Annotated in this window: 62 protein-coding genes (2 of these 62 cut by a window edge); 23 read left to right on the top strand and 39 right to left on the bottom strand. The window is 66.2% G+C overall.

The annotated features are described in order from the left end of the window. Positions 1-152, top strand: partial view of a DUF3046 domain-containing protein gene (locus G6N43_RS20110; protein ID WP_083156189.1) — the 3' portion only. 43 nt of this gene lie to the left of the window's left edge; the window shows 152 of its 195 coding nt (coding positions 44-195); its start codon lies beyond the left edge, outside the window; it ends in the stop codon at positions 150-152. A gap of 12 nt (positions 153-164) precedes the next feature. On the opposite strand, the gene G6N43_RS20105 is transcribed toward G6N43_RS20110, so the two are convergent. The 16 genes from G6N43_RS20105 to G6N43_RS20035 form a co-directional block, all read right to left on the bottom strand. Next, positions 165-866, bottom strand: a complete 702-nt coding sequence (locus G6N43_RS20105; RefSeq protein WP_083156191.1) for a DUF6390 family protein — start codon at positions 864-866, stop codon at positions 165-167. Beyond that, positions 867-1946, bottom strand: coding sequence for a hydrogenase expression/formation protein HypE (gene hypE / locus G6N43_RS20100; protein WP_083156193.1), 1080 nt, complete (start codon positions 1944-1946; stop codon positions 867-869). After that, positions 1939-3039: a hydrogenase formation protein HypD gene (hypD, locus tag G6N43_RS20095; protein ID WP_083156195.1), complete on the bottom strand. Its 1101-nt coding sequence runs from the start codon at positions 3037-3039 to the stop codon at positions 1939-1941. The genes hypE and hypD overlap by 8 nt, the downstream gene beginning before the upstream one ends. Beyond that, positions 3036-3350, bottom strand: a complete 315-nt coding sequence (locus G6N43_RS20090; RefSeq protein WP_083156197.1) for a HypC/HybG/HupF family hydrogenase formation chaperone — start codon at positions 3348-3350, stop codon at positions 3036-3038. The genes hypD and G6N43_RS20090 overlap by 4 nt, the downstream gene beginning before the upstream one ends. A gap of 16 nt (positions 3351-3366) precedes the next feature. Then, positions 3367-5655, bottom strand: coding sequence for a carbamoyltransferase HypF (hypF, locus tag G6N43_RS20085; protein ID WP_083156199.1), 2289 nt, complete (start codon positions 5653-5655; stop codon positions 3367-3369). Beyond that, entirely contained in the window at positions 5652-5918 is a 267-nt protein-coding gene (locus G6N43_RS20080) for a HypC/HybG/HupF family hydrogenase formation chaperone (protein WP_083156201.1), read from the bottom strand. The genes hypF and G6N43_RS20080 overlap by 4 nt, the downstream gene beginning before the upstream one ends. A 3-nt stretch (positions 5919-5921) precedes the next feature. Then, positions 5922-6413 carry a hydrogenase maturation protease gene (locus G6N43_RS20075; RefSeq protein WP_083156203.1) on the bottom strand — a complete coding sequence of 164 codons (492 nt, stop codon included), beginning with the start codon at positions 6411-6413 and terminating at the stop codon, positions 5922-5924. Positions 6414-6431: 18 nt separating this feature from the next. Continuing rightward, positions 6432-6551 (bottom strand): DUF6893 family small protein, encoded by a 120-nt coding sequence (locus tag G6N43_RS31100; RefSeq protein ID WP_407664807.1) that lies wholly within the window; start codon positions 6549-6551, stop codon positions 6432-6434. Continuing rightward, positions 6551-7939, bottom strand: coding sequence for a hypothetical protein (locus G6N43_RS20070; RefSeq protein WP_083156205.1), 1389 nt, complete (start codon positions 7937-7939; stop codon positions 6551-6553). The genes G6N43_RS31100 and G6N43_RS20070 overlap by 1 nt, the downstream gene beginning before the upstream one ends. After that, complete coding sequence (locus G6N43_RS20065) at positions 7936-8583, bottom strand: DUF6084 family protein (protein WP_083156207.1); 648 nt, start codon at positions 8581-8583, stop codon at positions 7936-7938. Before G6N43_RS20065 ends, G6N43_RS20070 begins: the two co-directional genes overlap by 4 nt. Continuing rightward, positions 8580-9230 (bottom strand): DUF5947 family protein, encoded by a 651-nt coding sequence (locus tag G6N43_RS20060; RefSeq protein WP_083156209.1) that lies wholly within the window; start codon positions 9228-9230, stop codon positions 8580-8582. The genes G6N43_RS20065 and G6N43_RS20060 overlap by 4 nt, the downstream gene beginning before the upstream one ends. Then, complete coding sequence (locus tag G6N43_RS20055) at positions 9230-10171, bottom strand: NifU family protein (protein WP_083156211.1); 942 nt, start codon at positions 10169-10171, stop codon at positions 9230-9232. The genes G6N43_RS20060 and G6N43_RS20055 overlap by 1 nt, the downstream gene beginning before the upstream one ends. 3 nt (positions 10172-10174) lie before the next feature. Then, on the bottom strand, positions 10175-11971 hold the full coding sequence (locus G6N43_RS20050; protein ID WP_083156213.1) for a nickel-dependent hydrogenase large subunit: 1797 nt from the start codon (positions 11969-11971) through the stop codon (positions 10175-10177). A 30-nt stretch (positions 11972-12001) separates the two neighbouring features. Next, the gene (locus tag G6N43_RS20045) at positions 12002-13057 is read right to left on the bottom strand and encodes an NADH-quinone oxidoreductase subunit B family protein (RefSeq protein ID WP_083156215.1); all 1056 of its coding nucleotides are present in this window, start codon (positions 13055-13057) and stop codon (positions 12002-12004) included. A 112-nt stretch (positions 13058-13169) separates the two neighbouring features. After that, a complete protein-coding gene (gene hypB, locus G6N43_RS20040; RefSeq protein ID WP_083156217.1) occupies positions 13170-13937 on the bottom strand; it encodes a hydrogenase nickel incorporation protein HypB in 768 nt (255 codons plus the stop codon). A 2-nt stretch (positions 13938-13939) separates the two neighbouring features. Further along, the gene (locus G6N43_RS20035; protein ID WP_083156219.1) at positions 13940-14269 is read right to left on the bottom strand and encodes a hydrogenase maturation nickel metallochaperone HypA/HybF; all 330 of its coding nucleotides are present in this window, start codon (positions 14267-14269) and stop codon (positions 13940-13942) included. Between the two features lie 267 nt (positions 14270-14536). On the opposite strand from G6N43_RS20035, the gene recA reads away from it, so the two are divergent. From recA to G6N43_RS20020, 3 genes are read left to right on the top strand one after another with little or no spacing between them, the layout of a single operon-like run. Next, positions 14537-15589, top strand: a complete 1053-nt coding sequence (gene recA / locus G6N43_RS20030) for a recombinase RecA (protein ID WP_083156221.1) — start codon at positions 14537-14539, stop codon at positions 15587-15589. Then, a complete protein-coding gene (gene recX, locus G6N43_RS20025) occupies positions 15555-16109 on the top strand; it encodes a recombination regulator RecX (RefSeq protein WP_083156223.1) in 555 nt (184 codons plus the stop codon). Before recA ends, recX begins: the two co-directional genes overlap by 35 nt. A gap of 38 nt (positions 16110-16147) precedes the next feature. After that, positions 16148-16972, top strand: a complete 825-nt coding sequence (locus tag G6N43_RS20020) for an LLM class F420-dependent oxidoreductase (protein WP_083156225.1) — start codon at positions 16148-16150, stop codon at positions 16970-16972. A gap of 7 nt (positions 16973-16979) precedes the next feature. On the opposite strand, the gene G6N43_RS20015 is transcribed toward G6N43_RS20020, so the two are convergent. From G6N43_RS20015 to G6N43_RS20000, 4 genes are read right to left on the bottom strand one after another with little or no spacing between them, the layout of a single operon-like run. Continuing rightward, positions 16980-17870, bottom strand: coding sequence for an amino acid ABC transporter permease (locus tag G6N43_RS20015; protein WP_083156227.1), 891 nt, complete (start codon positions 17868-17870; stop codon positions 16980-16982). Between the two features lie 28 nt (positions 17871-17898). Continuing rightward, the gene (locus G6N43_RS20010) at positions 17899-18579 is read right to left on the bottom strand and encodes an amino acid ABC transporter permease (RefSeq protein ID WP_083156229.1); all 681 of its coding nucleotides are present in this window, start codon (positions 18577-18579) and stop codon (positions 17899-17901) included. 29 nt (positions 18580-18608) lie between these two features. Continuing rightward, complete coding sequence (locus G6N43_RS20005) at positions 18609-19421, bottom strand: glutamate ABC transporter substrate-binding protein (protein WP_083156231.1); 813 nt, start codon at positions 19419-19421, stop codon at positions 18609-18611. 17 nt (positions 19422-19438) lie between these two features. Continuing rightward, on the bottom strand, positions 19439-20167 hold the full coding sequence (locus tag G6N43_RS20000) for an amino acid ABC transporter ATP-binding protein (protein WP_083156233.1): 729 nt from the start codon (positions 20165-20167) through the stop codon (positions 19439-19441). A 158-nt stretch (positions 20168-20325) separates the two neighbouring features. On the opposite strand from G6N43_RS20000, the gene miaB reads away from it, so the two are divergent. Together miaB and G6N43_RS19990 are read left to right on the top strand one after the other, a co-directional pair. Continuing rightward, positions 20326-21879 carry a tRNA (N6-isopentenyl adenosine(37)-C2)-methylthiotransferase MiaB gene (miaB, locus tag G6N43_RS19995; RefSeq protein ID WP_083156335.1) on the top strand — a complete coding sequence of 518 codons (1554 nt, stop codon included), beginning with the start codon at positions 20326-20328 and terminating at the stop codon, positions 21877-21879. Continuing rightward, entirely contained in the window at positions 21867-22466 is a 600-nt protein-coding gene (locus G6N43_RS19990) for an Rv2732c family membrane protein (RefSeq protein WP_083156235.1), read from the top strand. Before miaB ends, G6N43_RS19990 begins: the two co-directional genes overlap by 13 nt. A 13-nt stretch (positions 22467-22479) precedes the next feature. On the opposite strand, the gene G6N43_RS19985 is transcribed toward G6N43_RS19990, so the two are convergent. After that, the gene (locus tag G6N43_RS19985; protein ID WP_110810507.1) at positions 22480-23802 is read right to left on the bottom strand and encodes a DUF349 domain-containing protein; all 1323 of its coding nucleotides are present in this window, start codon (positions 23800-23802) and stop codon (positions 22480-22482) included. 163 nt (positions 23803-23965) lie between these two features. On the opposite strand from G6N43_RS19985, the gene G6N43_RS19980 reads away from it, so the two are divergent. Genes G6N43_RS19980 through hflX form a run of 5 tightly spaced genes read left to right on the top strand, consistent with a single transcriptional unit; the run spans position 23966 to position 28792 of the window. Then, positions 23966-24853 (top strand): DMT family transporter, encoded by an 888-nt coding sequence (locus tag G6N43_RS19980; RefSeq protein WP_083156237.1) that lies wholly within the window; start codon positions 23966-23968, stop codon positions 24851-24853. A 9-nt stretch (positions 24854-24862) separates the two neighbouring features. Next, positions 24863-25549 carry a class III extradiol ring-cleavage dioxygenase family protein gene (locus tag G6N43_RS19975; RefSeq protein WP_083156239.1) on the top strand — a complete coding sequence of 229 codons (687 nt, stop codon included), beginning with the start codon at positions 24863-24865 and terminating at the stop codon, positions 25547-25549. Then, positions 25546-26454: a tRNA (adenosine(37)-N6)-dimethylallyltransferase MiaA gene (gene miaA, locus G6N43_RS19970; protein ID WP_083156241.1), complete on the top strand. Its 909-nt coding sequence runs from the start codon at positions 25546-25548 to the stop codon at positions 26452-26454. Before G6N43_RS19975 ends, miaA begins: the two co-directional genes overlap by 4 nt. A gap of 4 nt (positions 26455-26458) precedes the next feature. Then, positions 26459-27331 (top strand): diaminopimelate epimerase, encoded by an 873-nt coding sequence (gene dapF, locus G6N43_RS19965; RefSeq protein ID WP_083156243.1) that lies wholly within the window; start codon positions 26459-26461, stop codon positions 27329-27331. Positions 27332-27376: 45 nt separating this feature from the next. Then, positions 27377-28792, top strand: a complete 1416-nt coding sequence (gene hflX, locus G6N43_RS19960; protein ID WP_083156245.1) for a GTPase HflX — start codon at positions 27377-27379, stop codon at positions 28790-28792. 65 nt (positions 28793-28857) lie between these two features. Here the strand turns inward: hflX and mbp1 are convergent, their stop codons facing one another. Together mbp1 and G6N43_RS19950 are read right to left on the bottom strand one after the other, a co-directional pair. Next, positions 28858-29097 (bottom strand): microaggregate-binding protein 1, encoded by a 240-nt coding sequence (mbp1, locus tag G6N43_RS19955; protein ID WP_083156247.1) that lies wholly within the window; start codon positions 29095-29097, stop codon positions 28858-28860. A gap of 92 nt (positions 29098-29189) precedes the next feature. Then, complete coding sequence (locus G6N43_RS19950; protein WP_083156249.1) at positions 29190-31484, bottom strand: molybdopterin guanine dinucleotide-containing S/N-oxide reductase; 2295 nt, start codon at positions 31482-31484, stop codon at positions 29190-29192. A gap of 199 nt (positions 31485-31683) precedes the next feature. Between G6N43_RS19950 and G6N43_RS19945 the strand changes: the two genes are divergently transcribed. Next, on the top strand, positions 31684-33708 hold the full coding sequence (locus tag G6N43_RS19945; protein ID WP_083156251.1) for an LGFP repeat-containing protein: 2025 nt from the start codon (positions 31684-31686) through the stop codon (positions 33706-33708). On the opposite strand, the gene lexA is transcribed toward G6N43_RS19945, so the two are convergent. Continuing rightward, a complete protein-coding gene (gene lexA, locus G6N43_RS19940; protein ID WP_083156253.1) occupies positions 33705-34406 on the bottom strand; it encodes a transcriptional repressor LexA in 702 nt (233 codons plus the stop codon). The two genes, G6N43_RS19945 and lexA, sit on opposite strands and share 4 nt — an antisense overlap. Before the next feature lie 208 nt (positions 34407-34614). On the opposite strand from lexA, the gene G6N43_RS19935 reads away from it, so the two are divergent. Together G6N43_RS19935 and nrdR are read left to right on the top strand one after the other, a co-directional pair. Continuing rightward, positions 34615-35064, top strand: a complete 450-nt coding sequence (locus G6N43_RS19935) for a LysM peptidoglycan-binding domain-containing protein (protein WP_083156254.1) — start codon at positions 34615-34617, stop codon at positions 35062-35064. Between the two features lie 162 nt (positions 35065-35226). Then, positions 35227-35697: a transcriptional regulator NrdR gene (gene nrdR / locus G6N43_RS19930; protein ID WP_083156255.1), complete on the top strand. Its 471-nt coding sequence runs from the start codon at positions 35227-35229 to the stop codon at positions 35695-35697. Positions 35698-35706: 9 nt separating this feature from the next. Here the strand turns inward: nrdR and G6N43_RS19925 are convergent, their stop codons facing one another. The 4 genes from G6N43_RS19925 to sthA form a co-directional block, all read right to left on the bottom strand. Further along, positions 35707-36393, bottom strand: coding sequence for a PhzF family protein (locus tag G6N43_RS19925; protein ID WP_083156257.1), 687 nt, complete (start codon positions 36391-36393; stop codon positions 35707-35709). 43 nt (positions 36394-36436) lie between these two features. After that, the gene (locus G6N43_RS19920) at positions 36437-37459 is read right to left on the bottom strand and encodes an alpha/beta fold hydrolase (RefSeq protein WP_083156258.1); all 1023 of its coding nucleotides are present in this window, start codon (positions 37457-37459) and stop codon (positions 36437-36439) included. A 32-nt stretch (positions 37460-37491) separates the two neighbouring features. Further along, positions 37492-38460 carry a proteasome assembly chaperone family protein gene (locus tag G6N43_RS19915; protein WP_083156260.1) on the bottom strand — a complete coding sequence of 323 codons (969 nt, stop codon included), beginning with the start codon at positions 38458-38460 and terminating at the stop codon, positions 37492-37494. Between the two features lie 152 nt (positions 38461-38612). Further along, positions 38613-40019: a Si-specific NAD(P)(+) transhydrogenase gene (gene sthA / locus G6N43_RS19910; RefSeq protein ID WP_179968045.1), complete on the bottom strand. Its 1407-nt coding sequence runs from the start codon at positions 40017-40019 to the stop codon at positions 38613-38615. A gap of 149 nt (positions 40020-40168) precedes the next feature. Here sthA and G6N43_RS19905 point away from each other — a divergent pair, with 149 nt between their 5' ends. Then, a complete protein-coding gene (locus tag G6N43_RS19905) occupies positions 40169-40849 on the top strand; it encodes a hypothetical protein (RefSeq protein ID WP_234810228.1) in 681 nt (226 codons plus the stop codon). A gap of 112 nt (positions 40850-40961) precedes the next feature. After that, the gene (locus tag G6N43_RS19900) at positions 40962-41999 is read left to right on the top strand and encodes a DUF4192 domain-containing protein (RefSeq protein WP_083156340.1); all 1038 of its coding nucleotides are present in this window, start codon (positions 40962-40964) and stop codon (positions 41997-41999) included. Positions 42000-42010: 11 nt separating this feature from the next. Here the strand turns inward: G6N43_RS19900 and G6N43_RS19895 are convergent, their stop codons facing one another. The 3 genes from G6N43_RS19895 to G6N43_RS19885 form a co-directional block, all read right to left on the bottom strand. Then, on the bottom strand, positions 42011-42703 hold the full coding sequence (locus G6N43_RS19895; RefSeq protein WP_083156263.1) for an iron-dependent transcriptional repressor DtxR: 693 nt from the start codon (positions 42701-42703) through the stop codon (positions 42011-42013). 122 nt (positions 42704-42825) lie between these two features. After that, entirely contained in the window at positions 42826-43785 is a 960-nt protein-coding gene (sigB, locus tag G6N43_RS19890) for a sigma-70 family RNA polymerase sigma factor SigB (RefSeq protein WP_083156264.1), read from the bottom strand. A gap of 147 nt (positions 43786-43932) precedes the next feature. Next, the gene (locus tag G6N43_RS19885) at positions 43933-44334 is read right to left on the bottom strand and encodes a DUF3099 domain-containing protein (RefSeq protein ID WP_083156266.1); all 402 of its coding nucleotides are present in this window, start codon (positions 44332-44334) and stop codon (positions 43933-43935) included. A gap of 65 nt (positions 44335-44399) precedes the next feature. On the opposite strand from G6N43_RS19885, the gene G6N43_RS19880 reads away from it, so the two are divergent. Then, complete coding sequence (locus tag G6N43_RS19880) at positions 44400-44636, top strand: DUF3039 domain-containing protein (protein WP_083156267.1); 237 nt, start codon at positions 44400-44402, stop codon at positions 44634-44636. On the opposite strand, the gene G6N43_RS19875 is transcribed toward G6N43_RS19880, so the two are convergent. Both G6N43_RS19875 and G6N43_RS19870 read right to left on the bottom strand, forming a co-directional pair. After that, on the bottom strand, positions 44626-45609 hold the full coding sequence (locus G6N43_RS19875) for a YihY/virulence factor BrkB family protein (RefSeq protein WP_083156269.1): 984 nt from the start codon (positions 45607-45609) through the stop codon (positions 44626-44628). The two genes, G6N43_RS19880 and G6N43_RS19875, sit on opposite strands and share 11 nt — an antisense overlap. A gap of 63 nt (positions 45610-45672) precedes the next feature. Continuing rightward, positions 45673-45864, bottom strand: coding sequence for a DUF7455 domain-containing protein (locus G6N43_RS19870; RefSeq protein WP_083156271.1), 192 nt, complete (start codon positions 45862-45864; stop codon positions 45673-45675). A 131-nt stretch (positions 45865-45995) separates the two neighbouring features. On the opposite strand from G6N43_RS19870, the gene G6N43_RS19865 reads away from it, so the two are divergent. Further along, positions 45996-46355, top strand: coding sequence for a DUF952 domain-containing protein (locus G6N43_RS19865; RefSeq protein ID WP_083156272.1), 360 nt, complete (start codon positions 45996-45998; stop codon positions 46353-46355). Here G6N43_RS19865 and G6N43_RS19860 read toward each other — a convergent pair. Then, positions 46352-46735, bottom strand: coding sequence for a RidA family protein (locus G6N43_RS19860; protein ID WP_083156274.1), 384 nt, complete (start codon positions 46733-46735; stop codon positions 46352-46354). The genes G6N43_RS19865 and G6N43_RS19860 overlap by 4 nt on opposite strands. Positions 46736-46815: 80 nt before the next feature. Between G6N43_RS19860 and G6N43_RS19855 the strand changes: the two genes are divergently transcribed. Continuing rightward, the gene (locus G6N43_RS19855) at positions 46816-47598 is read left to right on the top strand and encodes a hypothetical protein (RefSeq protein ID WP_083156276.1); all 783 of its coding nucleotides are present in this window, start codon (positions 46816-46818) and stop codon (positions 47596-47598) included. On the opposite strand, the gene G6N43_RS19850 is transcribed toward G6N43_RS19855, so the two are convergent. Beyond that, a complete protein-coding gene (locus G6N43_RS19850) occupies positions 47595-48692 on the bottom strand; it encodes a methyltransferase (protein ID WP_083156278.1) in 1098 nt (365 codons plus the stop codon). The genes G6N43_RS19855 and G6N43_RS19850 overlap by 4 nt on opposite strands. A 120-nt stretch (positions 48693-48812) precedes the next feature. Here G6N43_RS19850 and G6N43_RS19845 point away from each other — a divergent pair, with 120 nt between their 5' ends. Beyond that, positions 48813-49220, top strand: coding sequence for a TOBE domain-containing protein (locus G6N43_RS19845; protein WP_083156341.1), 408 nt, complete (start codon positions 48813-48815; stop codon positions 49218-49220). Further along, positions 49217-49978 (top strand): molybdate ABC transporter substrate-binding protein, encoded by a 762-nt coding sequence (gene modA, locus G6N43_RS19840; RefSeq protein ID WP_083156279.1) that lies wholly within the window; start codon positions 49217-49219, stop codon positions 49976-49978. Before G6N43_RS19845 ends, modA begins: the two co-directional genes overlap by 4 nt. Here modA and G6N43_RS19835 read toward each other — a convergent pair whose 3' ends face one another. Together G6N43_RS19835 and ppgK are read right to left on the bottom strand one after the other, a co-directional pair. Then, a complete protein-coding gene (locus G6N43_RS19835) occupies positions 49979-51499 on the bottom strand; it encodes an RNA polymerase sigma factor (RefSeq protein WP_083156343.1) in 1521 nt (506 codons plus the stop codon). It lies immediately after the preceding gene. A 226-nt stretch (positions 51500-51725) separates the two neighbouring features. Next, a complete protein-coding gene (gene ppgK / locus G6N43_RS19830; RefSeq protein ID WP_083156281.1) occupies positions 51726-52529 on the bottom strand; it encodes a polyphosphate--glucose phosphotransferase in 804 nt (267 codons plus the stop codon). 114 nt (positions 52530-52643) lie between these two features. Between ppgK and G6N43_RS19825 the strand changes: the two genes are divergently transcribed. Continuing rightward, positions 52644-53480: an inositol monophosphatase family protein gene (locus G6N43_RS19825; RefSeq protein ID WP_083156282.1), complete on the top strand. Its 837-nt coding sequence runs from the start codon at positions 52644-52646 to the stop codon at positions 53478-53480. Positions 53481-53509: 29 nt separating this feature from the next. Here the strand turns inward: G6N43_RS19825 and cei are convergent, their stop codons facing one another. Further along, a complete protein-coding gene (cei, locus tag G6N43_RS19820; RefSeq protein WP_083156284.1) occupies positions 53510-54166 on the bottom strand; it encodes an envelope integrity protein Cei in 657 nt (218 codons plus the stop codon). A gap of 165 nt (positions 54167-54331) precedes the next feature. On the opposite strand from cei, the gene G6N43_RS19815 reads away from it, so the two are divergent. Further along, positions 54332-54634 carry a DUF4193 domain-containing protein gene (locus tag G6N43_RS19815; RefSeq protein ID WP_024445904.1) on the top strand — a complete coding sequence of 101 codons (303 nt, stop codon included), beginning with the start codon at positions 54332-54334 and terminating at the stop codon, positions 54632-54634. A 13-nt stretch (positions 54635-54647) separates the two neighbouring features. Here G6N43_RS19815 and G6N43_RS19810 read toward each other — a convergent pair whose 3' ends face one another. Then, positions 54648-54724 carry the final stretch of a DUF3093 domain-containing protein gene (locus G6N43_RS19810; RefSeq protein ID WP_083156285.1) on the bottom strand. 409 nt of this gene lie beyond the right edge of the window, so only the last 77 of its 486 coding nucleotides appear in the window; the start codon falls outside the window, past its right edge; its stop codon occupies positions 54648-54650.

The raw sequence follows: 54724 nt of genomic DNA, 5'->3' as shown, positions 1-54724 counted from the left end.
GCGCGGTGCGCGCGTCGTCGATGCTGGTCGACCACGTGCTGACGGCGCTCGATGGGCGCACCGCCGTGCAGGCCATCGAGGACGGTGTGGATCCACGCGACGTCTGGCGTGCGCTGTGCGCCGATTTCGACGTCCCGCGCGACCAGTGGTGAGCCGGCGCATGCTCAAGGAGCCGCGCTTCTGAGCGCGTTGACCAGGTCGAGGGTCACCTGCGTCGCGTCGGCGAGAGCTGCGGCGTCCGTGTCGCTCAACGTTCCGCACATCCAATCCCAGTGTGCCGACACGGTTTCCGCGGGAGCGGGCGGTGGGGCCAGCGACTGCCCGTCCTTGCGCCAGCGCACCGTTTCGGTACGGGGTTCACCCAGCGTCAGTGCACCGGCTTCCAATGACAGTGGCCGCGCGACGATTTCAGCGTGATCGCCCGCGACCGAATCGACAACACCCCAGCGTATGCGGCAGTCCTGCATGACACGCAGCGGCGTTGTCTGGTCGCGATCGAGGAACCGGATCCAGGGATATACGACGAAGACGTGAAAACTGTGGTGCGCCAACGCGTGTACGGCGTCCGGTAACGCCGTCAACAGCCCGGTGACCTGGCCGGTGAAGGCGCGACGCAGGCGTGACACCAGCTCGGTGGGATCGACCTTGTCCAGCAGAGGCCCGCCGATCCAATAGCTGCGCACGACGTCTTCATCGAGCGGGTCGGAGATACCTGCCGCATCGGCGATGGACTCCAGATACGGCCATGCACCATCGAACTCGCGGGCATGCGAGGCCAGGTCGGTGTGCGCGACCTCGGCGGGTCCGCAATAGCCCAATTCGTTTGGCGGATACGCGTAGCGGGCGAAGGTCTCGTGCCCGCTCATTCAGCAGATCCGGGGTAGTTGTTCGCCGATAGGCAGGTCGACGACGCGGGTGCCGCCCAGCGCCGTCCTGGCGGACACCATGCCGGGATGCTCGGCGACACAGCGACCGATCACCGCGGCGCGAGTGCCGAGCGGATGCGCGTGCATGGCGCTGAGCACTCGATCGACATCATCGGGTGCGACGAACGCTAGCAGCTTGCCCTCGTTGGCCACATACAGCGGGTCGAGACCCAGTAGCCCGCACGCGTCACGGACCTCGGCGGGTATCGGGAATGCGCGCTCGTCCAAGGAGATTCCGACGCCGGCGGTCCTGGCGATCTCGTTCAGTGTCGCGGCGACTCCGCCCCTGGTGGGGTCGCGCAGCGTGTGGATATCGGCACCGGTATCGATCATCGCGGCGACGAGTCTGTGCAGCGGCGCCGTGTCGCTTGCCACGGTGGTGCCGAACTCCAGCCCCTCGCGGCAGCTCATCACCGCGACACCGTGGGTTCCGATGTCACCGCTGATGATCACCACATCACCCTCGGTGGCCCGCTGCGGCCGGATGTCTGCGCGTTCGTCGACAAGACCGATCCCGGTGGTGTTGATGTAGACGCCGTCGCCGTGTCCGGCGTCGACGACCTTGGTATCGCCGGTCACCAGCTTCACACCGGCCGCCATCGCCGCCGTTCCCACGGCGTGGGCGACGTGTGCGAGTTCGTCGAGGGGCGTGCCCTCCTCGAGGATGAACGCCGTCGACAGCACCACCGGCTGCGCCCCCGCCATCGCGAGATCGTTGACCGTGCCGTTCACCGCGAGATCGCCGATCGTGCCGCCGGGGAAGACCAGCGGTTTGACCACGAAGGAATCGGTCGAGAAGGCCAGCCGCACATCGCCGATCGGTAGCACCGCGGAATCGCCCATGGCCGCGTCGGCGGCGGAACCGAAGGCGGGCAGAAAAAGGTGTTCGATGAGTTCTGCCGACATCGCCCCGCCGCCACCATGCCCCATCACGATGTTCGGTGCATTGCGCAGCGGGGCGGGACAGACCCAGGCCTCCATGTCGATGGTGGCGCCGGGCTCCGCTGGGGAGTCAGGCATTCGACACCTCCAACCGTCGGTACAGATAGTAGGCGGCGCACGCGCCCTCCGATGAAACCATCGTGGCGCCAAGCGGATTACGCGGTGTACACACCGTGCCGAACGCCTCGCACTGGTGCGGTTTGATCAGGCCCTGCAGTACCTCACCCGATCGGCATATCTGCGATTCCTCGGTGTGGATGTCGGTGACGGAGAAGCGGTGCTCGGCGTCGTAGTCGCGGTAGGCGTACGAGAGCCGCCACCCGCTGCTCGGGATCATGCCGATGCCGCGCCACGATCGGTCGGTCACCTCGAAGACATCCAGCAGCATGGCCTTGGCCGCCGAGTTCCCTTGGTCCTGCACCGCCCGTGGATAGGCGTTCCCCAGTTCGTGGCGGCCCGATTCCAGCTGCAGCACCGTCCGCCGGATTCCTTCCAGGATGTCCAGCGGTTCGAATCCGGTGACGACGATCGGCACGCCGTACTTGTCGCACAGCGGTGGATACTCCTCGGTCCCCATCACCGTGCAAACGTGGCCCGCCGCCAGGAACGCCTGGACACGGCACGTCGGCGACTCCATGATCGCCGAGATCGCCGGTGGCACCAGGACGTGGGACACGAGCAGTGAGAAGTTGTCGATGCCGGTGCGTTTGGCTTGATAGACGGTCATCGCGTTGGCGGGTGCGGTCGTCTCGAAGCCGATCCCGAAGAACACCACCTGCTTGGCGGGGTTCTCCTTCGCGATCCTCAACGCATCCAGCGGCGAGTACACGACCCGTACGTCACCGCCGCGGCTCTTGACACCGAACAGGTCCGTCTCACTGCCGGGAACCCGCAGCATATCGCCGAAGGAGCAGAAGATGACGTCGGGACGGGCCGCGATCTCCAGTGCCTTGTCGATGATCTCCAACGGCGTCACACAGACGGGGCAGCCGGGCCCGTGGATCATCTCGATGGTGTCCGGAAGCAACTGGTCGATGCCGTGTCGGATGATCGAATGGGTCTGTCCACCACAGACTTCCATGATCGACCATCGTTGACTGGTCGCGGACTTGATCTCGTCGACGAGGCGGCCGGCGAGTTGCGGGTCGCTGAACTCATCCAAGTACTTCATGGTTTCACCTCGTTGGTTGATGTGGCGGGGTTGTCGAGGCCGGCCTGCTTGGCGGCCAACTCGAACCCATCGGTGAACTCCTCCTTCAACACGCCGAGGTGTTCGAACTCGGCGAGCGTCCGCATCGCCGATTCCTCGTCGAGCCGCTGAAGGGCGAAACCGACATGGACGACGACGTATTGGCCGATTTCCGCGTCGGGTATATACTCCAGGCAGACATCCTTCTTGATTCCGCCGAAATCGACGACCGACATCAACGTGCCGTCACGCTCGTCGATGCTGACAATCTTCCCCGGTACCGCCAGGCACATCAGCGGCCTCCCTTCCTCATGAGGAATTCCCCACCAACAGTTGGCCCAGTGCGATTCCACCGTCGTTCGGTGGCACGAATCGATGCGTGATCACGTCGAAACCCTTGTCCCGCAAACCACGCAGCGTCAGCCGCAGTAGCAGAGCGTTCTGGAACACTCCACCCGACAGCGCGACGGTGGGCGCATCGGTGACGACGGTGGAGGCCAGTCGAACGACCAGGTCCGCGACCGCGTGATGCAACCGGGCGCCGACCACACCGGCGGTCACGCCCGCCCGGGTGTCGGCGACGACGGCGGCGAGTACGGGCGCCGGATCGATCACTGCAGGCACGTGGTCGGCATCGACGGCGAATCGGTAAGTGGCTGCGCCACAGTCGGCGTGGCGCGACAACCCTTCCAATTCGATGGCCGCCTGCGCCTCGTAGGCGACGATCTGACGGACGTCGGCCAGCGCCGCGACCGTGTCGAACAGGCGTCCCATGCTGGACGTCGGAGCGCAACCCAGACCGGTTTCGAGCTGGTGCGCCAGCACGCGTCGCTCGTCCTCCGGGCACGCCTGCATCGGCGCCAGGTCGTCATCCCAGGGCATGCCCGCGGCCCACAGGTGCGCCAGTGCCATCCGGTACGGCCGCAGCACGCTGATGTCCCCGCCGGGCAACGGTACGTACTTGAGATGCGCCAGTCGCCGGTAACCCTTGTAGTCGGCGAGCAGCACCTCGCCACCCCAGACGGCGTTGTCAGGCCCGTAGCCCGTTCCGTCGAACGCGAACCCGAGGACCGGGCGAGATCCGTCCAGGCCGTGTTCGGCCATGACGGCCGCGATATGCGCATGGTGATGCTGCACCGTCCGGACCGGGCGGTCCGCGGCATTGCGGTGCGCCCAGGCCGTCGACCGGTACAGCGGATGGGCATCGGCGACAAGCACGTTCGGTGTCACCCCGGTGAGTGCCTCCAGATGTTGACGTGCCGAGTCGAATGCCGTCAACGTCGCGAGGTCGTCCATATCGCCGATGTGCTGGCTGAGCCAGGCGTACTTGCCGTCGGCCACCGCCAGCGTGTTCTTGAGGTCGGCGCCGACCGCCAGCGTCGGCAGCACGGCCGCAGGCAGCGCGACGGGCAGCGGTGCATATCCGCGCGAGCGCCTGATCGGCAATTCATTGTCATCGACCACCCGCAGTACCGAGTCGTCGCACGGTACGAGGATCTGCCGATCATGCATCAGCCATGCGTCAGCCAACTTCGAAAGCCGTTCCAGGGCATCGTCGTCGGTGAAGCAGATCGGATCGCCGCCGAGGTTGCCCGAGGTCATCACCAGCGCCGTCGGGCCGGACTCGTCACCGGGCAACCCGAACAGCAGCGCGTGCAGCGGTGTGTAGGCCAGCATGACGCCGAGGTCGGGATTGTGCGGGGCCACCGAAGGCGCCACCGGGGCCGCCTCCTGGCGCGGCACCAGCACGATCGGCCGTTGCGTACTCGACAGCAGACGTGCCGAGCCGGCATCGATGTCGGCGAGAATCCGCGCGGACGCCAGGTCCGCCACCATCACCGCGAAAGGCTTGTCGCCGCGCCGCTTTCGCCTGCGCAGCTCGGCCACCGCGTGCTCGTTGGCGGCGTCGCAGGCGAGGTGGTATCCGCCGATGCCCTTCACGGCGAGGATCCGCCCGTCGGTCAGCAGCCGCCGGGTCTGCCGCAGCGCGGCTTCGGCTTCGGTCGTTCGGCCGTCGCGGTCTCGAAAGCGCAGCGTGGGGCCGCACTGTGGGCAGCACACCGGTTGGGCGTGGAATCGCCGATCGGCCGGGTCATGGTATTCGGCGGCGCAGTCGTCGCACATGGGGAACGGCGCCATGGTGGTCGACGCACGGTCATACGGGAGCGATGCGATGATGGTGAACCGCGGTCCGCAATTGGTGCAGTTGACGAACGGGTGGCGGTAACGACGGTTCGTCGGATCACGCAGTTCGGCATCGCATTCGGCACACATCGCGACGTCGGGGGAGGCGAGTGTGCGGCCCTTGGCCGATCTCGATGTGTCGGCGATGGTGAATCCGGTTCCGCCGACCACGGGGATTTCCCGGGTCTCGATCGATTCGATGACGGCCAATGGTGGCGGCCGGTCGCGGAGGCGGTCGAGGAAGTCGGCGATCTGGGCGGCGTCACCCTCGACCTCGATCACCGCGCCCGCGCTGTCGTTGCGTACCGACCCTGACAGGCCGAATGCCGCCGCGCACGCGTAGACGAAGGGCCGGAATCCCACCCCCTGCACGACGCCGCGCACGCAAACCCGGAGTCTGCGCCTACCGGTCATGGTGAGGCCTTGGAGATTTCGCCGGAATCGGGACCGCTCCCCATCATCTTCAGCCCGGCCAACGCGGCGTCGGCACCCGCCTTGTCGGTCTTCTCGACGACGAACCCCATGTGGATGATCACCCAGTCACCGGCGTTGAACGTCTCCTCGGGCAGCATGCCGACGTTGACCTTGCGATTCTCGCCCGCGACGTTGACCAGGGCAAGCTGGTCGCCGTAGCCCTCCAGCATCCTGACGACCTGCCCCGGGATTCCCAGACACATCGCTCAGCCCTCCGCCGGAGTCGGTGCCCGGGCATGGAGTTCGGCCAGTAAGCCGTTGATGGCCTCGACGGCTGCAGGCACCGTCGCAGCGACAGGTTCCGACAGCCCCATGCCGTCCTCGGTGCTCTCGACTTCGCAACCGACGACGATCGTCCGCGGAGCCGTGCCACCCAGCGCGTTGAGCGTCGCGAACACGGCCGCCGGGTCCATACTGTGCGCTTCGAGACCGGCGGTCGGCGAGAGGGTTTCGTGATCCGCCTCGAAAACGTGCAAGGTACCCGGTGCGCCACGGTTGGGCAGCGCGTCGACGAGGACAAGTGCGTGCCATTCCTCCAGAAGGTCGTAGGCGAGGTGCATCCCCCTGATTCCGTAGTCGACTGCGCGCACGTCTGCGCGGAGCGACTGCCCGGCGACATGGCGCATCACCTCGGGTCCGAAACCGTCGTCTCCGAGGAAGATGTTGCCGATCCCGGCGACCAGGACACGGTCATTCATCTTGTTGGCGAACCCAACCTACATGTTGCGCATCTTCATGTACCGCCGCACATCGGGGATGGAGCGGAGTCCGATCACCACTCCGCCGATGATCACCACGGCGATGACACCTGTTGCGACCCAACCAATTGCTTCCATCATGAACTCCTATCTGGGCTGACCACTCTGCTTTCGATCGGTTCGACTTCGTCCGGCATGAAGTACAGGTACCGGCCGTATGAGTCGGGCATCTCGACGTCCGGATCGTCCTCGACGATGACGCCCACGTACTGCTGACCGTCGACGTCCTCATGGACGGAGATGACTCGGGCGCTCCTGCCCGCGAAAAAGATGTCCTGCGCATCGGCGCGGCGAGACGGGCGCAGCAGAACTCGGCATCCCGCCGAGACGCGCACACCGTTGACCAGCACGGCATCGACATCGGGTCGAACGGCGCTGTCGGCGACCGGATCCCACCAATCGACGCCTTCCGGGACATCCGGGATCAGGCCGGCCGACCTCATCTGCTCGTCCAATGCGTCGAGTCTCGGGTCGGGTCCCATTTCTGAGCTGTGGGGGTCACGCAGGATGCCGTGCAACTGCGCAAGTGCTTCCGGTGTCATCGAATCGCACCGGTCGATGATCGCTGCCGCCAGCGGGTCGGTGGCCCGCGCCTGCGCCTTCTCCTCGTCGGTCATCGTCATGATGCGCAGCGTGAGGATCTCGTCGATCTCGGTGGCGTCGTAGAGGGCGCCCTCGCTCTGCTCGGCGATTTCCGGGTGGTCGTAGAGGATGATCGGCGAGATCAGCAACAGGTCATGTTCACCCGGCTGCCCTGCGAGCACCGGGAAGCAGCGGTGCTGCTCGAGACGCGACACCGCGTCCACAGCGGATTCCGGCGGCTCCAGCAGTGAGATGAACTCCCCGCCAACCACTTCGGCGATGATGTGGGTGCCGATCAACGACGTGGCGATGGCTTCGTCCTTGTCGGCCGCTTCGGCGCCGGTATTGCGAACCGTCACGCTGATCCGGTAGAGGTCGCTGTCGCGCTCCGCGGCGATGGTCAGCTCGGCGTTGACGGCGGATCTGCTGCGGACCAGTCGGCCGACGTCGACGTGCTCGACGTCGCTTCCCTCGACCGCCGCCACCCGCAAACTGCGTGGCCGTGCAAGGTCGTTGAGATCGAAGGGGCCATACGACAGTTCACGCTCGACCGCTTCGTCCCAGGTGACCCATGTCTGGGTGCCGCCGGTCAGTTCGTCGACCGGTTCGAAGGTTCCGCCGCCGAGATCGCGTTCCGCGCTGCGGTGCTGCAGCTGGAGAAAGCGCACGACGAGTGTCAACGCGCTGTCGCCGTCGACCAGGAACTGCGCCGACAGCCTGTCGTCCTCGCCGATGCCCACATCCGAGGCGGCCGGTGGTCCGACCACCCCGAATTGCCAACGGGATTGGTTCTTGGCCGATGTCGCGCGGTAGGGGTAGAGCAGGTAACCCTCGTAGAGCACCGCGTCGGCGACGGCGCGCGCTCGCTCCCAGCCGGGTTTCACCGGACCTCCTCGGCCGCAGGGGCCTGGGCGAGCAATGTGGTGACGGCACCGTCGAAGTCGAGCAGTCCGCGGTTTGACTTGTAGGCGGCGAGCGCGGACACGGTGTCATGCCCGAGCCGCACCCACCCGGTGTTGGGGTAGTGGATCCGAACGAGGTCGTTCCACACCGACACCGGCATGTCATGGCGGGCTTCGCATTCCCACGACACCTGGCGCACCGAGAAACCACGTTCGCCCGGCATGAACACCGTTCCGCTGAACAGAAACAGCAGTGGAGCGGCGCCGTCGCGCAAGGCGTGCAGATACTTCGACGCCGTCACCTCGAAGTCGTAGGTGCACTCCAGTGGCAGCGAGAACTCGCTGGCACCGGTGAAGCCTTGGACCATCGCGGTGCTGTGCTGCCACAGGAAGGTGCGTTGAGTGCTCGCCCACCGCTCGCGCGGCCCGAACAGATCGAGCAGGCCCGCGGCCTCGTCGTCGGAGTACGGCCGCCGCAATGGTTCGATGCGGATCTGGCAGCGCAGCGCGATCGCCTGAATCGGCTCGTCGTCGCCGGCCGTTACGGCTATGCGCGCGATCAGTTGCGGTGTGACCGAAAACTGTTCTGCGGCCACGTCGACGATGGTGAACGTCAGACTGTTCACGTCGAGGCCACCTTGCTGCGTTCCCTGATCCGCTCGAAGAACTCGTCGACGAACTCTCGGACTTCGTGGCCACCGTCGAAGCCCCGCCACAACATTCGCAGCCTGCCCACGAACTCGTAGCAGGCGTCGATGGGGACCAGGTAGCACTCGGCGGGTAGGTCGGGATCTGCATGGTCGCGGTCGGGGACGCGCACCAGTAGGGCCTCGACGTCGTCGGCCAGCATCGCAAGTCGGCTGTCTGCGCCGTTGATGGAGCTCCACGTGTCGAGGTTCAGTTCGGACTCGGTGGCACCGGCTGGGCCCGGATAGAAGGCGACGGTCTTGTCCATCTCGGAGTTGTGGAAGAAGAACGCCAACCCGACCGGGATCTGCAGCGCTTCCCACGCTCGACGGTCCAACGCGAAATCGGAGAAGGTCAGATATCGGTCCGGCACCGCGCGATAGCGGAGCTTGGCGTGCGGATCGGTGAACAGCAGATAGCAGGCGCGGCACGTGCACATCAGTTGGCGCGCAACCACATTGACGACGTGTTGATGCTCGTCGGTGATCGGTTCGGCGCACATCTCGCATCGCTCGCCCGCCGACTGCACGGGCGGCCTGTTGGCGCGTATTCGCGTGAGAACGTCGAAAGCGCTTTCGCCGGCCATCACATCACCCCGGTTGCCTCGGCGTGCACCGCGACGGCCAGGACTCCGTCGCGGCGGAGCAGGGGGATCGGGTCGAGATGTGTGCCGTTCACGCCGGTGCCCGCGTGCACGACGTCGAAATGTGCGTGGCAGCGTGGACAACGCAGAACCGCCTGTCCAACGGGTGCGCCCATCGGACGGTGCAACGCAGCGCCCGCCATCGAGTCGTGGCACTGGCCGCACCGATCGTGGTAGGCGTACAGCTCGTCGCCTACCCGGCACGCCAGGATCGGCACTCCGGCGATGAGGAATCCGCCCACCTCACCTGGGTGCAGATCCTCGATCTCGGGCAGCGGCTGCCAGGCGCCGTTGTGCGTGCCCTTGGTGTGTACGCGGCTCATCAGCGAGTCCACCGAGATCAGGCCGGACGAGTTCGCGGCCTCTGCGGTGACGACTTCGATCGCCGTGATCTCGGGTGCGGCCGCACGCACCGCGTCTTCGACGGCGAATTCGAGTGTCACCGCCGACGACGGACAGCTCTTACAGCTGCCCGCGAACCGCAGCCGCACCACGGGGCCGTCGGCTCCGTCGACCACGTCGAGCAGGGCGACGTCGCCGCCATGGGAACCGAGATACGGCCGGACGCTGTCGAGGGCGTCCTCGATCCTGCGCTCCCTGCCGTGCGGGTGGAGCCCGTGGACGAGCATCAGGCTGGCGACGAGTTCGTCGGCCGCGAATCGATCGACGAGTTCCGGTGCCGATTCGGCGGTGATGGTGACGATCCGGGTGAGGGCGGCGCCGTAGAGGTCCGTCAGCTCGGCGGCGAGTTGTTGGGTCCGCTCGTGCACGACGGTCCCGCTGCCCGCACTGGCGTCCAGCAGGGTCTGAATCCGGTCACCTGCTGAACGCCACCGTGTTTCGTCGTCGAGTGCCTCCGGGTCGTGGTGTCCAGTCGAGGCCATACGTCACTCCCCGGTGACGGATTGGGTTGGTGAGTGCAGCTTCTCGAGCGTCTTGCCCTCACCGAGGTACATGTGCACCCCGCACGGCAGGCACGGATCGAAGCTGCGCACCGTGCGCATGATGTCGATGCCCTTGAAGTTGTCCCGATCGTTCTCCTCGAAGATCGGCTGACCTTGCACGGCATCCTCATACGGTCCCGGAGTGCCGTAGCTGTCGCGTGGGTTGGCGTTCCACGGCGTCGGCGGATACGGATGGTAGTTCGCGATCTTGCCGTCGCGAATCACCATGTGGTGACTGAGCACACCGCGTACCGCCTCGGTGAAGCCGCAACCGATGGCCTCGTCGGGCACAGTGAACTTCTCCCACGTCTTGGTGCGCCCCGCCCTGATCTCCGCCAGGGCCTTCTCGGCGAAGTGCAGCGCACACGCCGCCGCGTAAGCCTGGAAGTAGGTCCGCGCCCGGTTGCGCTCGATGGTGTTGCTGCCGTGCTTCGGGATCTTCCATTCCAGCGCGACCGGTCCTTTGAGCGCGGTTTTGGGCAGATTGATCTGCACGCTGGCACCGGTCGACTTCACGTAGCCGATGTCGACGAGCCCGGCCAACGCGGTGGCCCACAACCGTGCCAGCGGACCGCCGCCGGTGTCCAGCGCCAGGTGATCCTTGCCGTCGAACCAACGCGGCGACATGACCCAGCTGTACTTGTCGTCCATGTCGCGCTTCTGCGGCCGGGGATTCGTGTGCTGATTCCAGGGATGGCGCCGATCGACGGGATTGCCAAGCGGATCGGTCTTGACAAACATCTCCTGATCGGTCCAGTCGTCGTAATACGAACTGCCCAACAGGATTCGGATGCCGAGATTGATGTCCACCAGCGAGTGGGTGACCAGCTTGCCGTCGACGACGACACCCGGCGTGACGAACATCGCGTCACCCCAGCGTTCCATGTCCTTGTACGCGAAGTTGCACACCTCCGGATCCTGGAACGACCCCCAGCACCCCAGCAGGGTGCGACGCAGCCCGACCTGCTCGTAGCCGGGCAGCGCTTCGTAGAAGAAGTCGAACAGGTCGTCGTGCATCGGCACGACCTTCTTCATGAACTCGACGTAGCGCATCAGCCGGCTCATGTAGTCGGTCATCAGCTGAATGGTGGCCACCGTGCCGACGCCACCGGGGTACAGCGTGGACGGATGCACATGCCTGCCCTCCATGAGGCAGAACATCTCTCGCGTCCAACGGCTGACGACCAGGGCCTCACGGTAGAACTCTCCCGTGAACGGGTTCAGCGCGCGCATGATGTCGGCGACCGTGCGGTAACCGTGGGCATCCGAGTTCGGCGCCAGGGTGTTCTCGGCCTTGGTCAGCACGCCGGGATTGGTCTCGGAGACCATCTTCTCGCAGTAGTCGACGCCGACCAGGTTCTCCTGAAAGATGTTGTGGTCGAACATGTATTCCGCGGCTTCGCCGAGGTTCATGATCCATTCGCCGAGGTGTGGCGGCTTGACGCCGTACGCCATGTTCTGCGTGTAGCACGAGCACGTGGCGTGGTTGTCACCGCAGATGCCACAGATGCGGCTGGTGATGAAGTGCGCGTCCCGAGGGTCTTTGCCCTTCATGAAGATCGAGTAGCCACGGAAGATCGACGATGTGCTGTGGCACTCGACGACCTCGCGATTCTCGAAGTCGATCTTGGTGTAGATGCCGAGACTGCCGACGATTCGGGTGATCGGATCCCACGACATCTCGACGAGCGTGCTCGGGTCCCTACTGGTGTGCTGAGGTCCGGGAACTGTGGTTGTCATTGAGTTTTGCCTTTCGCCTGCGTCGCGCAACTACCAGGTGCGCTTCGCGCCTGTCGTCAGTTCCTTGCCCCGATGCCGCCACCGCGGCTCTTTGTCGACGGTCTGGCCGGTGATGTGGCGCAGATTGCGAATCACCGAGCCGTACAGGCCGGAGGCCGCAGTCGAGATCTTTCCCCCAGGCGGTTCGTCCATGAAGGGCATGAACTTGTCAGGGAAGCCCGGCATCGTGCATCCGATGCAGATGCCGCCGACGTTCGGGCACCCGCCGACGCCGTTGATCCAGCCGCGCTTCGGCACGTTGCACTTGACCACGGGGCCCCAACAGCCCAGCTTCACAATGCATTTCGGTGACCCGTACTCGGTTGCGAAGTCACCCTGCTCGTAGTAGCCGGCACGGTCGCACCCCTCGTGCACCGTGTGGCCGAAGAGCCATTGTGGCCGCAGCGCGTCGTCCAGCGGAATCATCGGCGCCTGATCGGTGGCCATGTACAGGAGGTAAGTCAACGTCTCGGATAGGTTGTCGCCCTGGATGGGGCAGCCGGGCACGCACACGATGGGAATGCCGGCCTTGCTCTTCCAGTCCCAGCCGAGGTAGTCCGGTACGCCCATCGCCCCGGTCGGATTGCCTGCCATCGCGTGGATTCCGCCGTACGTCGCACACGTACCGACGGCCACGATCGCGGTCGCCTTCGGTGCCAGCCGGTCGAGCCACTCGCTGGTGGTGATCGGCTGGTCGGTCGACGGGTCGTTGCCGAACCCGCACCAGTATCCCTCCTGATGCAGGTCCTCGTTGGGGATGGACCCCTCGACGACCAGCACGAACGGTTCCAGTTCGCCGCGGTCGGCCTTGAAGAACCATTCGAGGAAGTCGTCTGCGCCGCCCGTCGGTCCGCATTCGAAGTCGATCAACGGCCAGTGCACTGCGATTTGAGGTAGACCGGGAAGCGCTCCGAGCGCGATCTCCTCGATGGTTGGTTGGGTGGCGCCTGTCAATGCCACGGAATCGCCGTCACAACTGAGTCCGGCGTTGATCCACAGAACGTGGATCAGGGTTTGTTCCGCTTTTTGGGCAGCTTCTGTCGGCATGCTTGCGGCTTTCCGGGACCCGGGGTGGGGTCCCTAGCGGCGCAGGAGTCGCCCTTCGGCCCACTTGCGCGTCGCTAAACCTGGGTTTACTCCCGTCAAAGTGTGTTGTCAATCACACTTTTGCGGGAGCCGGCTGAAGGTCGGATGCACGCGCGTCGATCCATCGGTACCAAACATCCATCCCGTCTCCGGTGGTGGCCGAAACGGGGACGATCTCGACGTCGGGATTGACCGAACGTGCATGGCGCGCACAGAGATCGAGGTCGAAATCGACATACGGCAGCAGGTCTGTCTTGTTGATGAGCACCAGGCCCGCCGCGGCGAACATGTGCGGGTACTTCAGCGGCTTGTCGGTCCCTTCGGTGACCGAGATGACGACGATCTTGTTGTGCTCGCCGAGATCGAACAGCGCCGGGCAGACGAGGTTTCCCACATTTTCGATGAAGAGCAACGAGCCGCTGGCGGGGTCGAGAGTGTGCAGAGCGCGCGCGACCATCTCGGCATCGAGATGGCAACCCGCTCCGGTATTGACCTGCACTGCCCGTGCTCCGGCGGCGGTGATCCGATCGGCGTCGAGCAGCGTTTCCTGGTCACCCTCGATCACCGCGACGTCGCGATGCGAGCCGAGGCTGCGAATGGTGCGCTCGAGCAGGGTGGTCTTGCCGGCGCCCGGTGAACTGGTGATGTTGAACGCAAGGATCGCGCGCTCGGCCAGCCACTGTCGGTTCTGCTCGGCCAGCTGGTCGTTCTTGGCGAGCACCCGCTGTTCGAGCGTGACGGTCTCGGTGTGCGGGTGGTCATGGTCATGGGGGTGATCATGAGAGTGCCCGGACATCTTGACGGTCGCGCTCTCGTCGCCGCAGCCACATGTTGTGCACATGCTCAGCTCACCTCCATCGAGAGGATCTTCAGGTCCCGGCCGGCGATCACGTCGACATCTGCACTGCCACAAGGACATAACAAGATCAAGTCGTTCACTTCGAAGCCGGCGCCGCAGCTGTTGCAGCGCGCTTCGCCGGGGCGCATGTCGACCTCGAGGCTGGCGCCGGCGGCGACGGTGCCCTCGGTCGCGAGTTCGAAACAGAACGCCATCGCATCGGGGACGACTGCGCACAGTGCCCCGACTTCGAGCTTCACGCTGTGCACCCGTCGGCCTGCGGCGTGTTCGCACACCGCATCGACAACACTCTGCGTCAACGCCATCTCGTGCACGGCTGCCCCAATCTGGGCCGGATGACCCCACCATATGCCCGGGACCTTTTTCCGGCGAGCAGACGCGAAATCCCCTCGACACGCCGTTGCGAGGGGGAGTTCGCGTCTGCTCGTCGGGAAGCATCGGCGTGTCCGCTTGAATCGAACAGGTGTTCGTCTACTGTGGGGGCAGCGCGGGATGCTGGTCACGCCGACTTGTCGGTACCGACCTCTAGCGTCACGGCCAACCGATCGAGAACCGATCATGTACGAGGACGGAGACCACCCATGACGCAGGCCCCTGACCGCGAGAAAGCCCTCGAACTGGCGCTCGCACAGATCGACAAGAGCTTCGGTAAAGGCTCGGTGATGCGCCTCGGCGAAGAGGTCCGCCAGCCCATCTCCGTCATCCCCACCGGTTCGATCGCCCTGGATGTGGCGCTCGGGATCGGAGGCCTGCCGCGCGGGCGGGTCATCGAGATCTACGGTCCGGAATCGTCGGGTAAGACCACCGTCGCCCTGCACGCGGTCGCCAACGCCCAGGCGGCGGGCGGCATCGCGGCGTTCATCGACGCCGAGCACGCGCTGGACCCGGACTACGCCCAGAAGCTGGGCGTCGACACCGACTCGCTGCTGGTGTCTCAGCCCGACACCGGTGAGCAGGCGCTGGAGATCGCGGACATGCTGATCCGCTCCGGCGCGCTCGACATCCTGGTCATCGACTCGGTGGCCGCACTGGTGCCGCGGGCCGAGATCGAGGGCGAGATGGGGGACAGCCACGTCGGCCTGCAGGCCCGGTTGATGAGCCAGGCGCTGCGGAAAATGACTGGCGCCCTGAACAACTCGGGCACCACCGCGATCTTCATCAACCAGCTCCGCGAGAAAATCGGAGTGATGTTCGGCTCTCCCGAAACGACAACGGGCGGAAAGGCTTTGAAGTTCTACGCCTCGGTCCGGTTGGACGTCAGGCGAATCGAGACCCTCAAGGACGGCACCGACGCGGTGGGCAACCGCACCAGGGTGAAGGTCGTCAAGAACAAGGTGTCGCCGCCGTTCAAGCAGGCGGAGTTCGACATCCTCTACGGCAAGGGCATCAGCAAGGAAGGCTCGCTCATCGACATGGGTGTCGAGCAGGGCTTCATCCGCAAGTCCGGGTCCTGGTTCACCTACGAGGGTGAGCAGTTGGGCCAGGGCAAGGAGAACGCCCGCAACTTCCTGCTGGAGAACGTCGATGTGGCCAACGAGATCGAGAAGAAGATCAAGGAAAAGCTCGGCATCGGTGCCGTGGTGACCGCTGACTTGTCCGATGACGAAGTCCTGCCCGCCCCCGTCGACTTCTGACGACGCCGGCGAGGAGCAGGCTCAGGATCCTCGCACTCGCGAGGAGCAGGCGAAAAGCCTGTGCCTGCGCCTGCTCACCGCGAGGGCACGCACCCGCGCCGAACTGGAGGCGCAGCTGGCCAAGCGGGGCTACCCCGACGACGTCAGCGCCAAAGTTCTCGACCGGCTGGCGCACGTGGGGTTGGTCAACGATAAGGACTTCGCGGAGCAGTGGGTCCGCTCTAGGCGGGTGAACGCGGGGAAAGGCAAGCGGGCGTTAGCCGTCGAGCTGCGGAACAAGGGCGTAAATGACGACGTCATCGACGCGACGTTGGCAGACATCGACGCGGGAGCGGAGCGGCAGCGCGCCGAACAGTTGGCTCGTGACAAGCTGCGACGGGAAAAGCTCGCTGACGACGATGACACGAAAGTGGCGCGTCGACTCGTGGGGATGCTGGCCCGCCGCGGCTACAGCCAGACGATGGCGTTCGATGTCGTGAAGACGGCGTTGGCGAGCGAACGAGAACGGCGATCGGTCTGAGCCGACATCAGTCAGGCAGTGCGAGGTAGGTTGCGCAGATGCTGCTTTCGGCCAAGATCGCCCCAACCTTCGACTACCCGGTGCTGCACGAGTTCTGGACGAGGGCTGACGAGCTCGGGTTTCACTCCGTCGCGAATTACGACCATTTCTACGGGTTGGCGAACTTGTCGGATCCGACCTACGAAGGGTGGACATCGTTGGCGGCCATGGCCAGCGTGGTGTCTCGTGCCCGGGTCGGCTGCATGGTCACCGGCGTCACGTATCGCAACCCGGCGATGCTGGCGAAGATGGCGGTGACCGTCGACCACATCAGTGGTGGGCGACTGGATTTCGGCCTGGGTGCCGGCTGGCACGAACAGGAGCACCGCGGCTACGGCCTCGAGTTCCCAAGCGCGGGAGTGCGCGTGGAGATGCTCGACGAGGCGCTCACTCTCATCCGGCGGCTGTGGACCGAGGACGCAGTCACCTTCGAAGGCCGCCATTACCAGCTGCAGGAGGCGCTGGCCAATCCGAAGCCGCTGCAGAAGCCGCATCCGCCGATCATCGTCGGCGGCGAGAAGCCGAAGATGCTGCGGGTCATCGCCCGTCACGCCGACGAATGGAACGTCCCGAGTCACGGAGATGTCGCACTGTGGGCGAAGACCAGCGCTCGGCTCGACGAAGCATGCGCAGAGGTCGGCCGCGATCCGGCCCAGATCCGACGTTCCGTCCAGCTGTTCATCCAGCCCGCCGTGGACGGTCACCTCGAGGAGCAACTTGCCCACCTGCCCGAGCTCGCGGACGTCGGCTGCGAACACGCGGTGCTGTCGTTCTATCAGCCGCCCACGGCTGAACAGTTGGAGCGGTGCGCCGCCCTGATCTAGCCCCGATCTAGATGGTGCCGCCGGCGCCGGCCCCGAACGCGCCTTGCGTGACGGGTTCATCGGCGTGCATCGGCGCCGGGCCCCGCCGCGACCGACGCAGCCGTGCCTCCAGCCACGTCGCGAAGTGCGAGAGGCCGAAGTTGACGGCGATCATCAGGACCGCGATCACGATCAGCGCGGGGATGTAGTTCCCGTATGCCGCACCGACCTGCGTGCCCTGGCGAACCATCTCCAGGAAGGTGATCTGGTAACCGATCGCGGTGTCCTTGAGCACGACCACGAGCTGCGAGATGAGCACCGGCAGCATCGACGTGACCGCCTGGGGCAGCAGGATCGAGCGCATCGTCTGACCCCACCGCAGCCCCAATGCGGACGCCGCCTCCGACTGTCCCCGCGGCAGCGCGTTGACGCCCGCCCGCACGATCTCGGCGATGACCGCGCCGTTGTAGAGCGTCAGACCGGTGATGACGCCCGCCAGCGCCAGGTGTTTGGACGGGAAGACGTCGTACATCGCGTACAGGAAGTACGCGAAGATCATCATCACCAGCACGGGCACCGCGCGGAAGAACTCGACGAAGACGGTGGCCGACCACCGGATCACCGGGTTCGTGGACATTCGTCCCACCCCCAGCCCGAATCCCAGCACCAGCGCCAGCACGATCGAGACCGCGGCGGCCGTCAGCGTGCCCTCCACGCCGGGAAGGATGTACGTCTTCCACAGGTTCGCGGTCAGGAACGGCTCCCACTTCGCCGCCGTGAGCTGTCCTTTTGCCTCCAGCCGTGAGTACACCACCCAGGCCACCAGCAGCACGACCACCAAGGTGACCACCGTGACGATCCGGTTGCGCACCCGCGCGCGGGGCCCGGGTGCGTCGAAGAGAACCGATGCCGAACTCATGGCTGCCCGTTCTTCGCGCTAGCGCTCATCACCGCGCCACCGCCATTCGCTTGCCCAGCCACCCGAAGAACAGCCCCGTCGGCAACGTGAGGATGACGAATCCCGCCGCGAAGATGAGGCCGATGGTCATCAATGCCGCGGTGTTCTCGATCATCTCCTTCATCAACAGTGCGGCTTCGGCCACGCCGATCGCCGAGGCGATGGTGGTGTTCTTCGTCAACGCGATCAGCACCGAACCCAGCGGAATGATCACTGAGCGAAACGCCTGCGGTAGCAGGACGATCCGCAGATTCTGCCCGAATGTCAGGCCCAGGGAACGGGCCGCCTCGGCTTGGCCCAGCGGCACGGTGTTGACGCCCGACCGTACCGTTTCACACACGAAAGCCGCGGTGTAGACGGTGAATCCGAGAATGGCGAGCCGAAAGTTGCTGTCCTCGATGGAGGTCGGCGAGTTCCGGTCGACCAACGTGATCCCCAGTGTCTGCGACAACCCGAACGAACAGAACAGGATGATCAGCGTCAGCGGGGTGTTGCGGACCACGTTGACATACGTCGTGCCCAGCCAGTTCAACATCGGCACCGGCGACAGCCGCATCGCCGCCAGCAACGTGCCGAGAATCAAGGCGCCGATAGCGGAGAACACCGTCAACTGGATCGTGGTCCAGAACGCCTCGAAAATCTGGGCGCGGTACTCGGTGAAGACCTCCACGGCTCGGGCTCCCTTGGTATTTCGCCCGTCTAGACCGGGTCGATCTTGGGCGGCTGAGGAGCCGGGAGACCGGCCGGACCGAGGTTCTCGTCCCACGCCTTCTTCCAGGCGCCCTCGCTCTCCATCTTCTCGAGCGCGTCGTTGATCTTCTTCTGCAGCTCGGTGTCGCCCTTCTTCAGGCCGATGCCATAACGCTCCTCGGAGAACGTCCCGCCGACGAGCTTGAAGACGCCGGGTGTCTGCGCGGCGTAGCCGGCCAGGATGACCTCATCGGTGGTGACGGCGTCGACCGCGCCGTTCTTGAGGGCCTCGATGCATGCTGAGTAGGTGTCGTACTGCTGCAGCTGCACGCCGGGGTACTTGTCCTTGATGCGTTGCGCCGGAGTCGAACCCGACACCGAACACAGTTTCTTGTTGTTCTGCAGCGAGGCCTCGCCGGTGATGTCGGTGTTGTCCTCGCGCACCAGCAGGCTCTGGCCGGTGATCAGATACGGCCCGGCGAACGACACCTTCTCCTTGCGGGAGTCGGTGATCGAGTACGTCGCCACGATGAACTTCACCTGGCCGTTCTGGATGAGTGTCTCGCGCTGCGCCGACGGTGCTTCCTTCCACTCGATCTTGTCTTCGCTGTAGCCGAGTTCCTTGGCGACGAATTTCGCGACGTCCACGTCGAAGCCGCTCATGGTGCCGTCGGGATTCTTCAGTCCGAGGCCGGGCTGGTCGAACTTCGTTCCGATGACGATCGTGTCACCGCTGTCGCCACCGCCGCATGCCGTCGCCGCCAAAGGGAGTGCGACAGCAAGCGCTATCGCACCAAAGACGCGCTTCGAAATGGATTTCATAGGTCGTTCCTTTCGAATCAGTGCTTGAGAATCTTGGAGAGAAAGTCCTTGGCACGGTCGGTCTGTGGGTTGGTGAAGAACTCGGTGGGTTCGGCGGATTCGACGATCGCTCCGTCGGCCATGAACACAACGCGGTTGGCCGCCCCACGCGCGAAACCCATTTCGTGGGTGACGACCACCATCGTCATGCCGTCCTTCGCGAGCGAAGTCATGACATTGAGGACCTCGTTGATCATCTCGGGGTCCAGCGCGCTGGTGGGCTCGTCGAACAGCATCACCTTGGGGTTCATCGCCAGCGAGCGCGCGATCGCCACCCGCTGCTGTTGACCGCCCGACAGTTGCGCCGGGTACTTGTCGGCCTGATTTGCGACCCCGACCCGCTCCAGCAATGACATCGCCGTCTCGCGGGCCTTCTCCTTGGACACCTTGCGCACCTTCATCGGCGCCAGCGTCACGTTCTCGAGGATTGTCTTGTGCGCGAACAGGTTGAACGATTGGAAGACCATCCCGACGTCGGATCGCAGCTGTGCCAGCTTCTTGCCCTCGGCGGGCAGCACCTCACCGTCAATCGCGATCGTGCCCGAATCGATGGTCTCCAGACGATTGATGGTGCGGCACAGCGTCGACTTTCCCGACCCGGACGGACCCAGCACGACGATGACCTGCCCACGGTCCACCTTCAGGTTGATGTCCTTGAGGACATGAAGACTGCCGAAGTGCTTGTTGACACCCTCCATCGAGACCATCGGTACGGCCCCCGGAGTCGGATCGACCTCTTTCACTTCCGACCCGCCTGCCTCCATGGGTGCAGACATTACCCAGGTAGAGCCAGCCATGCCTGGAACTCGTGAATCCGCACAAATCCCCGTTCTGACCTGTCCGTACCATGGTGGCCGTGACTTCGATGGCGACGCGAGAGGCGACCGCGGGCAGTGGTGTTCGCCAGACCGACGCCGTCGACTCCGCGCCTGAGTGCCCGTCGGCGCGTACCTATCAGGTCCGCACCTACGGCTGCCAGATGAACGTCCACGACTCCGAGCGGCTGGCGGGGTTGCTGGAATCGGCGGGATACCGCAAGGCCGCTGACGGGGCCGACGCCGACGTCGTCGTGTTCAACACCTGCGCGGTCCGCGAGAATGCCGACAACAAGCTGTACGGCAACCTCAGCCATCTGGCGCCGCGCAAGCAGGCCGACCCCGATATGCAGATCGCCGTCGGCGGATGCCTGGCGCAGAAGGACCGCGACACCGTCCTCAAGCGCGCGCCGTGGGTCGACGTCGTCTTCGGCACCCACAACATCGGTTCGCTGCCGACGCTGCTCGAGCGCGCCCGCCACAACAGGGCCGCCGAGGTCGAGATCGTCGAGGCGTTGCAGGAGTTTCCGTCCGCACTGCCCGCCACCCGCGAGTCCGCCTATGCCGCATGGGTGTCGGTGTCCGTCGGCTGCAACAACACCTGCACGTTCTGCATCGTGCCGGCGTTGCGCGGCAAGGAGGTCGACCGCAGGCCGGCCGACGTTCTCGCCGAGGTGACCTCGTTGGTCGAGCAGGGCGTGCTGGAGATCACCCTGCTGGGGCAGAACGTCAATGCCTACGGTGTGTCTTTCGCCGATCCGGACCAGTCGCGCGATCGGGGAGCGTTCGCCAAACTGCTGCGTGCGTGCGGACGTATCGACGGGCTGGAACGGGTGCGTTTCACCTCCCCGCATCCCGCCGAGTTCACCGACGACGTGATCGACGCGATGGCCGAGACGCCGAACGTCTGCCCCACACTGCACATGCCGCTGCAGTCGGGCTCCGACCGGATCCTGAAGGCGATGCGGCGGTCCTACCGTGCCGAGCGTTACCTCGGCATCATCGACCGGGTGCGCGCCGCCATCCCGCATGCGGCGATCACCACCGACATCATCGTCGGATTCCCCGGTGAGACCGAGGAGGACTTCCAGGCCACGCTCGACGTCGTCGAGCGGGCGCGATTCGCCAGCGCATTCACCTTCCAGTACTCCAAGCGTCCCGGCACCCCTGCCGCCGAGCTGGACGGGCAGGTGCCCAAAGATGTTGTCGCCGAGCGGTATCACCGCCTGATCGAACTTCAGGAGCGCATCTCGCTAGAGGAGAACACGGCGCTGATCGGACGCGCCGTCGAGCTGCTGGTCGCCACGGGGGAGGGCCGTAAGGACGCCGCGACGGCGCGGATGTCCGGGCGGGCGCGCGACGGCCGGCTCGTGCACTTCAACCCCGACGGCCGCGAGATCCGGCCCGGTGACATCGTCACCACGACGATCACCGGCGCCGCGCCGCATCACCTGATCGCCGACTCCGCGATCGACTCGCACCGGCGCACCCGTGCCGGTGACGCCCACGCCGCGGGGGAGCGACCACGCACGGGCGTCGGGCTCGGCATGCCCGGCATCGGCGCGCCCACCGAGCCGCAGATGTCCACCGGGTGCAGCCGGTGAGCAAGCCAGAGAACGGCGACTTCGAGAGTTTCAAGGGCGACATCGAGGCGGCGGAACGCCGCATCGCACGCGAAATCGACCCCGGCGCACGCGCTTTGGTCATCGCCATCGGCGTGTTCGTGCTGCTGGTGTCGTTCGTGCTGCCGCATACTGGCGCCGCCAAGGGGATCGACGTCCTCACTGGCGGCGAGGTGGCTGTCCGGGAGGGGATCACCCTGCCACTGCGGGTGTTCGTCTGGCTGGCGCTGGTGTTCAGTGTCGGCTTCTCGATGCTGGCCCTGCTGACGCGGCGTTGGGCGCTGGCGTGGATCGCACTGGCTGGGTCGACGGTGGCCTCTTTGCTCGGTGTGTTGGCGGTGTGGTCGCGACAGACCGCGCCGGGAAGCTATCCCGGCCCCGGTATCGGGCTGATCGTCGCCTGGCTCGCGGTCATGGTAATCACCTATCACTGGGCGCGTGCGGTCTGGGTGCGCACCGCCATTCAGCTCGCCGCCGAGGAGGAGCGCCGTCGCCGCGTCGCCGAAGAGCAGCGCAAAGGCCTCCTCGACGATATCGACGAGGACAAGCCCGACGACGGGCCGGCCTGACGACTGACCAGCCTCAGCGCTTGCCTAGGGCTTCGGCGGCGGCGTCGGCCCACTGCCGCCACTGCTCGGCGTTGGCGCGGGCCTCAGCGGCGTCCTTCTCCCGCCCGGCGGCCGCGGCCTTCTCGGCCTGACGCTCGTATTGTTCTGCGCGAGCGCGGAATTGGTCTGCCCGCGCCTTTGCCTCCGGGTCCACACCACCCGTTGGGGCGTCGCGGATCTTCTTCTCCACCGCGCGCAGTCGACGTTCCAGCTCGGCACCCCGCTCGCGTGGCACCTTGCCGATCGCATCCCACTTCTCGCCGATCACCCGCAGCGCGGCCCTGGCCGCGTCGAGGTCGCTGGTGTCGAGTTTCTCGGCCTCGGCGAGCAGCTTCTCCTTCGCCTCGGCGTTGGCGCGGAACTCGCTGTCGCGTTCGGCGGTCGCCGCGTTGCGCGCCGAAAAGAATTTGTCCTGGGCCGCTTTGAGCCGCGCCCACAGCGCGTCGTCGACGTCCTTGGCCGCCCGCCCGGCCGCCTTCCACTCGGTCAGCAGCTCCCGGAACGCCGCGCCCGTCGGTCCCCAGTCGGTGGAGTCGGCCAACGCCTCCGCACGTTCGCAGATCGCCTCCTTGGCCTGCCGGGCGCCTGCACGTTCGCGGTCGAGTTCGGCGAAATGCGAACCGCGCCTGCGATTGAACGCCTCCCGGGCCGCGGAGTATCGCTTCCACAGCGCGTCGTCGGTCTTGCGGTCCAGGCCGGTGATGGTGCGCCACTCGTCGAGGATTTCGCGCAGGCGGTCACCCGCGGCTTTCCACTGGGTCGAGTTGGTGGCCAGCTCCTCGGCTTCGGCGGCCAGCGCCTCCTTGCGGGCCAGCTGCGCGGCGCGGTGTTCCTCGCGTTTGGCCTTGTCGGCCTGTGCGGCTTCGTCGGCGTGTTCGACGATGGTGGCCAGCCGAGCGGCGAGGGCATCGACGTCGCCGAGGACATGGGCATCCGGCAGGGTTTCGGCGAGCGCCGCCGCCGCCGCCTTGATCTTGCGGGCGTCCCCGGTCCCGGACTCGAGGCGGCTCTCCATGAGCGCCACTTCGGTGTGCAGGTCGTCGAAGCGTCGACCGAAATGCGCGAACGCGGCTTCGGGGTCGCCCGCCTGCCACGATCCGATGACGCGCTCACCGGAACCGGTGATCAACCACACCGTCCCATCGGGGTCGACTCTGCCGAACCGGTGCGGGTCACTGGACGGAGGCGCCGCAATCGTCGGCGCCGGCCTGCCGGGCCGTGGGACGGGACGCGGCGGTCCTGGCCGGGGAGCGGGTTTTGGCGAGGAGGTCTGCCCTCCTGGCTCGCTGATCGTCATTTCGTCTCGTACCCTCCACGCGGTGATCCGCGCACCTGCCGCGCGACGCGGCGCCTGATAGCTCGCTTTCGCACGCTATTCAAACAGGTTGACGCGCGGCGTGCGCACGGCTTTAGCGATGCGTCCTGCCTAGGCTCTGTTCGACTACGACGAAAGGATCTCGATGGCGGCCCTGGATCAGCATGCGGATATCGCCGCACTGCTTGCTCTCGGCGCCGCTTTTTTCGTCGCGATCGGCGACGTCATGCATCAACGCCAGGCGAACGCGGTCACCGACGAACCGGTCGGCCATGCCGAGCTGTTCCTGCAGTTGCTCAAGGACCGCCAGTGGTGGCTGGGCAGCCTGGTCGCCGGCGTCGGATTCGGGCTGCAGGCCGCCGCGCTGGGGTTGGGCTCGGTGCTGCTGGTGCAGGCGATTCTGGTGACCTCGCTGTTGTTCGCGCTGCCGATCCACGCCCGAATGGCTCAGCGTCGGGTGACGCTGTGGGAATGGGGGTGGGCGGTGCTGCTGGCGGCCTCGGTCGTCGTGATCGTCACCGTCGGTAATCCGACCGCGGGGCACGCCCGCGCGTCGTTCGAGACGTGGGCGGTGGTCGTAGCGGTACTCGGCCCCCTGCTGGTGGCGTGCGTGATCGGCGGCAGCATGGTGAAGGGCCCGCTGAGCGCGGTGCTGCTGGCCGTCGTGTCCGGTGCGCTGTGGGGGGTGTTCGCGGTGCTGACGAAGGGTGTGGTGGATCGCCTCGACGACGGCGTCATCGCGCTGCTGCGCACACCGGAGCTGTATGTCTGGGCGGCCATCGCGGTCGCGGGGACCGCATGGCAGCAGTTCTCCTTCCGCGCCGGGGCCATTACCGCGTCGCTGCCGACCATGACCGTCACCGAACCGGTGGTGGCGTCGGTGCTCGGAATCGTCGTACTCGGCGAGACGCTGCGGCCAGGTGACGCGGGCTGGCTGACCCTGATCGTCGCCGTCGCGATGATGATCGTCTCTACGGGCGCGCTGGCCCGCGGTGAAGCGGCCAGCTCAGGCGACCGTGCGACGCGGCATTAGCGTGGTCACGTGCTCAGTGCCATCGCAATCATCCCGTCGGCGCCCGTCATGGTGCCCGAACTGGCCTCCGGTGCCGCGGCCGAGCTGACCGAACTGAGGGAGGCGGCCTTCGCCGCCGCGGGGTCGCTGCCGGGCCGGTGGGTCGCCGTCGGAGTGGGCCGGACTGATTCGGTGGTGGGACCCAGGCGGACCGGCACCTTCGCCGGCTACGGCGTCGATGTGCCGATTGCGCTGGCGCCCGGTCGCGGCGACGCACCGACCGAGCTGCCGCTGTGCGCGCTGATCGCCGGCTGGGTGCGGGGCTGGGTCGCGCCCGATGCGCACGCCGAGGTGCGGGTTTACGCCGACGAGCACGACGCCGAAGCGGCCCTGGCTTTAGGGAGACGGCTGCGCGAAGAGATCGACGAGGCCGCCGATCCGGTGGGTGTGCTGATCGTCGCGGACGGCGCGCACACGCTCACTCAGCCCGCGCCGGGCGGATACGACCCCGAATCGATCCCCGTCCAGGCCGCCCTCGACGACGCCCTTGCGGCGGGCGATGCGGCCGTGCTCGCACGGCTGCCGGAGACGATCGTCGGCCGGGTGGCCTACCAGGTGCTGGCCGGGCTGGCCGGCCCGGCACCCCGGTCGGTGAAGGAGCTGTACCGCGGCGCGCCTTACGGCGTCGGCTATTTCGTCGGCGTCTGGCAGCCATGACCCGACCGATCGCGATCGTCGGCCCGACCGGAACCGGGAAATCGGCGCTGGCGCTCGCGGTGGCCGAACGCGTCGGCGGCGAGATCGTCAACGCCGACGCCATGCAGCTCTACCGCGGTATGGACATCGGGACGGCGAAGCTGACCGTCGCCGAGCGCCGCGGCATCCCGCACCATCAGCTCGACGTGCTCGACGTGACCGAAACCGCCAGCGTGGCGCGCTACCAGCAGGCCGCCGCCGCCGACGTCGAGGCCATCGCCGGTCGCGGCGCGGTGCCGATCGTGGTCGGCGGATCGATGATGTACATCCAGTCGCTGCTCGACGAGTGGACCTTCCCGGCGACGGACCCCACGGTGCGGGCCAGGTACGAACAGCGGCTCGCTGAGGTGGGCGTCGCCGAACTGCATCGTGAACTCGCCAACGTCGACGCCGATGCCGCCGCGTCGATCCTGCCCACTGACGGACGGCGCATCGTTCGCGCGCTGGAGGTCGTCGAACTGACCGGACGCCCTTTCGCCGCGTCCTTCCCGACGATCGGTGCCCCCCGATGGGACACCGCGATCATCGGACTTGATTGGGAGACAACACTTCTCGATGAGCGGCTGACCGTGCGGACCGGGAAGATGTTCCTCGACGGACTGGTCGGCGAAGTGCGCAGGCTGCTGGATCGTGGCCTGCGCGAGGGCGTGACGGCCTCCCGCGCGCTCGGCTATGCCCAGGTGATCGCCGACCTCGACAGCGGCGGCGACGGATCGGCGGCGCAGGAACCGACGTTCTTCGGAACCCGCCGCTACGTACGCAGGCAGCGGTCGTGGTTCCGTCGTGACCACCGCATCACCTGGTTCGACGGTGCGGCGGGCGACCTCGTCGAGGAAACCCTGCGCGTCTGGCGCGACGTATCCTGAACAGGTGAAGTTCGCCAAAGGGCACGGCACCCAGAACGACTTCGTGGTGTTGCCAGACCCCGAAGGCGGGCTGACGCTCACGCCCGTCGCGGTGACTGCGCTGTGCGACCGTCGCCGGGGACTGGGCGCCGATGGTGTGCTGCGGGTGACCAGGGCGGCGGCCGCGCAGGCAGCGGGCGTCTTCGAGCGGATTCCCGAGGGTGTGGCCCCGGACGACTGGTACATGGACTACCGCAACGCCGACGGATCGATCGCGCAGATGTGCGGCAACGGGGTCCGGGTCTTTGCGCACTACCTGCGGGCGTCCGGCTTGGAAAGCCGTGACGAGTTCGTCGTCGGGTCCCTGGCCGGGCCACGGCCGGTGGTGCTGCACGACTGGGACGCCACCCGTGCCGTCGTGACCGTCGAGATGGGCAAGGCCAACCAGTTGGGCACCGGTGAGGCGATCGTCGGAGGCAGGCCGTTTGCGGGCCTGGCGATCGACGTGGGCAACCCGCATCTCGCCTGTGTCGATCCGGTCATGACGTTCGATGACCTGGCCGCGCTCGACGTGGCGGCGCCGGTGTCGTTCGACCGTGCGCAGTTTCCGGAAGGCGTGAACATCGAGGTGTTGACGGCGCCGGTGGATGGTGCGGTGTCGATGCGGGTACACGAACGGGGTGTCGGCGAAACGCGGTCCTGCGGTACCGGAACCGTCGCCGCGGCCGTGGCTGCGCTGGCGTACGGGGGTGCGACCACCGGCACGTTGGGGGTGCACATCCCCGGCGGGGAGGTCACCGTCACGGTCACCGACGCGAGCAGTTACCTCCGTGGTCCGTCGGTTCTGGTGGCCCACGGCGAGTTGTCCGAGGAATGGTGGCGTGCTGCGCAACGTTAAATCAGATGCATGTGACGCGATGACCATGCAACGCTCTATTCGCTTATGACGTATCCGAAATTCCCTCTCAACGAGACACCCAGCGCGGGTGAACTCGCCCTCGAAGACCGCACAGCGCTGCGCCGTGTGGCCGGTTTGTCGACCGAGTTGGCCGATGTCTCCGAGGTCGAGTACCGCCAACTGCGGCTCGAACGCGTTGTGCTGGTTGGGGTGTGGACCGAGGGCAGCGCGGCCGACGCCGACGCGAGCCTCGCCGAGCTTGCCGCCCTTGCCGAGACCGCAGGCTCTGAGGTGCTCGAGGGGCTGATCCAGCGCCGCGACAAGCCCGATCCCGCGACGTACATCGGCTCGGGCAAGGCTCAGGAGTTGCGCGAAGTCGTGCTGGCCACCGGCGCGGACACCGTGATCTGCGACGGCGAACTGAGTCCGGCCCAGCTCACCGCGCTGGAGAAGGCGGTCAAGGTCAAGGTCATCGACCGCACCGCACTGATTCTCGACATCTTCGCCCAGCACGCCACAAGCCGCGAGGGCAAGGCGCAGGTCACGCTCGCGCAGATGGAGTACATGCTGCCCAGGCTGCGCGGTTGGGGCGAGTCGATGTCGCGGCAGGCCGGTGGACGTGCGGGTGGCAGCGGCGGCGGTGTGGGTCTGCGTGGCCCCGGTGAGACGAAGATCGAAACCGACCGTCGGCGTATCCGTGAGCGAATGGCCAAGTTGCGCCGCGAGATCAAGGACATGAAGACGATTCGCGACACCCAGCGCAGCCGTCGGCTGGCGAGCGATGTGGCGTCGATTGCGATCGTGGGCTACACCAACGCGGGCAAGTCGAGCTTGCTCAACGCGTTGACCGGTGCGGGTGTGCTCGTGGAGAACGCGTTGTTCGCGACCCTCGAACCGACAACGCGCCGTGGGGAATTCGCGGACGGCAGGCCATTCGTCCTGACCGACACGGTCGGATTCGTGCGACATCTACCGACCCAGTTGGTGGAGGCGTTCCGGTCGACGCTGGAGGAGGTCGTCGACGCCGACCTGCTGGTTCACGTCGTCGACGGCTCCGACGTGAATCCGTTGGCGCAGATCAACGCCGTGCGCAAGGTCGTCAACGAGGTGGTCGTCGACCACGAGCGCAAGCCGGCGCCGGAACTGGTGGTGGTCAACAAGATTGACGCTGCAAGCGATCTCGCGCTGGCGCAGTTGCGGCGGGCGTTGCCGGAGGCGGTGTTCGTCTCCGCGCGCACGGGTGAGGGTCTGACGCGGCTGCAGCAGCGGATGGCCGAAATGATCGCTCCCACAGACGCGGTCGTGGATGTGACGATTCCGTACGACCGCGGCGATCTGGTCAACAAGGTGCATGCCGACGGCCGGGTGGATGCCACTGAGCACACCGCCGACGGGACGAGGATCAAGGCTCGCGTGCCGATTCCGTTGGCGGCCAGCTTGAGCGAATACTCGACGTTCTGAGCGACAGCCGAAAGGTCCCCGAATCAACATGATTCGGGGACCTTTGCCGACTGAGGTCGGTTGAGCTAGTGCTGCTCGGCCTCTTGGCGCTTCTCGGCCGTCTTGGCGGCGCCGCGGGCAGCCTCGGCTTCGGCTTCCTTCTTGGCGGCATCGCGCTGCGCGTCGGCCTTGTCCTGCTGGGCCTGGCCCTCCCGGTAGAGGTCGTCGCGGCCGGCGACGGCGCCTGCAACCTCTTTGACCTTGCCTTTGACGCCTTCGACGACGCCCTTGATGGCTTCTTCCGGACCGCTGTTGTTCTCCGACATGGGGTTTTCCTCCTTGTAGTGTCGAGGTGCTGAGATATATCCCCGGACGGAGGAGTTGCTAAACCCGCGGTGGGCTACGTCACGAAGTCAGGTCACGGCCGATGCGCGACGATCACCGGCGGTTCATGCGCCGTGACCGGCGGCAGCTCGCCGTCGAACTTCTCGACCTCGACGAGCACGTGTGCACCGGTACATCCGTGGGCGAGCGATGAGGTACCGACATCGTCGGTGAGCACGTTGGGATTTCCGTGGACGCACATGGCGTCGGGATCGGACGGGTCCAGTGGGTCGAACCACGCACCGGTCGACAGTTGGACGACGCGCGGGCGCAGACGGTCGTCGATCACGACGCCCGCCAGACATGCACCGCGGTCGTTGAAGACGCGCACCACATCGCCGTCGCGTAACCCGCGGTCTGCCGCGTCGGCCGGGTGCATCCGGATCGGCTCGCGCTGCTGAACTTTCGACGCCTGACTGGTCGCGCCGCCGTCGAGCTGGCCGTGTAACCGGGATGCCGGCTGGTTGGCCAACAGATGCAGGGGGTAGGTCGCTGCGCGTGGGCCGCCGAGCCACTCCGACGGCTCGTACCACTTGGGGTGCCCGGCGCAGTCGTCGTAGCCGAATCCGTCGATGTCCTCGGAGAAGATCTCGATGCGTCCGCTCGGTGTGCCGAGCCGGTTTGCGACGGGATCGGCGCGAAAGTCGTCCAGCAGCGTGATTCCGGACTCGGTGGGGAGCCGCAGCCGACCGAGCCGCCAGAACTCCTCGAAGGTCGGCACCACGAAATCCAGTCCGGCGGCCCATTTGTCGTAGAGGTGCGCCAGCCACTGCCTGGCGGTGCGACCTTCGGTGAACTGTTCGGCGAATCCCAGCCTCTCGGCCAGCTCCGCGAATGTCGTGTAGTCGTCGCGGGATTCTGCGTAGGGCTCGGTGAGCGCGGGCATCGCCATGAACAACGGGTCGTTGCGCGAACCCGAATAGTCGTCGCGTTCATAGGACGTGGTCGACGGCACCACGATGTCGGCGTGCTTGGCCATCGCCGTCCAGTACGGTTCGTGCACCACCACCGTGTCCACCCGGCCGAGCGCCCGGCGCAATCGCGGGATGTTCTGGTGATGGTGAAACGGGTTGCCGCCCGCCCAATAGACAAGCTTGATGTCGGGGTAGGTCAAACGCCTGCCGTTGTAGTCGAACTGCTCGCCCGGATGCAGCAGCATGTCGCTGATCGCCGCAACGGGGATGAACGTCTGGACCGGGTTGAGTCCCTGCGGCAGTGCGGGCAACCGGCAGCGCAGCGGTGGTAGACCCGGTTCGTTCATCGACCCGTAGCCGTGACCGAAACCGCCTCCGGGAACGCCGATCTGACCGAGCATCGCCGCCAGCGTGAGTCCCATCCAGGGTGCTTGCTCGCCGTGCCTGGTTCTCTGTAGCGACCAGCTGACGGTGACGATCGTGCGGCACGTGGCCATCCGTCGGGCCAGCGCAACGAGCGTCTCGGCCGGTAGACCGCAGATCGCCGAGGCCCATTCCGGCGACTTCGGTACTCCGTCGTCGACGCCGAGCAGGTAGCGCTCGAAACGTTCGTAGCCGGTGCAGTAGTCCCTCAGAAAGTCCCGGTCGGCCAGGGATTCGGTGGCCAGTACATGGGCGAGCGCCAACATGATGGCGACATCGGTACCCGGTACCGGCGCCAGCCATTCACAGTCGCCGTCGACGTCGTCGCGCAGCGGTGACACCGATACGATGCGGCCTCCCTTGTCGCGGAATCGTCGCAGCGCGTCGCGGGCCGGATGTCCGGTGGTGCCACCGTGATTGATGGCGGTGTTTTTCAGTGCCAGCCCGCCGAAGCACACGAGAAGCTCGGTGTGCTTCACGATGACTTCCCACTCGGTGGATCGCTTGAACAGATCGTCGTGGGTGCCCACCACCCGCGGCATGATGACACCCGTCGCGCCCAGGCTGTAGGAGTGGCGCGAAAAGGTATAGCCGCCAAGGAATTTCAGAAAGCGGTGCACCTGGCTTTGCGCGTGGTGAAAGCGACCCGCGCTGGCCCATCCGTATGAGCCGCCGTATATTGCCTCGTTGCCGTGAATATCGACGACGCGGCGAAGTTCGTCGGCGAGCAATTCGGTCAGTTCATCCCATGACACGCGGACGAATTCGTCGGCGCCGCGCGCGCTGGTGGGGCCGGGGCCGTCCCGCAGCCAACCCCGTCGCACCGCCGGTGTGGCAATTCGGGATCGGTGGCGAATCGATCCGGGCAGATTCCCCAACAACGGAGACGGATCCATATCGCCGTCAAACGGCGTGACGGAGGCGATTTCGCCGGAATCGACGCTCGCGTTGAAAGCGCCCCAGTGCGCGAGGCTTGTCGTTCCGGGGCGCATGAATCCCGAGTTTAGGGCGGTGCGCGATGTGCTGCGCAACGCGATTTCGCGCCTCGCAGCGCGAGATCCAAAGCTTTTCGGTATGACCGGGGTATTTTCTCCGAAGAATGGGCGTGTTCCTTGGTTATTTACAGCATCTAAAGGACAGTTGACGGGCGCGATGCTTTTCATTGAATTTCCGCCGACCGCAGGAGGGTGAATGAGCGGCCAGAAGAGTCGGCGCCGCACGATGATCAGTCGGGTGATCGTCGGTTTGCTGGCGGTGCCGATGGCTGTATTGCTGGCACCGATGGTGTCGGCGCAGCCGGAAGCCGACGCGAATGCTGCGATAACGGCGGCGTGGGAAGCCAGCGGAGGCGACGGCGGCCCGCTGGGTCCCAGAAACGGCGACGTCTATCCCATCGGTGAGGGGTTCGGCCAGAACTTCGCCGGTGGCAAGATCTTCTTCACCCCTGCGACTGGCGCGCATTTCGTGCGCGGCGCGATCTTGGAGAAGTACGAATCGCTGGGCGGTCCCGCCGACAGCGATCTCGGTTTCCCCACCATCGACGAGGGTCCAGGACGGGCGCCGGACAGCCTGAACAGCACGTTCAGCGCCTCAGACAATCCGGTTATCTTCTTCACCCCGGCGACCGGTGCACGAGTCGTTCGCGGCCCGATCAACGCGGCGTGGGACAAGCTCGGTGGCTCGTCGGGAGCCCTCGGTGTGCCCGCTGAGGACGAGGTCTTCCGCGGCGACGTCGTCTCGCAGAAGTTCACCAACGGCGAGGTGTCGTACGACCTGAAGAAGAAGACCTTCACGACGGTTCCGCCTGATCTGGCCGCTCAGTTGGCCGATCTGCAGATCCCCGATGACCCGGTCGCCGCGATCAATGCCGCGCGGCGCGCGGCGGGGGGATCGCTGGGACCCCTGGGCGCGGCCGAAGGCGCGCCGATCCCTGTGGGCAAGGACGGGCAGCGGCAGAACTTCGCCGGGGGAGCGATCTTCTACACGCCTGCCACGGGTGCGAATGTCATGACCAAGCAGGTACTCGCGAAGTACGAGAGCGTGGGCGGGCCCGAGGGCGATCTGGGATGGCCCGTGACCAACGAGGTCGACGGCGGTTACACCACGGAGAGCCGCATGGTCACCTTCGCGGCCGACGACAAGCCCGTCATCTTCTGGACGCCCGAATACGGCGCCGTGATCGTGCGCGGCGCGATGGCAGCGGCCTGGGACAAGCTGGACGGGGCAAAGGGCGCGCTGGGCGCACCAGTGGCCGACCAGACCGAGTCCGGCAACGTCATCACCCAGCGCTTCAGCGGCGGCGTGATCAATTGGGATCGCTCGACGAACAAGTTCAGCACCGAACCGGCCAATCTGGCGTCGGAGCTGTCCGGCCTCGAGGTTCCGGGGCAGACCGCACCGGGCGAGCCGAGCACCTCGCAGGCATCCGATTCCGAGGGCAGCAAGTGGTTCAAATTAAGCTGGTGGTGGCTGCTGGCTCTGGTACCGGTGGTGGCACTCGTCTCGGCGTTGCTGGTGGCGCTGTTCCTGCGGCGGCGCAAAGGTGAGGATCCGTTCGCGGCGGACGGCTCATTTGTCGGCCAGGACGCGCGGTTCGGGGGCGAGCCCGACCACGCCTACGGCACCGCCAGTGCGTCTGAGCAGATGACACCCGACGACGAATACGCCGTCGCGATGTTCGGTGATCGCTACGCCAGCGGGGGACTGGGCACATCGCCGGCCGGCGAGGATCTGACGCCTGACGCGCCACACGAGGACGACCCGTCCCATGAAGACGACCTGTCTCATGAAGACGACGGTGCACACGCCGACTACGACCCGTGGGGTGCGCCGTCACGTGCCGAGGAGGACGAGCCGCGCGACCACGTCGAAGAGACCGACGAATCCGGAGACGACGAAGATCCGGACGCGGTCGACACCGCACCGACGCGCGTCGTCACCGTTGCGCCCCCCGCAATCAAGCGCGATTCCCTCACCGATACCGGGCGACACGCACGGATCGAGATCGAGGAGGAACCCGAGCAGCAGATGGCATTCCATCTTCCGCTCGAGGACCCGAACGAGCCGCCGGAGGGATTCCCGGTCAAGGCGAACACCAAGTTGGGTGTCTACTGGTCGCCCGACAGTCCACAGTACGAGGACGCCGATGCCGAAATCTGGTTCGTGAGTGAGGAACTCGCGGTAATCAACGGCTTCGTTCCCGCCGAGGACAGCTAGATCTTGCGGATCACCGTCACGACCTTGCCCAGCACGGCGGCGTCGTTGCCGGGAATCGGGTCGAAGGCCGGGTTGTGCGGCATCAGCCACACCTGACCGCGCGTGCGCTTGAACGTCTTCACCGTCGCTTCACCGTCGATCATCGCGGCGACGATGTCACCGTTGTCGGCGACGTTCTGCTGACGCACGACGACCCAGTCGCCGTCGCAGATCGCCGCGTCGACCATCGAGTCGCCGACGACTTTGAGCAGGAACAGCGAGCCCTCGCCGACCAGTTCACGCGGTAGCGGAAAGACGTCCTCGACGGCCTCCTCGGCCAGGATCGGGCCACCGGCGGCGATACGGCCGAGCACAGGCACGAACGTCGGTTCCGGAAGAGCATCGGAACCCGCGACCTCGGTGGGGACGATCGAGGGCGGACTGTCGGCGCCGCGGACGTCCACAGCGCGCGGGCGGTTGGGATCGCGCCGCAGGTACCCCTTGCGCTCCAACGTGCGCAGTTGGTGGGCCACCGACGAGGTTGACGTCAGACCGACCGCATCGCCGATCTCCCTGATGCTCGGCGGATAGCCACGGCTGGTCACCGAGGCGCGAATGACGTCGAGGATGGTGCGTTGACGCTCGGTGAGACCCGTATCGAGCCCACCGCGCCCGCCGGTGCCGTCTGTGCCGCCCGGGGTATCGCTGCTGGAGTCCATGGCGCGAATGTAGCCCCCGGCGGCCGATTAATCAAACATGTGTTCGACGCGTGTCGTCTGTCCCGGTGGGCGAGATCTGGGCGGCAAAACTTGTCGGTGGCCCGCGATATCGTTTGGCAACAGTTCGATCACATGTTCTATTAATCGAACACGTGAGCGAGTATGTTCGAACACAAGAGCGAACGATCTTGAACCGGAAGGCAGGAAGATGACAATTCTCGACACGCGGGACATCCAGGCGGCACCGGTGGTCAGGCAGGGTATCCGGCCTGCAGGCGCACGGCGGCGGCCGTCCTCGCGACGCCCGGGCGGCGCGCCGATGAAATACCGAAGCTCCGGCGTCGCCGTATCGCGCGTCGCCCACCGGCGGCGGCCGATCACCCCGGTCACCACCGTCCTGCTGGCCATGGTCGCCGCTGGGATCACCGTGTGGCTCGGGCTCGTGGCTCAGTTCGGCGGTGTCATGGGTGAATCCGCCGCCGTACCGGACCGTCTCGCGGTGGTTCAGGTGCAGACGGGCGAGACGCTGCAGCAGGTCGCGGGCCGGGTAGCGCCCGATGCCCCGGTGAGCCGCGTCGTCGACCGGATCCGCGAACTCAACCAACTCGACTCCGTGGCGGTCCACGCCGGCCAGACGCTTATCGCGCCGATCGCCTGACGGTGTGTCGTGAGCGGTGAAAATCCAGGCCGCACAAGGACATTCGGAAGCGCAGCAACGGACTTTGTGCCAATCAACACGAATCTGGGCTGGCAGACCCCCGCGCAGGTACGCTCGAAGGCGTTCGGGTTAGTCGTTTGTTGGCGCGGCGAAGGAGCGGTGATGCACTGTCCGTTCTGTCGTCATCCCGATTCCCGGGTGGTGGATTCGCGTGAAACCGACGAGGGCCAGGCGATTCGACGTCGCAGGTCGTGCCCGGAATGTGGTCGTCGCTTCACCACGGTGGAGACCGCGGTGCTCGCGGTGGTCAAGCGCAGCGGTGTCACCGAACCGTTCAGCCGGGAGAAGGTCGTCAAGGGCGTTCGCCGCGCGTGCCAGGGTCGCGACGTCGACGACGATGCACTGAACCTGCTGGCCCAGCAGGTGGAGGACGCCGTGCGGGCCACCGGTTCGCCGGAGGTGCCCAGCCATGAGGTGGGGCTGGCGATACTGGGCCCGCTGCGGGAGCTCGACGAGGTCGCGTATCTGCGCTTCGCCTCCGTCTACCGCGGCTTCACCTCCGCAGAGGACTTCGAGCGCGAGATCCAGGCGCTGCGGGAGCACCGCAAGTCGCCGCAGCCGGCGCAGGGCTGATCCGGCCCGTCAATCGATCTGCTTCGTCCCGTCGCTGACGACGCGGCCTGCAACTCGCACCCAGCCCTCGGGGCTCCACTGGGTGTGGATCACCGAACCCTTTCCTTGCACGATCTCGAGATCGCGGCTGAGGTAATCGGTGATGCGGACCGCGGCGGCGCCGGTGGCCTCGTCCTCGGGAACGCCGAGATGGCTGGCGAACATGCGGGAGCGGATCTTTCCGGCCGGTTCGTCGAGCCAGGTCCACAGGTAGTGTTCGACGTCGTCGGAGTAGTCAGACGGATCGGCCGCCATCAGGTCGTCGACAGAGGCAAGGTCGTAGATCGCGAAGTCCGGTGCCCATTCCGCACGTGCGCTGACGGCCGCCAGATCGTCGTCGTAGGTGACCTGCACGATGCCGGCGGGCACCTGAAGCGTCTTGATGGGATGCCCTTGGTCGCGCAGCCACCACGACGCGCCCACAGTCGGGTGGCCGGCGAAGGGCAATTCGACCGCCGGTGTGAAGATCCGGGCGTGTGCAGTGCTGGTTCCGGTTTGCGGCAGATCGATGAAAATCGTTTCGCTGTAACCCAATTGAGTAGCGATCCGTTGGCGATCGGCGGGGGTGACGGTGCTGTTGTCGACAACACCCAGCGGATTGCCGTAGTTCCCCTCGGGGTCGGTGAACACCCGCAGCACTGTCACATCGATGGCCATGGCCCGATGCTACTTCTTGGCTGCGTGCTTACCGAAAGAGTTCTTAGGTCGCGCTGCGTTCGTCGTGATCCATCGCGTCGAGGACGGCGACCCGCGTGTCGACGGAACCGGAGATCTCATCCGTTCTGCGGCCCTCGCGCAGCAGTCCGCGGAGGTAGTCCTGGTCGTAGACGGCGGGTTCGGTGGAACTGATGAACTGCTCCACCACTTCGACGAACCGGTCGGGGTCGTCGTGGAACGGGAAGTGTCCGGACCCTTCGAAGATCTCCAACCGCGAGCCGGGCATCGCGGCGTGTGCCATGCGGGCGTGGCTGACCGGTATCACCGAGTCGCGGGATCCCCAGATCAATTGCACCGGAACGGATTGGGTCAGATAACAGCGGTCCAGCATCGTGACGACCTGACCGCGCCAGTCCACGACGGCGCGCAGTGTGCGCGCAAACGCCGACGACGCGGTCGGCTCCGGCAGGTCCGCGAGGATCCGAAGCACGTCGGGAATGTCGCGCCCCAGCCCGGTCGACCCGAACACCGCACCGGCGACCCGCCCGACGACCTGCAGCGCGGGCAGGACCATCGGTAGGCGCAGCAGTGCCAGTGCTTCACTGCCCATCGGCAGCGAAGCAGCCCGCAATGCGATGTTGACGTCCTGGGTCACCCCGCCTGCGCCCACGAGGATCAGCCGTTCGACCAATTGCGGGAACTGGTAGGCGAACTGCATCGCCACGCCGCCGCCGAGCGAGTGCCCGACCACCGTCACCTTGTCGACGTCGAGCACGCTCAGCAGATCTCGCATGCCGTTGGCGTAAGCGGCCACCGAGTAGTCGGCGCGTGGCTTGTCCGACCTGCCGTGGCCCAGCAGATCCGGCGCGATGACGGTGAAACGCTGCGCCAACTTCGACTGGACGGTCTCCCAGGTGGTGGAGTTGTCGCCGATGCCGTGGATCAGCAGGATCGCGGGTCCGGATCCCGCGGTCCGGAATGCGCGCCGGTACCCGTGGATGGTGCGGAACTCCAGTTCGGGTGTGAGTTCCCGGACGGGGCGCAGGTTGGTCGTTCGCGCGGCCATTGCGACAACTTAGCTGCCCTCACGGAGTGGCGCTATCTGACGTCGTCGTCCTTGCCCTTGTCCTGTTGCCGCAGGAACCTCTCGAACTCCGCACCGAGCTCCTCGCCGCTGGGCAGGTTCTCGTCGTTGGCAAGCAGTGACCGGTTCTCCTGGGCGGCGGCGAACGCGTCGTACTGTCGTTCCAGCGCGGCGACCACCTGGGCCACTTCGGCGCTGGCCTCGACCTGTTCGTTGATCTTCATCAGGATCTCTGCGCCCGCGGCGTCCAGCGCCTCCAGCGGAATCTGCAGTGACGCGCTCTTGGCGACCTCGGCCAGCAGGACCTCCGCGGCGGCGGGGTAGTCGGTCTGGGCCAGATAGTGCGGCACGTGCACGGTGAAGCCGACGACCTCGTATCCGTGCTGCGACATCCGGAACTCCAGCAGGTTCGACACGCTGCCCGGCACCTGCACCTCGCCGACCCACGGCTGGTGTTCGGCGATGAGCTCCTTGTCGTTGGAGTGCGCCGTCAGCGTGATGGGCCGGGTGTGCGGGACGGCCATCGGGATGGCGCCAAGACCGATCACGCGGCGCACGCCGAGCCGCTCGGCCAGCAGCCGCACGGCGGTGAGGAAACGCTCCCAACGCAGGTCTGGCTCCAATCCGGCAAGCAGCAGAAACGGCGTGCCGACGCTGTCACGCAATGCGTAGAGACTGAGCTCGGGGTCCTCGTAATGGGTGAAGTGGTCGGTCTTGAAGGTCATCAGCGGGCGCCGCGACCGGTAGTCCAGCAACTCGTCGATGGCGAACGAGGCGACCAACTCGGTGTCCAGAGTGTTCTTGAGGTGCTGGGCCGCCAGCCGAATGGCGTGCCCGGCGTCGGAGAAACCCTCAAGCGCGTGGATCATCACCGGGCCCCGACCATCCGGCGAGGTCAGCTGGGGTGCGGGGAACTCGAGCTCGTACATGCCGGTCTGATCCGGCTGGTAGTGCTGCTCGGGCTGATCCGCTTGGTCCGCCATGGTTCTCGCCTCCTCCACGGTCTGTCGATGAACTTCTTCTCATCGTCATAACCAGTGTGGCTTATGTTGCGTTCCCGTTCGCCTCGCACCCATGCATCGAAAGTTCAGCCCAATTCTGTGCGGCTGTGTGGTTGGGCGCCAGGAGCCTGCGATTACGTGCGGAACTGATTCAGCGCGCGCAGCTTGTTCATCACGTCGAGCGCCGCGACTTTGTAGGCCTCGGAGAAGGTGGGGTAGTTGAACACGGCGTCGACGAGGTACTCGACCGTCCCGCCGCAGCCCATGACGGCCTGCCCGATGTGCACCATCTCGGTGGCGCTCGTGCCGAAAATGTGCACGCCGAGCAGCTTCAGGTCGTCCGTCGACACGAGCAGTTTGAGCATGCCGTAGGAGTCGCCGGCGATCTGGCCCCTGGCCAGCTCGCGATACCGCGACACCCCGACCTCGTAGGGGATCGCATTGCGCGTCAACTCGACCTCGGTGGCGCCGACGTAGGACACCTCGGGAATCGAATAGATGCCGATCGGCTGTAGGTCGGTCATGCCCTTGGCGGGTTCACCGAACGCGTGGTATGCGGCCAACCTGCCCTGGTCCATCGACGTGGCGGCCAGCGCCGGGAACCCGATGACGTCTCCCACGGCATAGATGTGGTCGACCGAGGTCACGAAGTTGCTGTCGACCGTGATGCGCCCACGCGCATCGGGTTCCAGGCCCGCGTTGGCCAGGTCGAGGTGCTCGGTCTGACCCTGCCTGCCCGCGGAGTACATCACCGTCTCGGCCGGAATCTGCTTGCCGCTTGCCAGCGTGGTCACGGTCCCCGCGGCGCCGACGTCGACGGCGGTCACCTCCTCGCCGAAGCGGAACGTCACCGCGAGGTCGCGCAGATGGAACTTCAATGCCTCGACGATCTCGGGATCGCAGAAGTCGAGCATGTTGTCCCGCTTTTCGACCACGGTCACCTTGGTACCGAGGGCGGCGAACATGGATGCGTACTCGATGCCGATCACACCGGCGCCGACGACCACCATGGTGGCCGGTAGCGACTTCAGGTCGAGAATGCCGTCGGAGTCCAGAACACGGTCTTCGTCGAACTCGACGCCGGCAGGGCGGGCCGGTTTCGTGCCGGTGGCGATGACGATGAATTCGCCGCTAACCGTGGTGCGTTCGCCTCGAGTGGGCTCCTCGACCAGCACCGTGTGCGCGTCGATGAACCGACCGTGACCTTGAATGAGATCGATGCGGTTACGCATGAGCTGCGACCGCACCACGTCCTGCTCCTTGCCGATCACGTGGGACGTGCGGGCCAGCAGGTCGGAGGGGGTGATCTTCTCCTTGACGCGGTAGCTCGCGCCGTACAGCTCCCGCTGGTTCATGCCCGTCAGGTAGACGACGGCCTCACGCAGCGTCTTCGACGGGATGGTTCCGGTGTTCACGCAGACGCCGCCGAGCATCCTGCCGCGTTCGACCACCGCCACCGTCTTGCCGAGCTTCGCCGCGGCGATCGCGGCCTTCTGGCCGCCAGGACCTGAACCGATGACGACGAGGTCGTACTCGAGCATGGAACCCATGGGAAAGGTGTACGCCGGTTGCGCAAAACTTGCACGTCGACAAGCGTCAACGGCACGTCAAATTAATCGTCTGTTCCCAACTTCCGCCCGGTATGCGCGCCTGACCGGCGTCTAGCCCCTCCGATGAGACGATGGCGCCGATGGTCAACACGCTGTCGCGACACCTGCGCGGATGCGCGCTGGTGATGGCAGCCGTGTTGCTGGCCGCGTGCAGCCGGGTCGTCGCCGGGACGGTGCAGCCGGTCGGCTCGGTGGCCGAAAATCCGCCGGTTCCGATCGCGGACCTGCTCGTCGAACCCGGCCAGTTCCCACCCCGGTATCCGGCAGCCGTGCTCGACGATGCCGCGTTGCACCGCGCCGTGGCTGACATCGACGGAGTGCCGACCGGCGCCGCCGTGACACCTGCGGACTGCACGCCGCCGGTGCTATGGCACAGCGAAACGGCGGGGGTGGAAGGGGTCGACAGCGATACCGCGAGCAGGCTGATCCTCGTTGTAACCCGGCCGGCGCCGCCGCTGAGTGAACGGCTGGATCAGCTGCGCAGGTGCTCCTCGTTCACCGTTGGGCAAGGTAAGGACGAATCGACGGTCAGCTTGACGGTCCTGCCGGCCCCGCCGGTCGACGCCGACGACACCTACGCCGTCGAACAGAGGGTCACGACACCGGAATCCGAGCGCACGGTGCTCACATTCGCCGCCCAGATCGGCGATACGCGCGTGAGCGCGACCTGGCTACAGGAGCCGGCGGTCGACGAGCCGGACACGGTGGCGCTGGACCGGTTGTTCAGCGACGCCGTGGTGAAGCTGCGCCGCGACGGCTGAATCAGAGTCGTCCAAAACCGCGGTTATCCCCAACCGCGGATTCATCCCCACGAACGTCCGCCACAGCGTTCTGGCGGGCGGGGAAGTGGGTGCCTGCAACGACGGTGGGAGCATGACATCGCAACCGCCCGACTTCCACCTGAACCGGCCCGGCGTACTGATCGCCGCGTTACCCGCTGTGCTGGGCTTCGTGCCCGAGAAATCCCTCGTCCTGGTCACCGTCGACCGCGGGGAGATGGGATGCGTTATGCGCGTTGATCTTTCCGACGAGGTGACCGCCTCCGTCGAGCACATCGCTGAGGTGGCCGCCGGCGCGGAGCCCGATGCGGCCATTGCCGTCATCGTTGACGAGGCGGGCGCGAACTGCCGGATGTGCAACGACGATTACCGCCGGCTGGCGGACTCGCTGGCCTCGACGCTGGCCGACTGCGGTATCGAACTCCTCGCCGCGCACGTCGTCGACCGGGTGGCCGCAGGCGGGCGCTGGCACTGTGCGGACGGCTGCGGCCTGGCAGGCACCGTCGAGGATCCGGCTGCGTCACCGCTGGCCATGGCCGCGGTGCTCGACGGGCGCAGGCTGTACGCGCGGCGCGCGGAGTTGCAGGAGGTCATCGCCATCGCCGACCCGGCCCGCACCGACGCCCTGGCGGCTGCGATCGGCAGCTGCGACGTGGACCGGCCGGACGCCGAGGTCCGTCGTGATGTCGAAGCGGCGATCGCGGCGGCGGCGGACGCGGCAGACGGCCGGGCGCTGTCCGACGACACCGCCGCGAGGCTGGCGTGCGCGCTGTCGGATCCGCTGGTGCGCGACACGCTTTTCGCGTTGGCTATCGGGGAGAACGCCGGGCAGGCGGAGTCGTTGTGGGCCGAGTTGTCCCGCACTCTTCCTGCGCCGTGGCGAGTGGAAGCGCTTGTGCTGCTGGCATTTTCGGCATACGCGCGTGGGGACGGGCCGCTGGCCGGCGTGTCTTTGGATGCCGCGCTCCGGTGTGACGCCACCCACCGCATGGCGGGGATGCTCGACACGGCGCTGCAATCCGGGATGCGGCCGGAGCGGATCCGCGACCTGGCGGCCACCGGATATCGGCTGGCCAGTCGGCTGGGCGTGCAGCTGCCGGCCAGGCGCGCGTTCGGACGCCGCGCGGGGTGACAGCGGACGGGTTAGACCTTCTCGACCTTCACGGCGTGTGCCATGTGGTGGGGCAGCTCGACCTGCTCGTGCCCGGGGATGACGATCATGACGCCGCCGTGGTCGTTGACTTCGACCGTCACACGGGCATTCGGCACCACGCCGGCGTCCTTGAGCCGTCCGATCAACTCGACGTCACCCTGGACATGCTCGGTCAACTGGCGCACCACGACGGCGACGGGCATGCCGGCGGGCAACTCGGTGAGCCTCACCAGGTTGATCCGGTCGGGACCCGACGAATCCTCCAGGCCGAGTTCGGCCAGGCCCGGAATCGGGTTGCCGAAGGGGGAGGTGGTGGGGTTGTCGAGAACCCGCACCAAGCGGCGCTCGACGTCCTCGCTCATCACGTGTTCCCAGCGGCAGGCCTCGGCGTGCACTTCCTCCCACGGCAGTCCGATGACATCGACCAGCAGCCGCTCGGCCAGGCGGTGCTTGCGCATCACGGCGATGGCGAGGTTGCGGCCCTTCTCGGTGAGCTGGAGGTGGCGGTCGCCTGCGACGTGCAGCAGCCCGTCGCGTTCCATCCGGGACACGGTCTGGCTGACGGTGGGGCCGCTTTGGTCGAGACGTTCGGCGATGCGCGCACGCAGCGGCACTACGCCCTCTTCCTCGAGGTCGTAGATGGTCCGCAGATACATCTCGGTGGTATCGACCAGATCGTTCATTTCACAACCCTCCGTCAAGCAGAGTCTACCGGCCAACCGGCCTGAACTGCGGCGCTACGCCTACCGACACGAGCCAGTAAGAATGCCCGCCGGCGTACCGGCGGGCATTCTCGAAAAACGCTTTAGCTGGCGTACGACCGTAACCGATCGGCACGCTCGCCGTTGCGAAGCTTGGCCATCACCTCGCGCTCGATCTGGCGCACGCGTTCGCGGGAGAGGCCGAACAGCTTGCCGATCTGGTCCAGAGTGCGGGGCTGGCCGTCGTCCAGGCCGAACCGCAACCGGATGACCTGCTGCTCGCGCTCGTCGAGCGTGGCCAGCACGTGGCGGATATCGGTGTGGAGCAACTCGGAGATCACAGCGTTCTCCGCCGACATCGCCTCGGCGTCCTCGATGAAGTCGCCCAGCGGGGCTTCCTCGTCGCTGCCGACCGGCATGTCGAGGCTTACCGGGTCGCGGCTGTGCTCGAGCAGATCGGTGATCTTCTCGACCGGGATGCCCGATTCGGCGGCCAGTTCCTCATCGGTGGCCTCGCGACCCAGGTTCTGGTGCATTTCGCGCTTGATCCGCGCCAGCTTGTTGACCTGCTCGACGAGGTGGACCGGCAGCCGGATAGTGCGGCTCTGATCGGCCATGCCACGCGTGATCGCCTGGCGAATCCACCACGTGGCGTACGTCGAGAACTTGAATCCCTTGCTGTAGTCGAACTTCTCCATCGCGCGGATGAGGCCGAGGTTGCCCTCCTGGATGAGGTCGAGCAGCGGCATGCCGCGGCCGGTGTAGCGCTTCGCCAACGACACCACCAGGCGAAGGTTGGCTTCGAGCAGATGACGCCGGGCGGCCTCGCCGTCGCGCACCACTGCCTCGAGATCACGCTTGCGGTTCTCGCCCAACCGCTTCCGGGTATCGAGCAGATGCTGCGCGTAAAGGCCAGCCTCGATGCGCTTTGCGAGCTCAACCTCGTCGGCGGCGTTGAGCAAAGCCGTTTTGCCAATGCCGTTCAGATACACGCGTACGAGGTCCGCGGCTGGACTCTGAGCGTCCAAGTCACTGTCGACGCGGCTAATGGTGGCATTTGCCATGACGGCCTCCTGATCGGGTCGAACTGTCATGAGCTATAACGCCCACGTGCCCCTAAGAGTTCCCGTCCATCGGCCGGTTCACACGTTCTGATCTGCGGTTATTGGTCGCCGACCTGAGAATGTGCTGAGAATAACGCTAGAAACTCCTCAGCCTGCGGCATCGCCGGGCGTATCCGTCTCGTTAGCTTGCCGCCACGACTCCGCCCGCTCTTCGAGCGCCGGACGTTCGGCCGTGGGAAACAGCGGGATCCGCCGGGCGTCCTGATAGCGACGCGGTTCCTCGGCGCGCCGGGGCGGCCGGTCGTTTGCGATGAGCACGGCCATCCACGGCAGCGGTATCGATACCACCAGGATCGCGAGGGAGATGAGTCCGTTCTCCCAGATGCCGTACGCCACCGCGGCCAGAATGAGCGCGGGCACACGCCAGAACATCAGCGTCAGGTACTTGCGAACCCGCTGACGGTGCTGGACTTCGTAGGAGGGTGCGGCGCGGGTGATCAGAACCGGCCGACCGTCGTCATCGAAACTCAGCTCTTGGCCGTGTTTCATGACTCCACTGTTCCACACTTGTCGTCGGCTGTACGGACCGGATTGGCGCCAGGCAAAATGGGCGCATGCAAACCCAGACGATCGAGCGCACCGACACCGACGAACGCGTCGACGACGGGACCGGCAGCGACACCCCCAAGTACTTCCACTACGTCAAGAAGGACAAGATCGCCGAGAGCGCGGTGATGGGTACGCACGTCGTCGCGTTGTGCGGCGAGGTGTTTCCGGTCACCAAGGCCGCCAAGCCCGGGTCGCCGGTCTGCCCGGACTGCAAGCGGATCTACGACAAGCTCAAGAAGTAGCGGAGGCCGTTTCGTCCGCCCGCTCCGCCTGCCGCTTGCGGCCGTTGCGTGACTCGGCCTTGCGCTTGAGCCACAACCGGAAACGCTTGGCATGTGTGGGGGCCGCAGGCCACTCCTCCTGAATCGCGGCGTTCAGTTCGGCGCCCAACATGATCGCGAAACCGAGGAAAAACGCGAACAGCAGGAATGCGATCGGCGTCGCCAGTGCGCCGTAGGTGTACCCCGTGCTCGTGATCCACGTCAGATAGAACCTCAGGCCCAACGTCGCCAGCAGGAACACGATCGTCGCCAACAATGAGCCGAGAACAAGGCGATGCGACGGCAGCGGCTCGGGTAGCGACACCCGATAGAGGATGTTCACCCCGACCAGCAGCGTGAGGAACAGCAGCGGGTAGTAGCCGAACGCCAGCGCGTTGTCCCAGCTTTCCGGCAGGTGCTCGGCGATTTTGCGGGGCCCGAGGGCGACGAACGGCGCAGCCGCGATCGCGATCACGAGCATCACCACGTACAGGCCGAGCGCGAAGAAACGTTGACGCACGGGATGACGCAGGGGCGTCTGGTCGTGGGCGTCGACGACGGAGTCGACGAATGAGGAGATGGCCGACGAGCCCGCCCACAGCGAGATCACAAACCCGATCGACACCACCTCGCCCCTGGCGCCCTTGACGATGTCGCGCACCGTCGGCTCGATGATCTCGTCCACGACGTTCGCCGAGAAGAACCGCTCAGCCGTGCTGATCAGCTGCTCCTGAATGGCCGGCAGGGTCTCAGGGCCGAACAGCGGCGCGATGTAGGCCAGACTGCCGAGCATCCCCAGCAGCAGCGGGGGCAGCGACAGGGCACACCAGAACGCCGCCTGAGCAGACTCGGAGAAAATCGAATCGTCCCAGCTCTTTAGGAGCGTGCGCCGAACGATATGCCTGATGTGATGGCCCGAGGGGGGCAGCGGTAATGGCAGAGGCTGGTCACTCATGACCAGTCCAGCATTACTGACGACTCCCCGTCCCGCCCAACCGGGCGGTGGCCGTGTCGGCTGCTAAGCCTCCACCGGGCTCACTTGCAGAACCGCGGCGAGCTCCACCAATTTGGCCTCGTGCTCGTTGGCGTGGTGCTGGCAGAAAAGAAGTTGGCCGCCCGACGGAAGCGTTGCCCGCACGCGAGCTGCGGCCCCGCAGCGATCGCAGCGGTCAGCCTTGGTCAATTCCGGGCTGGTGAGCGTTGCGGTCATGACACCTCCATCGATTGCTCGCGTATCTCTACTGTCTCAGACGCTTTCGGTTTCGGCCTTGTTCCCAAACGGTTTACCGGTGTGTCGTGTCTCACCGTTACACCGAGTTGCCGACGAGGGAGGCTGGCGGTATGCCACCGTTGCCCGCTGTGTTGGTCCACCTCTGCGGCGCCGAAGAGTGGCGCTGCGCGCAGGCGGATGGGGAGCTTCGGCCCGAGTCGCTGGCCTCGAGCGGGTTCGTGCATTTATCGACGCCAGAGCAGGTGCATCTGCCGGCGAACCGGCTCTACGCCGGCCGCGCAGATCTGGTGCTGCTCCGCATCGATCCCGCACTGTTGACCTCTCCAATCCGGTGGGAACCAGGTGTTGCCACTGATCCCGCTGCGATGGTGTTCCCACATCTGTACGGGCCATTACCTGTGGAAGCTGTGATTAGCGTCACGCCCTACCTGCCCGGTCCGGACGGCAGCTTCGGGCCGCTTTCGTCCTAGCTGTACTCGGTCCGGGGCTCGGGGACGTATGCGTCGACCTCGATCTCGACCAACAGCTCCGGTGCGATCAGCGCTGTGACCTCCACCATCGTGGCCGCCGGCCGGATGTCGCCGAACACCTCGGCGTGCACCTTGCCCACCTCGTCCCAGAGCGAGATGTCGGTGACGAACATCCGGGTGCGGACGACGTCGGCCATCGACGCGCCCACTTCCTTCAGGGCAATGTCTATGCGCCGCAACGCATCTTGTGTCTGAGAGGCGACGTCATCGCCGGCCCCGGTGGTGCCGGCCACCGCGATGTGCGGACCGATTCGCACGGCGCGGGAGTACCCGGCTGCCGACTCGAACTCCGAGCCCGAGGACACGTTCTGTCGAAGCATCAGTACAACCTATTCGCGGGATTCGCCGACGCAACAGGTTTACAGTCCAGTCATTGACTGACAACCTAAACTGACCCACCGTGGGAATTCTGTTTGGCTTCGCGCCGTGGATCGTCTACTGGGTCCTGGTCGGAAATGTCCCGTTCGTCGCCGCGGTGCTGGTGGCGCTGGCGGTGGCCGTCGCCTCGCTCGTGATCGGCCGTATCAGGGGAGCTGCGGGGCGCACCCTCGAAATCGGGGCTGTTGCAACGTTTTTGATCCTCGCGGTGCTGACGTTCACTCTGAGCCAGTCATTCATGGAGCAGTGGCTGCAGCCGCTGAGCACCGCAGGGATCTTCCTGGTGGCGCTGGGCAGCGTGCTGGTCGGCAAGCCGTTCGTCCGTGAATTCGCCGAGGTCGGCCAACCCAAGGAAGTCATCGAATCCGACCTGTTCAAGAAGATCACCAACGTCCTGACGTGGATTTGGGTGGCCGCGTTCGGGGGAATGACGGTGTCGTCGGCGATACCACCGATCGTGTACGGCGAGGCGACGATCCTCGACACGAGGACGCCGCTGTCGTTCGTCTGCTACTGGGTCATCCCGTTCTCGTTGCTCGGCCTTGCGGCGCTGGCGTCGCGGATCCTGCCCGAGCGGATGGCGCCGCCGGAGGACGAGATCGTGCGCAAGACCACCTTCGTGGCGTTCGCCGAGGCGGAGATCGACCAACTGATGTACCTGGCCACCGAACACGCCAACCGCGAGGTGGGTGCCGGTAAGGAGGCCTATGACATCAGGATCGGCAGCAAGGGTGTTCCGCTCGTCGGCGATGAGACCCGCGAGTCGTGGCCCTCGACCTACAAGGTCCGCGACAAGAAGCGCTAGGCGGGTACCGCTTCGACGATCGACATCATCGGCGTGGCGGTGTCGATGACGCGGGTGAGCCGGAACCCGGATCGTGCCAAGAGGTCGGCGAACTCTGCGCGAGTGCGTTCCCGGCCGCCGGGGGAGACCAGCATCTCCATGTCGAGGACGGCGCCCCAGTTCGCGGTCGCCCGCTCGGGCAGCACGATCTCGAGCAGCAGCAGTCGTCCGTTCCGGGCGATCGAGGTGCGGACGTTGCGCAGGATCTTCTCGGAGATGTCGTCGTCCCAGTCGTGGATGATCGACTTCAGCACGTAGGCGTCGGCACCGTCGGGCACCGAATCCATGAAGGAACCGCCTTCCACGACACACCGATCGCTGACACCGGCTTCGTCGAGCACCTGTGCGGCGCCTGCGATGACCGACGGCAGGTCGAACAGGATGCCTCGCGCGGCCGGGGCGGACTGCAGGATCGCGCTCAGCAGCCGGCCGTGGCCGCCTCCGATATCGGCGATGAGCCGGAACTCGGAGAAGTCGTAGGCGGGGATCACCAGATCGTTGGCCATCGCCGCCATGGTCGACATGGCGTCGTTGAAGATCGCGGCCTGCTCGGGCGCCTCGTCCAGGTGGTCGAAATACGACTTGCCGTAAAGCTTTTCGGGGGACGGTCGACCCGTCTGCACGGAGTACAGGAGCTCACCCCACTCGGCCCAGTGCTCGGGGGACCCGATGAACAGGACCATGGATCGCATCGAACCCGGAACGTCGGCGCGCAGCGCCTGGCCCATCGCGGCCAGCTCGAACCTGCCGTCGGCACGGTGATTGAACACCGACCGACCCGCCAGCATGCGCATCAGCCGGAACACCGAGTCGGGGTGGGCGCCGACCTTGGCGGCAACCTGCTCGGCCGTCTTCGGCCCATTGGCGAGTTCGTCGGCGATTCCGAGTTTGGCCGCGACGTAGAGGGCTTGGCTCACCCAGGCGCCCTGCGCCGTCTCGAGGAGGGCGATGTTGCCGGGAACCATCGCGCGCGTCACGGTGTGCAGAGCGTTGCGCGCGGAGTCGATGATGCGGACAAGGCGGGCGGGCGGAACTTTCGCAGGCTTTGAAGACACGGGGCGCCACCTTACCGGTAGCTAGGGCAACTTCCTTGCTACCCGTACACGCGGATAAATACGGTGATTTTGACCGTGGATACGGTTGTTTTGAAGCATCCGGGTGGTTACGCTGCCGCCGTGCCGGAAATACGTGTCCGCGAGGCGGCCGAACTGCTGGGCGTCAGTGACGACACCGTGCGCCGCTGGATCGACGACGGCGCCCTGTCCGCACACCTCGATGCGTCGGGCCGCAAAGCGATCGACGGAGCCGAACTGGCGGCGTTCGCCCGCGCCAACGCAGGCAGTGCGCCCAAGGACCCACTGGCGGTCGCCAGTTCGGCGCGTAACCGCTTCGCGGGACTCGTGACGAACGTCGTCACTGACACGGTGATGGCGCAGGTCGAGATGCAATGCGGTCCCTTCACCGTCGTCTCGCTGATGAGCACCGACGCCGTACGCGAGCTTGCGCTCGAACCGGGCAGTGTGGCCGTGGCCGTCGTCAAGGCCACCACAGTGATCATCGAAACGCGTGGCGGCCAACCATGAAGCAGCACAATCTGTTTGCGGTGTTGGCGGTGCTTGCCGCGGCACTGGCCGCGCTCTCCGCGTGCAGTTCCAGCAACAAGTCGGGTGAACACATCATGGTGTTTGCGGCGGCGTCGTTGAAGTCCACGTTCACCGAGATCGGTGAGCAGTTCATCGCCGACAACCCCGGTGTCTCAGTGGAATTCAATTTCGCGGGCTCGTCGGACCTCGTCACGCAGTTGACGCAGGGTGCGCAGGCCGATGTCTTCGCATCCGCGGACACCAAGAACATGGATAAGGCCGCCGAGGCCGGTCTGTTTGCGGGCGACCCGGTGAACTTTGCCTCGAACACGTTGACCATTGCGGTGGCGCCCGGAAATCCCAAGCAGATCAGGTCATTTCGTGATCTGACGAAACCCACCCTTAGCGTGGTTGTGTGCGCGCCACAGGTGCCATGCGGGTCGGCCACAAAGAAGGTGGAGGACGCCGTCGGCGTGACACTCACACCCGTGAGCGAAGAGTCATCGGTGACTGATGTGTTGAACAAGGTGACGTCGGGACAGGCCGACGCCGGATTGGTCTATGTCACCGATGCGATAGCTGCGGGGGACGAGGTCACCGGGGTGCCGTTCCCCGAATCCGCCGACGCGGTGAACACGTATCCGATCGCAGTGCTCAAGTCGTCCGAACACCAAGAACTGGCCCGCAAGTTCATCGACGCGGTCACGGGCGACGCCGGCCAGCACACGCTGAGCGTCGCCGGTTTCGCGAGGGCCTGACTAGTCGAGGTAGTCGCGCAGCACCTGTGAACGGCTCGGGTGGCGCAGCTTCGACATCGTCTTGGATTCGATCTGGCGGATGCGCTCACGCGTCACGCCGTAGACCTGGCCGATCTCGTCGAGGGTGCGAGGCTGTCCGTCGGTAAGGCCGAACCGCAACCGCACCACGCCGGCCTCGCGCTCGGACAGCGTCTCGAGCACCGACTGCAGCTGATCCTGCAGCAGGGTGAAGCTCACCGCGTCGACGGCGACGACCGCCTCGGAATCCTCGATGAAGTCGCCGAGCTGCGAATCGCCCTCGTCGCCGATTGTCTGGTCCAGCGAGATCGGTTCACGCGCATACTGCTGGATCTCCAGCACCTTCTCGGGCGTGATGTCCATCTCTTTGGCCAGCTCTTCAGGCGTGGGCTCGCGGCCCAGGTCCTGTAGCAGCTCGCGCTGGATGCGACCGAGCTTGTTGATGACCTCGACCATGTGCACCGGGATGCGAATGGTGCGCGCCTGGTCGGCCATCGCGCGGGTGATGGCCTGGCGGATCCACCACGTCGCATAGGTCGAGAACTTGTAACCCTTTGTGTAGTCGAACTTTTCGACCGCACGGATCAGGCCGAGATTGCCCTCCTGAATCAGGTCCAGGAACGCCATGCCGCGGCCCGTGTAGCGCTTGGCCAGCGACACCACCAGGCGCAGGTTGGCCTCCAACAGGTGGTTCTTCGCGCGGTCGCCGTCGCGGCAGATCCACATCATGTCGCGGCGCTGCGCGGCGGGCAGCTTCTCGCCCTTCTCGGCCAGTTCGGCCATCAGCTGGGTGGCGTACAGACCTGCCTCGATGCGCTTGGCGAGCTCGACCTCTTCTTCGGCGTTGAGCAGCGCCACCTTGCCGATCTGCTTCAGGTACGCGCGCACCGAGTCGGCCGACGCCGTCAGCTCGGCGTCCTTGCGGGCCTGCCGCAGCGCCTCGGATTCCTCTTCGTCCCAGACGAAATCCCCGGACGCCTTGTCCTTCTCGCTCGGCTCGGCGATCTCGTCGTCGTCGACCGGTTCCGCGGCTTTGACCTTCGGGGTGGCCTTGTCGTCCTCGCCGGCCTCCTCGTCGACCTCGAGATCGCTCAGGTCGATATCGGCCTCGTCGACCTCGATGTCGCCCTCGGGCTCACCGTCGAGCTCGTCGGTCTCGACTTCCTCGACCTCGACGTCGGCGGTGGTGGCGTCCGGCTCGGGTGAGGTGGCCTTCTTGGTCCGGCCCTTCGCGGCGGGCGCGGCGTCGCCGGCCTTGGCCTTCTCGGCTCGTTTGGCGGGCGCCGCCTTCGCCGCCTTGGCGGGCTTGCTCGCGCTGCGGGCCTTGGTCGGGGTCGCGGACGTGGCCTTGGTCGCCTTCGTCGCGGTCGCCTTGGCGGCCCGCTTGGCAGGCGCCGAACCGTTGGCGGACTTGGCCGCCGGGGCCTTCTTGGCCGGGGTCTTGGTAGCGGTGCGCTTCACCGGCTGATCGGTTGCCGGGCTTGCCGCCTTGGTCGCTGCCACGTACACCCTTTCGTCTTACTTTGTTCCGGTGGGCAGTGGGGACCCCACCGCAGGTTGGGGTCGTGCGCCATCGAAAAATGTCGGCTGTCGAATATCGGCGGTTTGATTCGCCTCTATCCGGGCTGCGGCCGCCGTCGACCATTGTAACGACAGTGTGTGCCACCGCCGTGTTCAGCGGCAAATTTTGGGCCGTGGCGAGCCGCGAAATGTGACCGCCCCGCGGCCACTACGCCGTTGAGGTGACGTCGACCTCGGCGGCCATGGCCGCGCCGACGATGCCAGCGGTGTTCTGCAACGCCGCGGCGACCACCGGCGTCCGGTTCTTCAGCAGCGGGATCCACTTGTCGGCCTTGCGGCTGATGCCGCCGCCGGCGATGAAGAGGTCCGGCCAGATCGCGTTCTCGATCGCGACCAGCACCTTCGTCACCTCCTGGGTCCAGCGCGCATAGCTCCAGTCTTTGCGCTCCTTGACCGAGGACGCCGCCCGGTGCTCGGCCTCCTTGCCGCCGACCTCGAGGTGGCCGAACTCGGTGTTGGGCAGCAGCACACCGTTGTGAATCACGGCCGAGCCGATGCCGGTGCCGAAGGTCAGCAGCACGATGACGCCCGTGTTGTCCCTGCCCGCGCCGAACTTCTCCTCGGCGAGTCCGGCGGCGTCGGCGTCGTTGAGCACGGTCACCGGCTGGCCGTCGAGCGCCTTGCTGTAGAACTCGCTGGCGTTGCAGCCGATCCATCCCTTGTCGACGTTGGCGGCGGTGCGCACGATGCCGTCGGTCACCACGCCGGGGTAGGTGACGCCGACCTTCTCGGTCCAGCCGAACTCGCGGACCACGGCGGCGACGGTCTGACTGACCGCCTCGGGGGTCGCCGGCTGCGGGGTCTCGAGCTTGAAGCGGTCGCCGATCAGCAGTCCGGTGTCGAGGTCGACGATTCCGCCCTTGACGCCGCTCCCGCCGACATCGATGCCGAACCCGCGGCGCTGGCCGGCGCCGGTGTCCGACGCGGCAGAGGGTGAATCGGTGGCAATCATCGGCGTTCCTCCACATCAGCCCGGCAGTGCGACGCGCCACACACCTTAGTGGCTCGGGAAAAGTCATGTGCGACTGTCGTGCAACCGGTTAGCGGACTGTGTTGCGATAGGTGCGTGGTATCAACCGATCCCGTGGTGTTGCGCTCGGTTGCCGAGCAACTGGCCACCGAGGCGGCCGCGTTCGTGCGGGTGCGCCGCGCCGACGTCTTCGGCAGCCCACCGACACCCGGGGACGCCGCGCCGGTGCGCTCCAAGAGCACGCCGACCGATCCCGTCACCGTCGTCGACACCGAGACCGAGCGGCTGCTGCGCGACCGGCTGGCCGTCCTGCGCCCCGGCGAACCGGTGCTCGGTGAGGAGCAGGGTGGCACGGCAGACACCCGCGACGGGCGACTCACCTGGGTGCTCGACCCCATCGACGGCACGGTGAACTTCGTCTACGGGATCGAGAACTACGCCGTGTCGGTCGCCGTCCAGCGCGACGGCGCATCGGTGGCCGGAGCCGTCGCGAACGTGCCCACCGGCGCGCTGTACTCCGCCGCGGTCGGCCACGGCGCGCACCTGCAGCGCGGAGGAGTGACGACGCAGCTGCGGGTCAGCAGCCCCACGGAGTTGTCAATGTCGTTGGTGGGCACCGGCTTTTCGTATTCCGCCGACAAACGGACTCGGCAGGCCCAGATACTCGGGTCGGTCCTGCCTGCCGTCCGCGACATCCGTCGCATCGGTTCGTGTGCCCTCGATCTCTGCATGGTGGCGGCCGGCGGCCTGGACGCCTACTACGAGGACGGTGTGCACGTGTGGGACTGGGCCGCGGGCGCGTTGATTGCCGCCGAGGCGGGCGCGGTGCTGCGGCTGCCGGCGGCGGACAACTCGCCGGGGTTCATCGTCGCATCGGCACCGGGAATCGCCGACGAATTCGACGCGGTCCTGACAAGCGCAGGCGCTCCCTAGAAACCGTTGCACTGCAGCGCGATACGCGGCTAGCAGGTGGAGGAGTGGATCTTCGTCAGCAACGCCGGATCGGCGCTCTGTGTCGCGTCCGGCCGCAGACTGGCGAGCACCGCGTCGATGTCGTCGCTGCTGCTCAACTCGGAGAACTCGGTGCCGATCGCCAGATCGACGGTGTCGTCGGTGCGCTCGTCCTGATACAGCTCGGTGCATGGCGCGACCAGCCACACCGCGGCCGCGGCCGCCCGCCCCGCCGGGCCGAACCGGATCTGGCCCTGGCACGTCAGCCGCGCCGTCGCGTACACCGTGTCGTTGGCCGCGGTCGGCTCGGCGAAACCCAGGTCGCGGAGTGCGCCGGCGACCTCGGCGGCCTGGCCGCCCTGCCCGCTCGCGTTGAGCACCCGGATCGTGGTGTCGGCGAGCTTGGCCGGGATCACGTCGACCATGTCGCTGCGCGTCACCTGCTGGCCCAGCGGCGTCGGCTGGGTGTTGGGGTCCGCGGGTGGCGGCGGAGGGTTGCAGGCGGTGGTCTGCGCCACGTCTACCGGCTGGTTCAGGGCGATTACCCACACCGTCAAGGTCACGACCGCGAGGGCGATGAGGACCAGGATGCCCGGCAGGTAATTGCGACGACGAAATGGGCGTCCGTGCTTGTCGAATGCCGTACCCTCTGTGATTTGCGCGACCACGAGAGCACTCTAGAGGCCGCGTAGTTGGGGGCTTGCGGTGGCTTGGGGGAGAATGTGATGTAAATCACAGTGCAACGTGTTCCAATCCGGGCACGAATCATTTGGTGGATGCGTTCGACGCTGGTACAAAGCTCTGCTGCAAGGTCTGATGGAGGGGACGACACAATGGCTACCGATTACGACGCCCCGCGGCGTACCGAAACAGATGATGTTTCGGAGGATTCGCTGGAGGAGCTGAAGGCGCGGCGTAACGAGGCCCAGTCCGCGGTTGTCGACGTTGACGAATCCGAATCCGCTGAGTCTTTCGAATTGCCGGGGGCAGACCTTTCCGGTGAGGAGCTTTCGGTTCGGGTCATCCCGAAACAGGCCGACGAGTTCACCTGCTCGAGCTGCTTCCTGGTGCATCACCGCAGCCGTCTCGCCAGCGAGAAGAACGGCGTGATGATCTGCACGGACTGCGCCGCCTGAGACGGCGGGCGTTCTACCGCTGAGATTCGCGCAGCGCTGACAGGACCCGCTCGGGTCGGCGGCAACTGATCAGCCAGTACGGCGTCGGGT

The organism is Mycolicibacterium moriokaense (assembly GCF_010726085.1).
Classification (GTDB): domain Bacteria; phylum Actinomycetota; class Actinomycetes; order Mycobacteriales; family Mycobacteriaceae; genus Mycobacterium; species Mycobacterium moriokaense.
The sequence above is the reverse complement of the archived record's forward strand: the minus strand, read 5'-3'. Positions and strand labels throughout refer to the sequence as shown.

Coding starts and splice junctions, on each gene's coding strand:
- G6N43_RS19985 (WP_110810507.1), bottom strand. CDS start 23,802: ATGACGATCAGCGAGCCAGGAGGGCAGACCTCCTCGCCAAAACCCGCT.
- G6N43_RS19980 (WP_083156237.1), top strand. CDS start 23,966: ATGGCGGCCCTGGATCAGCATGCGGATATCGCCGCACTGCTTGCTCTC.
- G6N43_RS19895 (WP_083156263.1), bottom strand. CDS start 42,703: ATGAACGATCTGGTCGATACCACCGAGATGTATCTGCGGACCATCTAC.
- G6N43_RS20075 (WP_083156203.1), bottom strand. CDS start 6,413: ATGAATGACCGTGTCCTGGTCGCCGGGATCGGCAACATCTTCCTCGGA.
- hypD (WP_083156195.1), bottom strand. CDS start 3,039: ATGAAGTACTTGGATGAGTTCAGCGACCCGCAACTCGCCGGCCGCCTC.
- G6N43_RS20090 (WP_083156197.1), bottom strand. CDS start 3,350: ATGTGCCTGGCGGTACCGGGGAAGATTGTCAGCATCGACGAGCGTGAC.
- G6N43_RS31100 (WP_407664807.1), bottom strand. CDS start 6,551: ATGGAAGCAATTGGTTGGGTCGCAACAGGTGTCATCGCCGTGGTGATC.
- G6N43_RS20045 (WP_083156215.1), bottom strand. CDS start 13,057: ATGCCGACAGAAGCTGCCCAAAAAGCGGAACAAACCCTGATCCACGTT.
- recA (WP_083156221.1), top strand. CDS start 14,537: ATGACGCAGGCCCCTGACCGCGAGAAAGCCCTCGAACTGGCGCTCGCA.
- G6N43_RS20105 (WP_083156191.1), bottom strand. CDS start 866: ATGAGCGGGCACGAGACCTTCGCCCGCTACGCGTATCCGCCAAACGAA.
- mbp1 (WP_083156247.1), bottom strand. CDS start 29,097: ATGTCGGAGAACAACAGCGGTCCGGAAGAAGCCATCAAGGGCGTCGTC.
- G6N43_RS20060 (WP_083156209.1), bottom strand. CDS start 9,230: ATGGCCGGCGAAAGCGCTTTCGACGTTCTCACGCGAATACGCGCCAAC.
- hflX (WP_083156245.1), top strand. CDS start 27,377: ATGACGTATCCGAAATTCCCTCTCAACGAGACACCCAGCGCGGGTGAA.
- hypE (WP_083156193.1), bottom strand. CDS start 1,946: ATGCCTGACTCCCCAGCGGAGCCCGGCGCCACCATCGACATGGAGGCC.
- G6N43_RS20020 (WP_083156225.1), top strand. CDS start 16,148: ATGCTGCTTTCGGCCAAGATCGCCCCAACCTTCGACTACCCGGTGCTG.
- G6N43_RS19950 (WP_083156249.1), bottom strand. CDS start 31,484: ATGCGCCCCGGAACGACAAGCCTCGCGCACTGGGGCGCTTTCAACGCG.
- G6N43_RS19815 (WP_024445904.1), top strand. CDS start 54,332: ATGGCTACCGATTACGACGCCCCGCGGCGTACCGAAACAGATGATGTT.
- G6N43_RS19925 (WP_083156257.1), bottom strand. CDS start 36,393: ATGGCCATCGATGTGACAGTGCTGCGGGTGTTCACCGACCCCGAGGGG.
- sthA (WP_179968045.1), bottom strand. CDS start 40,019: ATGCTCGAGTACGACCTCGTCGTCATCGGTTCAGGTCCTGGCGGCCAG.
- G6N43_RS19945 (WP_083156251.1), top strand. CDS start 31,684: ATGAGCGGCCAGAAGAGTCGGCGCCGCACGATGATCAGTCGGGTGATC.
- G6N43_RS19870 (WP_083156271.1), bottom strand. CDS start 45,864: ATGACCGCAACGCTCACCAGCCCGGAATTGACCAAGGCTGACCGCTGC.
- G6N43_RS20080 (WP_083156201.1), bottom strand. CDS start 5,918: ATGTGTCTGGGAATCCCGGGGCAGGTCGTCAGGATGCTGGAGGGCTAC.
- G6N43_RS19875 (WP_083156269.1), bottom strand. CDS start 45,609: ATGAGTGACCAGCCTCTGCCATTACCGCTGCCCCCCTCGGGCCATCAC.
- G6N43_RS19880 (WP_083156267.1), top strand. CDS start 44,400: ATGCAAACCCAGACGATCGAGCGCACCGACACCGACGAACGCGTCGAC.
- G6N43_RS20055 (WP_083156211.1), bottom strand. CDS start 10,171: ATGGCCTCGACTGGACACCACGACCCGGAGGCACTCGACGACGAAACA.
- G6N43_RS19920 (WP_083156258.1), bottom strand. CDS start 37,459: ATGGCCGCGCGAACGACCAACCTGCGCCCCGTCCGGGAACTCACACCC.
- G6N43_RS20005 (WP_083156231.1), bottom strand. CDS start 19,421: ATGAAATCCATTTCGAAGCGCGTCTTTGGTGCGATAGCGCTTGCTGTC.
- hypB (WP_083156217.1), bottom strand. CDS start 13,937: ATGTGCACAACATGTGGCTGCGGCGACGAGAGCGCGACCGTCAAGATG.
- G6N43_RS19865 (WP_083156272.1), top strand. CDS start 45,996: ATGCCACCGTTGCCCGCTGTGTTGGTCCACCTCTGCGGCGCCGAAGAG.
- G6N43_RS20000 (WP_083156233.1), bottom strand. CDS start 20,167: ATGGTCTCGATGGAGGGTGTCAACAAGCACTTCGGCAGTCTTCATGTC.
- sigB (WP_083156264.1), bottom strand. CDS start 43,785: ATGGCAAATGCCACCATTAGCCGCGTCGACAGTGACTTGGACGCTCAG.
- hypF (WP_083156199.1), bottom strand. CDS start 5,655: ATGACCGGTAGGCGCAGACTCCGGGTTTGCGTGCGCGGCGTCGTGCAG.
- lexA (WP_083156253.1), bottom strand. CDS start 34,406: ATGGACTCCAGCAGCGATACCCCGGGCGGCACAGACGGCACCGGCGGG.
- ppgK (WP_083156281.1), bottom strand. CDS start 52,529: ATGATTGCCACCGATTCACCCTCTGCCGCGTCGGACACCGGCGCCGGC.
- modA (WP_083156279.1), top strand. CDS start 49,217: ATGAAGCAGCACAATCTGTTTGCGGTGTTGGCGGTGCTTGCCGCGGCA.
- G6N43_RS20015 (WP_083156227.1), bottom strand. CDS start 17,870: ATGAGTTCGGCATCGGTTCTCTTCGACGCACCCGGGCCCCGCGCGCGG.
- G6N43_RS20050 (WP_083156213.1), bottom strand. CDS start 11,971: ATGACAACCACAGTTCCCGGACCTCAGCACACCAGTAGGGACCCGAGC.
- recX (WP_083156223.1), top strand. CDS start 15,555: ATGACGAAGTCCTGCCCGCCCCCGTCGACTTCTGACGACGCCGGCGAG.
- G6N43_RS19860 (WP_083156274.1), bottom strand. CDS start 46,735: ATGCTTCGACAGAACGTGTCCTCGGGCTCGGAGTTCGAGTCGGCAGCC.
- miaA (WP_083156241.1), top strand. CDS start 25,546: ATGACCCGACCGATCGCGATCGTCGGCCCGACCGGAACCGGGAAATCG.
- nrdR (WP_083156255.1), top strand. CDS start 35,227: ATGCACTGTCCGTTCTGTCGTCATCCCGATTCCCGGGTGGTGGATTCG.
- miaB (WP_083156335.1), top strand. CDS start 20,326: ATGGCGACGCGAGAGGCGACCGCGGGCAGTGGTGTTCGCCAGACCGAC.
- G6N43_RS19915 (WP_083156260.1), bottom strand. CDS start 38,460: ATGGCGGACCAAGCGGATCAGCCCGAGCAGCACTACCAGCCGGATCAG.
- G6N43_RS19935 (WP_083156254.1), top strand. CDS start 34,615: ATGACAATTCTCGACACGCGGGACATCCAGGCGGCACCGGTGGTCAGG.
- G6N43_RS19905 (WP_234810228.1), top strand. CDS start 40,169: ATGGTCAACACGCTGTCGCGACACCTGCGCGGATGCGCGCTGGTGATG.
- G6N43_RS19885 (WP_083156266.1), bottom strand. CDS start 44,334: ATGAAACACGGCCAAGAGCTGAGTTTCGATGACGACGGTCGGCCGGTT.
- G6N43_RS19900 (WP_083156340.1), top strand. CDS start 40,962: ATGACATCGCAACCGCCCGACTTCCACCTGAACCGGCCCGGCGTACTG.